Origin of the sequence: Stenotrophomonas pictorum JCM 9942 (genome assembly GCF_001431585.1) — a bacterium.
In the GTDB taxonomy this organism is placed as follows: Bacteria; Pseudomonadota; Gammaproteobacteria; order Xanthomonadales; family Xanthomonadaceae; genus Stenotrophomonas; species Stenotrophomonas pictorum.
The window spans coordinates 1-52,007 of record NZ_LLXS01000011.1 but is presented as its reverse complement, the minus strand read 5'-3'; the positions used below and the strand labels follow the sequence as shown (position 1 = coordinate 52,007).

General features: G+C 66.1%; 50 protein-coding genes, 1 tRNA gene and 2 pseudogenes. 23 read left to right on the top strand and 30 right to left on the bottom strand.

Translation table 11 applies throughout. The annotated features are described in order from the left end of the window. Positions 1–99 precede the first annotated feature (99 nt). Positions 100–999 (top strand): annotated as a pseudogene (locus ARC78_RS16270) (IS3 family transposase); the annotation flags it as partial. A gap of 52 nt (positions 1,000–1,051) precedes the next feature. On the opposite strand, the gene ARC78_RS04950 reads toward ARC78_RS16270, so the two are convergent. The 4 genes from ARC78_RS04950 to ARC78_RS04935 form a co-directional block, all read right to left on the bottom strand. Further along, the gene (locus ARC78_RS04950) at positions 1,052–2,458 is read right to left on the bottom strand and encodes an SIR2 family protein (RefSeq protein WP_054659023.1); all 1,407 of its coding nucleotides are present in this window, start codon (positions 2,456–2,458) and stop codon (positions 1,052–1,054) included. 93 nt (positions 2,459–2,551) lie between these two features. Beyond that, positions 2,552–3,316 carry a TSCPD domain-containing protein gene (locus tag ARC78_RS04945; protein WP_057505857.1) on the bottom strand — a complete coding sequence of 255 codons (765 nt, stop codon included), beginning with the start codon at positions 3,314–3,316 and terminating at the stop codon, positions 2,552–2,554. Positions 3,317–3,401: 85 nt separating this feature from the next. Then, positions 3,402–4,217, bottom strand: coding sequence for a hypothetical protein (locus tag ARC78_RS16750; protein ID WP_057505856.1), 816 nt, complete (start codon positions 4,215–4,217; stop codon positions 3,402–3,404). Positions 4,218–4,361: 144 nt separating this feature from the next. Then, the gene (locus tag ARC78_RS04935; protein ID WP_054659017.1) at positions 4,362–6,515 is read right to left on the bottom strand and encodes an adenosylcobalamin-dependent ribonucleoside-diphosphate reductase; all 2,154 of its coding nucleotides are present in this window, start codon (positions 6,513–6,515) and stop codon (positions 4,362–4,364) included. A 463-nt stretch (positions 6,516–6,978) separates the two neighbouring features. On the opposite strand from ARC78_RS04935, the gene ARC78_RS04930 reads away from it, so the two are divergent. The 7 genes from ARC78_RS04930 (at position 6,979) to ARC78_RS04900 (ending at position 13,094) form a co-directional block, all read left to right on the top strand. Beyond that, positions 6,979–8,406, top strand: coding sequence for a Do family serine endopeptidase (locus ARC78_RS04930; protein ID WP_057505855.1), 1,428 nt, complete (start codon positions 6,979–6,981; stop codon positions 8,404–8,406). 108 nt (positions 8,407–8,514) lie between these two features. After that, a complete protein-coding gene (locus tag ARC78_RS04925; RefSeq protein WP_054660582.1) occupies positions 8,515–8,874 on the top strand; it encodes a hypothetical protein in 360 nt (119 codons plus the stop codon). A gap of 5 nt (positions 8,875–8,879) precedes the next feature. Then, the gene (locus ARC78_RS04920; protein WP_057505854.1) at positions 8,880–9,368 is read left to right on the top strand and encodes a hypothetical protein; all 489 of its coding nucleotides are present in this window, start codon (positions 8,880–8,882) and stop codon (positions 9,366–9,368) included. Next, positions 9,365–9,790, top strand: coding sequence for a hypothetical protein (locus ARC78_RS04915; protein WP_057505853.1), 426 nt, complete (start codon positions 9,365–9,367; stop codon positions 9,788–9,790). Before ARC78_RS04920 ends, ARC78_RS04915 begins: the two co-directional genes overlap by 4 nt. A 48-nt stretch (positions 9,791–9,838) precedes the next feature. Continuing rightward, the gene (locus ARC78_RS04910; RefSeq protein WP_057505852.1) at positions 9,839–10,933 is read left to right on the top strand and encodes an AI-2E family transporter; all 1,095 of its coding nucleotides are present in this window, start codon (positions 9,839–9,841) and stop codon (positions 10,931–10,933) included. Positions 10,934–10,976: 43 nt separating this feature from the next. Further along, entirely contained in the window at positions 10,977–11,687 is a 711-nt protein-coding gene (locus ARC78_RS04905; protein WP_057505851.1) for an HAD family hydrolase, read from the top strand. Between the two features lie 36 nt (positions 11,688–11,723). Then, positions 11,724–13,094, top strand: coding sequence for a leucyl aminopeptidase family protein (locus ARC78_RS04900; protein WP_057505850.1), 1,371 nt, complete (start codon positions 11,724–11,726; stop codon positions 13,092–13,094). Between the two features lie 34 nt (positions 13,095–13,128). On the opposite strand, the gene ARC78_RS04895 is transcribed toward ARC78_RS04900, so the two are convergent. Together ARC78_RS04895 and ARC78_RS04890 are read right to left on the bottom strand one after the other, a co-directional pair. Then, positions 13,129–13,875, bottom strand: coding sequence for an anti-sigma factor family protein (locus ARC78_RS04895; protein ID WP_057505849.1), 747 nt, complete (start codon positions 13,873–13,875; stop codon positions 13,129–13,131). Then, a complete protein-coding gene (locus ARC78_RS04890) occupies positions 13,872–14,387 on the bottom strand; it encodes an RNA polymerase sigma factor (protein ID WP_054660978.1) in 516 nt (171 codons plus the stop codon). Before ARC78_RS04890 ends, ARC78_RS04895 begins: the two co-directional genes overlap by 4 nt. Positions 14,388–14,537: 150 nt before the next feature. Here ARC78_RS04890 and ARC78_RS04885 point away from each other — a divergent pair, with 150 nt between their 5' ends. Both ARC78_RS04885 and ARC78_RS04880 read left to right on the top strand, forming a co-directional pair. Next, the gene (locus ARC78_RS04885) at positions 14,538–15,632 is read left to right on the top strand and encodes a catalase family peroxidase (protein ID WP_057505848.1); all 1,095 of its coding nucleotides are present in this window, start codon (positions 14,538–14,540) and stop codon (positions 15,630–15,632) included. 11 nt (positions 15,633–15,643) lie between these two features. Then, positions 15,644–16,192: a cytochrome b gene (locus ARC78_RS04880; protein ID WP_054659764.1), complete on the top strand. Its 549-nt coding sequence runs from the start codon at positions 15,644–15,646 to the stop codon at positions 16,190–16,192. A gap of 3 nt (positions 16,193–16,195) precedes the next feature. Here the strand turns inward: ARC78_RS04880 and ARC78_RS04875 are convergent, their stop codons facing one another. From ARC78_RS04875 to ARC78_RS04860, 4 genes are read right to left on the bottom strand one after another with little or no spacing between them, the layout of a single operon-like run. Continuing rightward, the gene (locus ARC78_RS04875; RefSeq protein ID WP_057505847.1) at positions 16,196–16,798 is read right to left on the bottom strand and encodes a response regulator transcription factor; all 603 of its coding nucleotides are present in this window, start codon (positions 16,796–16,798) and stop codon (positions 16,196–16,198) included. Beyond that, positions 16,795–17,997, bottom strand: a complete 1,203-nt coding sequence (locus ARC78_RS04870; protein ID WP_054659766.1) for a sensor histidine kinase — start codon at positions 17,995–17,997, stop codon at positions 16,795–16,797. Before ARC78_RS04870 ends, ARC78_RS04875 begins: the two co-directional genes overlap by 4 nt. A 39-nt stretch (positions 17,998–18,036) precedes the next feature. Then, positions 18,037–18,831, bottom strand: coding sequence for an ABC transporter permease (locus ARC78_RS04865; protein WP_054659768.1), 795 nt, complete (start codon positions 18,829–18,831; stop codon positions 18,037–18,039). Next, positions 18,831–19,736 carry an ABC transporter ATP-binding protein gene (locus ARC78_RS04860; RefSeq protein WP_057505846.1) on the bottom strand — a complete coding sequence of 302 codons (906 nt, stop codon included), beginning with the start codon at positions 19,734–19,736 and terminating at the stop codon, positions 18,831–18,833. The genes ARC78_RS04865 and ARC78_RS04860 overlap by 1 nt, the downstream gene beginning before the upstream one ends. A gap of 203 nt (positions 19,737–19,939) precedes the next feature. Between ARC78_RS04860 and ARC78_RS04855 the strand changes: the two genes are divergently transcribed. From ARC78_RS04855 to ARC78_RS04835, 5 genes are all read left to right on the top strand, one after another. Beyond that, complete coding sequence (locus ARC78_RS04855) at positions 19,940–21,181, top strand: efflux RND transporter periplasmic adaptor subunit (protein ID WP_057505845.1); 1,242 nt, start codon at positions 19,940–19,942, stop codon at positions 21,179–21,181. Between the two features lie 189 nt (positions 21,182–21,370). Then, positions 21,371–22,057: an ABC transporter ATP-binding protein gene (locus ARC78_RS04850; RefSeq protein ID WP_054660221.1), complete on the top strand. Its 687-nt coding sequence runs from the start codon at positions 21,371–21,373 to the stop codon at positions 22,055–22,057. Positions 22,058–22,140: 83 nt separating this feature from the next. Next, the gene (locus tag ARC78_RS04845; RefSeq protein ID WP_054660219.1) at positions 22,141–23,301 is read left to right on the top strand and encodes an ABC transporter permease; all 1,161 of its coding nucleotides are present in this window, start codon (positions 22,141–22,143) and stop codon (positions 23,299–23,301) included. Positions 23,302–23,311: 10 nt separating this feature from the next. After that, the gene (locus ARC78_RS04840) at positions 23,312–24,619 is read left to right on the top strand and encodes an ABC transporter permease (RefSeq protein WP_096144903.1); all 1,308 of its coding nucleotides are present in this window, start codon (positions 23,312–23,314) and stop codon (positions 24,617–24,619) included. Between the two features lie 245 nt (positions 24,620–24,864). Next, positions 24,865–27,720, top strand: a complete 2,856-nt coding sequence (locus ARC78_RS04835; protein WP_057505843.1) for a TonB-dependent receptor domain-containing protein — start codon at positions 24,865–24,867, stop codon at positions 27,718–27,720. Between the two features lie 79 nt (positions 27,721–27,799). Here the strand turns inward: ARC78_RS04835 and rarD are convergent, their stop codons facing one another. The 14 genes and pseudogenes from rarD to birA form a co-directional block, all read right to left on the bottom strand. Next, positions 27,800–28,702 carry an EamA family transporter RarD gene (gene rarD / locus ARC78_RS04830; RefSeq protein WP_057505842.1) on the bottom strand — a complete coding sequence of 301 codons (903 nt, stop codon included), beginning with the start codon at positions 28,700–28,702 and terminating at the stop codon, positions 27,800–27,802. Beyond that, positions 28,699–29,598 (bottom strand): drug/metabolite exporter YedA, encoded by a 900-nt coding sequence (gene yedA / locus ARC78_RS04825; RefSeq protein ID WP_057505841.1) that lies wholly within the window; start codon positions 29,596–29,598, stop codon positions 28,699–28,701. The genes rarD and yedA overlap by 4 nt, the downstream gene beginning before the upstream one ends. 103 nt (positions 29,599–29,701) lie before the next feature. Next, complete coding sequence (locus tag ARC78_RS04820; protein WP_057505858.1) at positions 29,702–31,354, bottom strand: M28 family metallopeptidase; 1,653 nt, start codon at positions 31,352–31,354, stop codon at positions 29,702–29,704. Positions 31,355–31,486: 132 nt separating this feature from the next. Next, a pseudogene (locus ARC78_RS04815) lies at positions 31,487–32,418 on the bottom strand (MBL fold metallo-hydrolase). A gap of 81 nt (positions 32,419–32,499) precedes the next feature. Next, positions 32,500–32,793: a hypothetical protein gene (locus ARC78_RS04810; RefSeq protein ID WP_054659624.1), complete on the bottom strand. Its 294-nt coding sequence runs from the start codon at positions 32,791–32,793 to the stop codon at positions 32,500–32,502. 25 nt (positions 32,794–32,818) lie between these two features. Then, entirely contained in the window at positions 32,819–34,120 is a 1,302-nt protein-coding gene (locus tag ARC78_RS04805; protein ID WP_057505840.1) for a tryptophan--tRNA ligase, read from the bottom strand. A gap of 363 nt (positions 34,121–34,483) precedes the next feature. Next, a complete protein-coding gene (locus ARC78_RS04800) occupies positions 34,484–34,705 on the bottom strand; it encodes a CsbD family protein (protein ID WP_054659626.1) in 222 nt (73 codons plus the stop codon). Between the two features lie 207 nt (positions 34,706–34,912). Then, positions 34,913–35,050 (bottom strand): entericidin A/B family lipoprotein, encoded by a 138-nt coding sequence (locus ARC78_RS04795; RefSeq protein WP_054659628.1) that lies wholly within the window; start codon positions 35,048–35,050, stop codon positions 34,913–34,915. A gap of 52 nt (positions 35,051–35,102) precedes the next feature. Continuing rightward, complete coding sequence (locus tag ARC78_RS04790; RefSeq protein WP_054659629.1) at positions 35,103–35,255, bottom strand: entericidin A/B family lipoprotein; 153 nt, start codon at positions 35,253–35,255, stop codon at positions 35,103–35,105. 127 nt (positions 35,256–35,382) lie between these two features. Then, positions 35,383–36,303, bottom strand: coding sequence for an arginase (gene rocF / locus ARC78_RS04785; RefSeq protein ID WP_054659631.1), 921 nt, complete (start codon positions 36,301–36,303; stop codon positions 35,383–35,385). A gap of 92 nt (positions 36,304–36,395) precedes the next feature. Further along, positions 36,396–36,471: transfer RNA gene (locus ARC78_RS04780), tRNA-Thr, on the bottom strand. Between the two features lie 97 nt (positions 36,472–36,568). Continuing rightward, positions 36,569–37,330 carry an SPOR domain-containing protein gene (locus tag ARC78_RS04775; protein WP_057505839.1) on the bottom strand — a complete coding sequence of 254 codons (762 nt, stop codon included), beginning with the start codon at positions 37,328–37,330 and terminating at the stop codon, positions 36,569–36,571. A gap of 9 nt (positions 37,331–37,339) precedes the next feature. After that, entirely contained in the window at positions 37,340–38,077 is a 738-nt protein-coding gene (locus ARC78_RS04770) for a type III pantothenate kinase (protein ID WP_057505838.1), read from the bottom strand. Further along, entirely contained in the window at positions 38,074–39,039 is a 966-nt protein-coding gene (gene birA / locus ARC78_RS04765) for a bifunctional biotin--[acetyl-CoA-carboxylase] ligase/biotin operon repressor BirA (protein WP_054660191.1), read from the bottom strand. Before birA ends, ARC78_RS04770 begins: the two co-directional genes overlap by 4 nt. Positions 39,040–39,164: 125 nt before the next feature. Here birA and ARC78_RS04760 point away from each other — a divergent pair, with 125 nt between their 5' ends. Continuing rightward, a complete protein-coding gene (locus ARC78_RS04760; protein ID WP_241772665.1) occupies positions 39,165–39,443 on the top strand; it encodes a hypothetical protein in 279 nt (92 codons plus the stop codon). After that, positions 39,410–40,219, top strand: a complete 810-nt coding sequence (locus ARC78_RS04755; RefSeq protein ID WP_054660195.1) for a M90 family metallopeptidase — start codon at positions 39,410–39,412, stop codon at positions 40,217–40,219. Before ARC78_RS04760 ends, ARC78_RS04755 begins: the two co-directional genes overlap by 34 nt. Before the next feature lie 3 nt (positions 40,220–40,222). Here the strand turns inward: ARC78_RS04755 and ARC78_RS04750 are convergent, their stop codons facing one another. The 4 genes from ARC78_RS04750 to dusA all read right to left on the bottom strand — a co-directional run bounded on the left by ARC78_RS04750 (position 40,223) and on the right by dusA (position 44,022). After that, positions 40,223–41,647: an ATP-binding protein gene (locus tag ARC78_RS04750; protein ID WP_057505837.1), complete on the bottom strand. Its 1,425-nt coding sequence runs from the start codon at positions 41,645–41,647 to the stop codon at positions 40,223–40,225. A gap of 22 nt (positions 41,648–41,669) precedes the next feature. After that, positions 41,670–42,353: a response regulator transcription factor gene (locus tag ARC78_RS04745; protein ID WP_053520384.1), complete on the bottom strand. Its 684-nt coding sequence runs from the start codon at positions 42,351–42,353 to the stop codon at positions 41,670–41,672. 71 nt (positions 42,354–42,424) lie between these two features. After that, positions 42,425–42,802 carry a PepSY domain-containing protein gene (locus ARC78_RS17120; protein WP_425478350.1) on the bottom strand — a complete coding sequence of 126 codons (378 nt, stop codon included), beginning with the start codon at positions 42,800–42,802 and terminating at the stop codon, positions 42,425–42,427. Positions 42,803–42,987: 185 nt separating this feature from the next. Continuing rightward, on the bottom strand, positions 42,988–44,022 hold the full coding sequence (gene dusA / locus ARC78_RS04735) for a tRNA dihydrouridine(20/20a) synthase DusA (protein ID WP_057505836.1): 1,035 nt from the start codon (positions 44,020–44,022) through the stop codon (positions 42,988–42,990). Positions 44,023–44,105: 83 nt separating this feature from the next. Here dusA and ARC78_RS04730 point away from each other — a divergent pair, with 83 nt between their 5' ends. Beyond that, positions 44,106–45,155, top strand: coding sequence for a tyrosine-type recombinase/integrase (locus tag ARC78_RS04730; RefSeq protein ID WP_054658869.1), 1,050 nt, complete (start codon positions 44,106–44,108; stop codon positions 45,153–45,155). 14 nt (positions 45,156–45,169) lie between these two features. Here the strand turns inward: ARC78_RS04730 and ARC78_RS04725 are convergent, their stop codons facing one another. Then, the gene (locus ARC78_RS04725; protein WP_054658870.1) at positions 45,170–46,099 is read right to left on the bottom strand and encodes an SOS response-associated peptidase family protein; all 930 of its coding nucleotides are present in this window, start codon (positions 46,097–46,099) and stop codon (positions 45,170–45,172) included. A 219-nt stretch (positions 46,100–46,318) separates the two neighbouring features. On the opposite strand from ARC78_RS04725, the gene ARC78_RS04720 reads away from it, so the two are divergent. From ARC78_RS04720 to ARC78_RS04700, 5 genes are read left to right on the top strand one after another with little or no spacing between them, the layout of a single operon-like run. Further along, positions 46,319–46,714, top strand: coding sequence for a LexA family protein (locus tag ARC78_RS04720; RefSeq protein ID WP_338062222.1), 396 nt, complete (start codon positions 46,319–46,321; stop codon positions 46,712–46,714). A 34-nt stretch (positions 46,715–46,748) separates the two neighbouring features. Then, a complete protein-coding gene (locus ARC78_RS04715; RefSeq protein WP_199398894.1) occupies positions 46,749–47,507 on the top strand; it encodes an endonuclease in 759 nt (252 codons plus the stop codon). Then, positions 47,507–48,757 carry a Y-family DNA polymerase gene (locus tag ARC78_RS04710; protein WP_054658872.1) on the top strand — a complete coding sequence of 417 codons (1,251 nt, stop codon included), beginning with the start codon at positions 47,507–47,509 and terminating at the stop codon, positions 48,755–48,757. The genes ARC78_RS04715 and ARC78_RS04710 overlap by 1 nt, the downstream gene beginning before the upstream one ends. Positions 48,758–48,813: 56 nt before the next feature. Next, on the top strand, positions 48,814–49,059 hold the full coding sequence (locus ARC78_RS04705; protein WP_054658873.1) for a hypothetical protein: 246 nt from the start codon (positions 48,814–48,816) through the stop codon (positions 49,057–49,059). Further along, the gene (locus ARC78_RS04700; protein WP_054658874.1) at positions 49,040–49,261 is read left to right on the top strand and encodes a hypothetical protein; all 222 of its coding nucleotides are present in this window, start codon (positions 49,040–49,042) and stop codon (positions 49,259–49,261) included. The genes ARC78_RS04705 and ARC78_RS04700 overlap by 20 nt, the downstream gene beginning before the upstream one ends. Before the next feature lie 263 nt (positions 49,262–49,524). On the opposite strand, the gene ARC78_RS04695 is transcribed toward ARC78_RS04700, so the two are convergent. Continuing rightward, on the bottom strand, positions 49,525–51,741 hold the full coding sequence (locus ARC78_RS04695) for a hypothetical protein (protein ID WP_054658875.1): 2,217 nt from the start codon (positions 51,739–51,741) through the stop codon (positions 49,525–49,527). Positions 51,742–52,007: the final 266 nt, after the last annotated feature.

The following is a 52,007-nucleotide window of genomic DNA, read 5'->3' as shown; positions in this document are numbered from 1 at the left end:
CTAACAGCCGGGGGGATTACCGGAGCAACTGGAGATCGCCCGGCTGAAGCGTGAACTGACCGATGCGCGTGAGGAGAACCAAATCCTAAAAAAAGCGGAGGCGTACTTCGCCAGCCAGTCCAAGCGAGGTACGCCTGGATCCACGGGCAACGGGTAAACCATCGCCTCAGGTTGCTTTGCCGTTGCCTGCAGGTTTCCTGCAGTGGTTACCACGCGTGGCGCACGCGCTTGCCGAGTCGCCGGGCCACGCAGGACGTACTACTGGGCGCGACCATTGCCAGCGTGCATCACGAGTGTCGGGCGGCTTACGGCAGCCGTCGACTGTGGCGCGAGCTGCAGTCACGCGGTATCCGCTGTGGGCGACATCACATGGACAGGCTGCGGCATCGACACGGTTTGATGACCCATCGCCGTAAACGTTTCCTGCGAGCTCATCGGGCTTACAACGCAACACCGGCGGCGCCACGTTTGCTGCAGTGGCCTTTCCATGCAACAGCGCCATGCCAGGCTTGGGTAGGCGACATCAGCCAGATATCGACCCGCGAAGGCATCCTCCACTTGGCCGTCATCCAGGACGTCTGCACGCGAAGAATTGTGGGCTGGGCAATGAGTCATCTGCAGCTGGCCAAGCTGGCTGAAGACGCCCTGGACATGGCGCTGCTGCAGTGTCGGCCAAGGCCAGGCCTGACCCTTCACCACGACCAAGGCAGCCAATACCGGAGCCTCCACTACAGGGCAAAAACGGCGAAAGCAAAAATAAGGCTGAGCATGAGCCGGCCCGGCATGCCCTATGACAACGCCATGATCGAGAGTTTCTTTGCGAATCTGAAGCTGGAAATCAATGACGGCCGCCCGTTTAAAACCCGGGAGGCCGCCAGAACTGCGATCTTTGAGTACATCGAAGTGTTCTATAACAGGGCCAGGCTGCATTCCGGGCTGGGCTACACCACGCCGTTACAAGCCGAACAGCAATATCAACCGGTCAGGACTGTCCCCTGACTACCCTGTCCACAAAACACGGGTCACTCCACTCTGACCCCTGTTTTGCCAGCTACGAAGCCGCGGCTACTCTCTTGCGCGCCTTACGTGCGCCATGAGGCCTTTCAAGATGGATCTCGTAAGGCTCTCCCACTTGCACCTTAGTCAAGAGTGCGACCGCAGCCTCACTGTATTTATGTATGACTGTATTAGTTCCAGACTTAACCGCGATATGAAACTGGTTATCGCTTGAGCATAGATCAACATCCTTTTCTGCCTTGATCTGGTCAATCAGTTTCCTAGCACCATGCCAGCTCGGAAATCCCAGTTTCCTTCCCAGTGCCGTTGTCAAATAAGGATAGGTAGCATTGAAGGTTTGTGGATCCGACAAAGACGTTATGCCGAGCAGACGAGGAAGCTCACTATCGCTGTTGGCTGCTTGCTCAAGAGTTCCGAAGTCCACTTCAAGCGTCATCTTCGGAATATCGTGCCTCACAAGATTATACGTTCGTGCCATCAACGCCCGAAGAATCTTTGGGTTAACGTTCTCAACCCCTTCAGAGGCAGCGAACGCATCAAACACCCACGTCAAGTCATTAGCCTGCATGCAATGCACGCGCATAGAACGTCCATCTCGCAGATCAAGAACTGCCTGCCTTGCTGGATACGATGACTCGTCCACTAAGGGGTCGTGAACTACATAAAAAATATTAGGAACTAGCTCGCCGTTCCCACCCAAAATCTCATCGATGTCTCTCAAAATCTCGATGACGTTGTCATCTTGGGCCGCATATCCAACAATCACAACAGGATGCTCAAGGAAAAAAGTCAGCAGCTTCGCCGAAAGATACTTCTTCCTAAGGCACCACTTTTCGTAATCCTCGTGAGTCAGAACCAGCTCACGAGGTTCATCTATCGATCCGTGTATCTTGAAAATTTCGCCGATCATCATACTCGCCGCACGAATGATCTTCTGACCAACAATCGGCGTGTATTCGGGAAAGACCTCTTCCAGCATGAGGTCATAGTTCGTAGTTATGATTGAGTTGGGACGAACTTTCCTAAGAGCAGAGATCTCCGCCAGAAGGTCACCATCAACGTCAATAATGCTGCCCACCGAGCTCTTGACGACATCCGCAACGTGATACTTAAGGTAGATATCCTTTGATACATCTTCTGCGAAGAGCTCTGGAGGAAAGCCCTCTCGTCCTACTCCCCACGCAAACCGTTGGTACGGATCAACTAGCACGCTTCCGACCTTTGGAAGCGACCCCTCACGCTGCTGCAAGTAAGGCAATTCATCTTCGATGAGAGGATTCTCCGCAATGACCCTAGCTAGCAACTCTTTCCAGCTCGGCCCACCCCCATAGCGTTTCGCAATACCGCTTCCTACAAAGAGCACTGGCTGGCAGCCGAGGTCGCGCAAACACTCCTGTGCAACCAAAGTCTGCTCAGCGATATATTCTGCGTAAGTCGGCATCCCCACTCCCATTGCACGATATACATAAAAGCTGGGCCAGCTCACTACTGACCTGGCCCAATTCGGTTTATCAAAAAACAGTCGCGACTTATCTCAACCGCACTTGCTATACCCACAATTCAAACAAGTCTGGCAGCCATCCATCACCACCAGCGCCTTGGTGCTGCACTTGTGACACATGGTCGCCGCGGCCGGGAAACTGCCGTTGTCGGCACTGGCGTCCTCGCCCGCTTCCACGGCGGCAACCGCGACGGTTACGGCTTCAGCGTTTTTTTTTGAGTGTTCCTCGAACTGCTTGCGCTTCTCGGCGATCAGCGCGCGCTGGTGCGCGCTCATTTCCGGATCGTGCAGCAGGCCGATCGACTTCATGTGCTCTTCGACGATGAAGCCCAGCTCGGCCACCAGCGACGGCATGTACACGCCACCGGCCTTGAAGTAGCCGCCCTTCGGGTCGAACACGGCCTTCATCTCATCGACGATGAAGGTGACGTCGCCGCCCTTGCGGAACACGGCCGACATGATGCGGGTCAGCGCCACGATCCACTGGAAATGCTCCATCGACTTGGAGTTGATGAAGATCTCGAACGGACGGCGCAGCTCGTGCTGGGTGTCGGCGTTGAGCACGATGTCGTTGATGGTCACGTAGAAGGCGTGCTCCACCAGCGGTGATTTGATCTTGTAGGTGCTGCCGATCAGCACTTCCGGGCGCTCGATGCGCTCGTGCATGTGCACGATGTTGTCCAGCGGCGAGGCGTCCTGGACCACGGCAACCGGGGCGCTGGCCGCTGCTTCCCGGGCTTTGTCGTCCGGAGTGACGACGGAGTAACCCTTGATTTTCTTGTCGATTTTGACGGCCATGGTGCGTGTCCTGGATATGCGTGGTGGTGCGGGGTATGCGGCAGCAACCCCGTCCTCGCGGTGAGGACGGGGCGCGCGGTGCGACTTACTTGCGAGCGGCCTTCTTGACCGCTTTCTTCACGGTCGCGGCCTTTTTGGCAGCGGTCTTTTTGGCGGCCGCGGCCTGCTTGACGACCTTCTTTTCAACTTTCCTCACCGCTTTCTTGGCGGTGGCGACCTTCTTGACCGCCTTTTTCTCGGCAGTCTTTACCGCCTTCCTGGCGGCGGCGACTTTCTTGACCGCCTTTTTCTCGGCAGTCTTCACCGCCTTCCTGGCAGCGGCGACTTTCTTGACCGCCTTTTTCTCGACGGTCTTCACCGCCTTCCTGGCGGCAGCGGTCTTTTTGACCACGGCCTTGGCCACCTTCTTCTCGGTGGCCTTCACTGCCTTTTTGGTGGCAGCGGCTTTCTTGGTCACGGCCTTGGCGACCTTCTTCTCGGCGGTTTTGACCGCCTTTTTCGCCGAGGCCGCCTTGCTGGCCGCGGTCTTCTCGACCTTGGCCAGGGCCTTCTTGGCCGCGGCGCGCTTGCCGGCGCCCTGCTTCTTCAGCGCGGCCGCTTCGGCCTGGGCGTTGACCTTGGCCGTTTCCAGCTTCTTGCGTACCGAGGAGACGGTCTTCTTCACTTCCTTGCTGGCGGCGGCCGCCTTCTTGGCGACGACCTTCTCGGCCTTGGCCACGGCCTTCTTCACCTTGGCGACCTGCTGCTTGGCGCCGGCCTCGGCTTTGCGGGCGCGGGCCTTGACTGCGACAACGGCGTCGCTGGCGGTGACCGCCAGGCTGTCTCCCAGATGGGCGGTGGTTTCTTTCACAGTCTCGACAACCTGGGAAACGGTCGCCGTCACACCATTACCATTGCTCATAAAGCCCTCCTCAGGGCGTCGGGTCTGTAACGTGGGCGATGCTATCTCGAAGCCGATGCAACGTGGAACTCACGCGGTACAACCCGATGGCGGCGACCATCGCGTCACCGCCCCGCCGCAGCGGCGGGACGGCCGGGACATTACTCAGAACTTGCCGTAATACCCTTCTTTCAAGGCATCGAACAGGTTGGCGGCGGTGTGCATTTCGCCGTCGTATTCGATCTGCTCGTTGCCCTTGACCTCCACCGTGGAGCCGTCTTCCAGCTCGAAGCGGTAGGTGGTGTTTTCCAGGTCCGCTTCCTTGACCAGCACACCCTGGAAGGCGGCCGGGTTGAAGCGGAACGTGGTGCAGCCCTTCAGCCCCTGCTCGTGGGCGTAACGGTAGATGTCCTTGAACTGCTCGTACGGGTAGTCGGTCGGGACGTTGGCGGTCTTGGAGATCGAGCTGTCCACCCACTTCTGTGCGGCTGCCTGCACGTCCACGTGTTCCTTGGGCGAGATGTCGTCGGCGCTGATGAAGTACTCCGGCAGCTGCGCGTCGGCGCCTTCGGCAAACGGCATGGCCTTGGCGTTGACCAGCGCGCGGTAGGCCAGCAGCTCGAAGGAGAACACGTCCACCTTCTCCTTGGACTTCTTGCCTTCGCGGATCACGTTGCGGCTGTAATGGTGCGCGAACGAGGGCTCGATGCCGTTGGAGGCGTTGTTGGCGAGGCTCAGCGAAATCGTGCCGGTCGGGGCGATGGAGCTGTGATGGGTGAAGCGCGCGCCGGTTTCAGCCAGTTCCTTGACCAGTTCCGGGGCGACGGTGGCGATGCGCTGCATGTAGCGGCTGTACTTGGCGTGCAGCACCTTGCCGGCAATCTTCTGGCCGACCTTCCAGCCGTCCTTCTTCATTTCCGGACGCTGGCGCAGCATCGCGGCGGTAACGGTGAACTGCTCGTCCATGATCGGCGCGGCGCCCTTCTCGCGGGCCAGTTCCAGACCGGTTTCCCAGCCGGCCACGGCCATGTCGCGGGCGATGGCTTCGGTGAATTCGCACGATTCCTTGGAGCCGTACTTCATCTGGAGCATGGTCATGGTGCTGCCCAGGCCGAGGAAACCCATGCCGTGGCGGCGCTTGCGCATGATCTCGTTGCGCTGCTGCTCCAGCGGCAGGCCGTTGACCTCGACCACGTTGTCGAGCATGCGGGTGAACACGCGCACCACTTCCTTGTACTCGTCCCAGTCGAAGCTGGCCTTGTCGGTGAACGGATCGCGCACGAACTTGGTCAGGTTGACCGAGCCCAGCAGGCAGGCGCCGTACGGCGGCAGCGGCTGTTCGCCACACGGGTTGGTGGCGCGGATGTTTTCGCACCACCAGTTGTTGTTCATCTCGTTGACGCGGTCGATCAGGATGAAACCCGGCTCGGCGTAGTCGTAGGTGGAGACCATGATCATGTCCCACAGGTGGCGGGCACGGATATGGCCGTAGACCTTGCAGGCGACCAGGCCATCGTCGCGGACGATGTAGTTCTCGTGGGTCGGCCAGTCACGCCAGACCACGTCCTCGGCCTTGGCCAGGTCGATGTCGCCGTGTTCCTTGGTATTGAACGGGAACACCAGCGGCCAGTCGGCATCGGTCCTGACCGCCTCCATGAAACCGTCGGTGATCAGCAGCGACAGGTTGAACTGGCGCAGGCGCCCGTCCTCGCGCTTGGCGCGGATGAAATCCTTCACGTCCGGGTGCGACACGTCGAAGGTGCCCATCTGCGCGCCGCGGCGGCCACCGGCACTGGACACGGTGAAGCACATCTTGTCGTAGATATCCATGAAGGACATCGGACCGGAGGTGTAGGCGCCGGCGCCGGCGACGAATGCGCCGCGCGGGCGCAGCGTGGAGAACTCGTAGCCGATGCCGCAGCCGGCTTTCAGGGTCAGGCCCGCTTCGTGGACCTTCTCCAGGATGCCGTCCATCGAGTCGGTGATGGTGCCCGACACGGTGCAGTTGATCGTGCTGGTGGCCGGCTTGTGTTCCTGCGCGCCGGCATTGGAGGTGATGCGGCCGGCCGGGATGGCACCGCGGCGCAGCGCCCAGACGAAACGCTCGTACCAGTAGGCGCGCTTCTCGTCACTGGCTTCGGCATCGGCCAGGGCACGGGCCACGCGCTGGTAGGTACCGTCGATATCGGCATCCAGCGCTTCACCCGCCTTGGTCGTGAGGCGGTACTTCTTTTCCCAGATGTCCTGCGAGGCAGGCTGCAGAGGGATCAGGTCCGATTTGGTTTGATTGCTGACCACTTCAAGACGCACCGTGCTCATGATTATGGAAATTCTCTTCAAGGCGCCATGGGGCGCGATTTGGCTCTTCCCCGGCGGGCCGGGCGGCAACGACGACGACGCACAGCCGCGTGGTTACGCGCCTGCTGGCGGGATGAGGGGACTCCGGGGACTACCGGTTATCTGCATCGTTTTCGCTGTCATTGCACGCCTTCCGCTGGGGTGCTCGCCCCGAGCATAACCCTACTGCTTGGGGGCGCGTTTCACATCAACCCAATATCTTGTGGCTGATGGCGAGGCCAAGCTTACCCAGCGGCAAGGTGATGTCAAACGAAAAATCTGCCGCCAGCCCCTTGCAATCGGCGAAGCGCTTGCCGGCCTTGGGATTGCGGCGGTGCGGAATATTTCATTGTCGATTTAGCCGTCGCCGGCCACACTCGCGTTCAGTGAATTCCGCCCCATCCCGACGCGCCCGCTGGCGCCTGTGCACGGAGCTACCGCACTTATGCGACCGATCCCCACTTTGCTGACTCTGGCCCTGGCCGCCGCCTTCGGTGGCTTCACCGCCACGGCGATCAACGCCCACCTGGACAACCGTGCCGATGCCGCGCCGCTGGCCAGCGCGCTGCCGGCCACGGCCGCATTGCCGGCCTCGGTGGCCGGGCAACCGCTGCCCTCGCTGGCGCCGATGCTGGAGCAGGTGATGCCGGCCGTGGTCAGCGTCAATACCAAGCAGGTGGTACGGGTGCGCAACCCCTACTTCAACGATCCGTTCTTCCGCCGCCTGTTCCCGCAGGTGCCGGCCGAGCGCATCAACGAGTCGCTCGGCTCGGGCGTGATCATCGATGCGGCCAAGGGCTATGTGCTGACCAACCACCATGTGATCGAAAACGCCGACGATGTGCAGGTGACCCTGGCCGACGGGCGCACGGTCAAGGCCGAGTTCCTCGGCTCCGATGCCGACACCGACATCGCGCTGATCCGCATCCCGGCCGAGAAGCTCACCGAGATCCGCCTGGGCAACAGCGACCAGCTGCGCGTGGGCGACTTCGTGGTCGCCATCGGCAACCCGTTCGGCTTCAGCCAGACGGTGACCAGCGGCATCGTCTCGGCGGTGGGCCGCAGTGGCATCCGCGGGCTGGGCTACCAGAACTTCATCCAGACCGACGCCTCGATCAACCCGGGCAACTCCGGCGGTGCGCTGGTCAACCTGTCCGGCCAGCTGATCGGCATCAACACCGCCAGCTTCAACCCGCAGGGCAGCATGGCCGGCAACATCGGCCTGGGCTTGGCCATTCCCTCCAACCTGGCGCGCGACGTGGTCGAGCAGCTGATCACCAAGGGCGTGGTGGTGCGCGGCACGCTGGGCGTGGAAACGCAGAACCTGAGCCCGCAGATCGCGCAGGGCCTGGGACTGGCCGAAGCACGCGGCGCACTGGTGACGCGGGTGCTGCCCGCCTCGGCGGCGATGGCCGCCGGGCTGAAGGCCGGCGATGTGATCACCGCGATCAATGGCCAGCGCGTGGACAACGCGCAGGCGCTGCACAACTTCGAGGGCCTGCAGCCGGTGGGCCGCACGGTGGAGTTGGAAGTGCGTCGCGACAGCAGAGCGCTGCAACTCAAAGCCACCTTGAAGGAACAGCCGCGTGCGATCAGCGGCGAGACGCTGGATCCGCGCCTGAGCGGCGCGACCTTCGCCGATCTGCCCGAGTCACTGCGTCAGGCCGGCCTCAACGGCGTGCTGGTCAGCAACGTGGCACGGGGCAGCCGCGCCGCACAATCGGGGCTGGCCAGTGGCGATGTGATTCTTGCCGCCAGCAGCGGCGAGTTCACCGATCTGGCCAGCTGGCGCGCCAGCTTCCAGCCGCGCCCGCCGCAACTGGCGCTGAGCATTCTGCGCGGCAACACGCGCGGTCAGCTGTTGATGCGATGATGGTTCATCGTCCGTAACGCGCCTTACACCCCGCGACTGGTATTTCTGGACGTCCGCTGCAACCCGCGCGCCGCCTCGCGGCGCTCCCACTGAAACCAGGAGATCACGATGAGCCCCACCAATACCGAAAACATGAAAGAGCATCTGGGCGAGGCCGGCGCGCACCTGAAGTCGGCCGCGAATGCCGCCGGTTCGGCGGTCAAGGGCGCCGCCGGCGCCGCCACTGACGAACTGCGTCTGGGCAAGGCCAACATGAAGGCCGAGCTGTCTGACAGCGCCCTGTCCGGCCTGGCCGCGGCCGAGCTGGGCGGTGCCGCCGCCAAGGAACAGATGGACGCACTGATGGACAAGAGCAAGGATCTGATCGACAGCGCCGCCGAGCTGATCCGCGAGCGGCCACTGGCCTCCTTCGGCGTGGCCTTCGCCGCCGGCTGGATCATCGCCAAACTCGCCCGCAGCAACGACTGACCGGCGTGAGCGAACACGCCACACCGCCACCGGGTGAACCGGCAGGAGCGGATGCGCCAGCCCCCGGACTGGAAGAGAGCATCCGCCAGATCGGCAATGCCGGTCGCCAGACGCTGGATTCGGCCTCGCACACGTTCCGTTCGCTGCGGCGCCTGGCCTCGGCCGATTTGGCCCTGGCCCGCAGCGCCTTCGGCCGTGCCCTGGCCTGGAGCGGGGTGGCGATCGTGTTCGGCGCCTCGGCGTGGCTGCTGCTGGCCGCCACGCTGGTCGCGTTGCTGCAGTACCTGGGCCTGTCACTGTTCATATCGCTGCTGGTCCCCACCCTCGCCAGTCTGGCGATGGCCGGCTATGCGATCTGGCGGGTGTCGTACTTCTTCCACCACACCGGCATGCATGCCACCCGCCGGCAGCTGTCGCGGATGGGCCTGTTCGATGAGCCCGGCGATGAAGATCCCGATGCCCACGTGACCGTGCCCGGGGACAACCCGCCATGAAGTTCGAAGTCCTGCAGCGCCGCGTGCGGCGCGCCGAAGCCGTGGTGCAGGTCCGCAGCACCGAAACCCTCAGCCAGTGGAATTTGCTCAACCACGTCTGGCGGCGCGCCTGGACCCCCGGACGCATCGTCATCGCCGGCCTGGCCGGCGGCTTTGCGGCCGGCAAGCTGGAGCCCGGTGGCGCCTTCAGCGGTGGCCGCTGGCTACAGATGATCGGCTCGGTCTCCGGACTGGTGGCCTCGGCACAGGCCTCGGTGGCTTCGTTTGCGGCCGCGGCCGCGGGCATGGCGGCGCAACAGGCCAGCGCTGCGGCCGATGATGCCGGGCAGGCGGCCGAAACCGCCGCTTCGACCGGTGCCGCAGCCGCCGACCCCGTGCAGCCACGCGCGGCCGAAGCCGCCACCGACGTATCAGAGTCCTGAGCTCCCGCGCCGGCACACCGCCCCTCCCTCTTTCTGAGCATCGTCCGCATGTCCGAGTCGTTGCCCGAAGTTGCCGCTCCTGAGGACCCGCCGGCCCCCGCGCCACGTCCGCGTTCGCCGACGGCGCTGGTGGTGCTGGCCACCCTGGCCGTCGGCTACACGCTGTGGGCCGCGCAGAGCGTGATCCTGCCGGTGCTGCTGGCGATGTTCTTCGCACTGGTGGGCAACCCGATCATCCGCGGGCTGCAGAGGCTGCATATCCCGCGGTTTCTGGGCGCCGTGCTGGTGTTGCTGGGCGGGCTGACCGGCAGTGGCGCGCTGGCGGTGCAGCTGGCCGGGCCGGCCAGCGACTGGGTGCAAGAGGCGCCGCAGCAGATGCGGCAGATCTCGCGCCAGGTGCAGGCGCTGGTCAAACCGGTGCAACAGGCCAACCAGGCGGCCGAGAGCTTTGCCCGCGCCGCCGCCGGCGAGGGCAGCCGCAAGGTGCAGGTGATCCGTACCCAGCTCGATGACCCCTACAAGGCGCTGGTGCGCACTCCCAAGCTGGCAGCCTCGGCGCTGGCGGTGGTGCTGCTGACGCTGTTTTTCATGATCTATGGCGACAGCCTGCAACGGCATGTGCTGGCGCTGCTGCCCACCCGCCAACAGAAGCGTTTCACCGCCGACATCCTGCGCTCGATCGAGCGCGAGATCTCGCGCTACGTGCTGACCATCAGCGTGATCAACGTGGTGCTGGGGCTGGCCCTGGCCGGCGCGCTGATGCTGCTGGGCATCGCGCTGCCCGAAGCGCTGCTGTGGGGCACGGTGGCGGCACTGCTGAATTTCGCGCCCTACGTGGGGCCGCTGCTCGGCATCGCGTTGATGCTGCTGATGGGCTTTGTGCAGTTCCGCGATCCACTCACCGCGTTCCTGCCGGCGCTGTGCTACCTGGCCCTGCACACGCTGGAGGGCCAGCTGGTGACGCCGGTGGTGCTCGGCCGCAGCATGGCGATCTCGCCGCTGATGCTGATCCTGGCGTTGATGCTGTTCGGCTGGCTGTGGGGGATGGTCGGGCTGTTGCTGGCGGTGCCGCTGCTGGTCTGCGTGAAACTGGTGCTGACCCGGCTGGACGGCATGCAGGGCTGGGCCAGGCTGCTGGAATAGTGCATCGCAAGCCTGCGCCGATGGCTTGACGTAAAATGACGCGGTGAACTTCCCTGTCCTAGCCATCACCCTCGATCTGGACGACACCCTCTGGCCGTTCGCGCCCATCGGCGCGCGGATCGACCAGGTGCTGCACGACTGGATGCGCGAGCACAGCCCGGCGACGGCCACCCTGTACCCGGTGGAAGCGATGCGCGAACTGCGCGAACGCACCTTCGTCGACAACCCCCATCTGCACCATGACCTGAGCGCGTTGCGGCGGCTGACACTGGCCGAAGCGCTGGACAACAGCGGCGCCAACCCGGCGCTGCTGGAGCCGGCCTACGAGGCCTTCTACGCCGCGCGCAACCAGGTCGAGTTCTATCCCGATGCACTGGCCGCGCTGCACCGTATCGCCACGCGCGTGCCGGTGGCGGCGGTCAGCAATGGCAACGCCGATCTGCAGCGCATCGGCATCGGCGAGCTGTTCGCCTTCCAGCTGGGTTCGCGCGAGTTCGGCGCGGCCAAGCCGGACCCGGGCATCTTCCATGCCGCCTGCGAGCGCCTCGGCGTGGCGCCGGCACAGGTGCTGCACGTCGGCGATCACGCCGAGATGGACGTGGCCGGCGCCATCCGCGCGGGCCTGCGCGGTTGCTGGATCAATCGCGACGCACATACATGGACCCATCCGGAGCTGCAGCCCGATCTGCAGTTCGACACCCTGACCGGACTGGCCGACTGGCTCGATGCCAACGCATCCAGCCACCTGGCCTGAACCGGCGGCCGCCACCAGACGCAGTAGAGGTATTGCATGTCCACGCTCAATGGTTTCACCACGGATTCTTCCCGCGCGCTCCCCCTGTACGTGCTCGACCACAACGGTTTTGCCGCGTGGAACGCGCAGCAGCCGGCCGCCCTGCAGGCCTGGCTGAAGAGCCAGCAGTTCAACGCCGCGCCCGGCTCGGTCGCGCTGCTGCCCGGCACCGACGGCCTGGCCGGTGCGGTGCTGGGCGTGGGTGATCGCGCCGACGCCTACAGCTATGCGCACGCCCCGTTCGCGCTGCCGGCCGGCAGTGTCTGGAAGGTGGCCGGCGAACTTGATGTGGCCAGCGCCAGCAACCTGCAGCTGGGCTGGGGCCTGGGCAGCTACCGCTTCGCCCGCTACCGCAAGCCGGCACGCGCACCGGCGCAACTGCTGGCCTCCCCGTCCAGCGAAGTGGCCGATGTCATCACCGCCTGCCTGCGCGTGCGCGACTGGGTCAATACGCCCACCGAGGACATGGGCCCGCAGCAGCTGGAAGATGCCGCACGTGCGCTGGTGAACGCCCATGGCGGCGAACTGGAAGTGATCGCCGGCGATGAACTGCTGGAACAGAACTTCCCGACCATCCATGCGGTCGGCCGCGCCTCGCACCGTGCACCGCGGCTGATCGCACTGCGCTGGGGCAAGGCCGATGCGCCGCATCTGGCGCTGGTCGGCAAGGGCGTGTGTTTCGACACCGGCGGCCTGGACCTGAAGCCGGCCGATGGCATGCGCAACATGAAAAAGGACATGGGCGGCGCCGCCCACGCGCTGGCGCTGGCCGGGCTGGTGATGGCGCAGGAACTGCCGGTGCGGCTGACCCTGCTGGTCGCCGCGGTGGAGAACGCGGTCGGCCCGGACGCGTTCCGTCCCGGCGAGGTCATCACCACCCGCAAGGGCATCACCGTGGAAATCGACAACACCGATGCCGAGGGCCGGCTGGTGCTGTGCGATGCGCTGGCCTATGCCAGCGAGCAGCAGCCCGAGGCGATCATCGATTTCGCCACGCTCACCGGCGCGGCGCGGATCGCGCTCGGCCCGGACCTGCCGGCGCTGTTCGCCAACGACGACACCCTGGCCCAGCAGTGGCTCGATGCCGGCGACGCCACCCGCGATCCGGTCTGGCGCATGCCGTTGTGGCGCCCGTACCTGCGCTACCTCAACAGCGGTATCGCCGACATGGCCAATGCCGGTTCGCGCATGGCCGGCTCGGTCACCGCTGCGCTGTATCTGGAACGCTTCATCGAAGCCGGCCAGACCTGGGCGCATCTGGACGTGTACGCGTGGAACGACAGCGAGCGCGCGGGCCGTCCGGCCGGGGGCGAAGCGCTGGCGCTGCGCTCGGCCTGGGCGATGCTCAAGACCCGTTACGGCCGCTGAGCATCACCGCTGCGGGCTGATGTCCTGACGGGCGTCAGCCCGCGGTGTGCAACAACGGTCGCAACTGGCGCATCCGTGCCTGGGTGGCCGGCCCGACCAGCGCGAAGGCGGTATTTCCCTCGGCCCAGTACTGCGCCAGCAGGCGCCCATCGCGGCGCTCGCCCTGGCTGAAGCGGTCGCTGCGCGGCCGCAGATACAGGCCGATGCGGGCCCCGTCGGCATCCTGGTAGACCAGCATGGCCGCCGCGCCTTCCGGGGTGGACAGCATGCGTCCGCCCTGCAGCTGGAACCCCTGCGACTGCAGGTCCGGCGCCGCGCCGGCAGCGCCGAAGTTGGCCTGCAGCCAGCCCTGCAGCGGACTGTCACGACCGGCCCCGGACTCCAGCGGCACATCCGTGCCGGCAAACAGACGGTAGGCAGCGACGGCATCGGCCATCGGCAGGCGCTCACCGGCCATGCGCAGCTCGCGCGCCTGCCAGCCCAGCGTGGTGCCAAGACCGAGGGCGAGCACACAACTGGCGACCAGCCCCAACCGCGCGCGTCGTTGCCGCTGCAGCTGGCGGCGGATCTGCGGCGGTGCCAGGGGGGTATCGGCCGGCAATGGCTCCAGACCGGCCCAGGTCGCGCGCAGCGAGGCGGCATCGCGTTTCCAGCCGGCGATGCGCGCGGCCTGCTCCGGGTGGTTTTGCAGCCAGTGCTCCAGGGTGCGGACACGGTCGGCGTCCAGGCGCCCATCCACGTAGGCGTGCAGTGCTTCGTCGTCGGGAGGCAGTGTGTTCATTTCAGTACCCGCAGTGCCGGAGTGGTATCGGCGGTGCCTTCATCCAGCGCGCGCAGCCGGTCGCGCGCCCGCGACAGCCGTGACATCACCGTGCCGATCGGAATGCCCAGCGCCTCGGCCGCTTCGCGATAGCTGAAGCCTTCAACACTGACCAGCATCAGCAACGCCCGCTGTTCGACCGGCAGCCGGGCGAAGGCGGCCAGCTGCGCACGTCCATCGTGTACGCGCTCTGCCGATGGCGAGGTGCCGGCCTGCTGCGGTGCGAACAAGGCCACCACCCGCTGCCAGCGCGCCGCGCGCCGGCGTTCGTCCATGAACTGGCGATAGAGGATGGAGAACAGCCAGGCCTGCAGCGCATCGTCCTCGCGCCGGGTATGCCAGCGTCGCAGTGCGCGCTCGAGCGTGGCCTGCACCAGATCGTCCGCACTGGCCGGATCGGCCGCCAGTGAGCGGGCAAACCGGCGCAGGCGGGGCAACAGCGCGCGCAGGCGTTCGTCGTCGAAGGTATCCATCACAGTCAGGCGGCAGAGTTACAGGTATGACGCTAAGGTCGGAGGATTATTCCCGGACCGGGCAAAACCTTTCCGGAATATTTTTCGCAGTCCGATGGAATAGACAGCGCGCCCGCACGTCCTACCTGTCAACACACCAAGGAAACGCCCATGACTGCCGACTCTCCCCCCCCTGTGAAGCGCCGGCACCGCTGGCTGCCGCTGGCCGGTATCGCGGGCATCGCCGGGCTCGGCGCGGTCGCCTTTGCCTGGTCGGCCGGCTGGATCGGCAGCAGCCAGCGCCTGACTGCGTCCACGTTCATCAACACGATCGAGGCCACCGGCGCGCGGCATCCCGGTTTCCGCCGGGCCCACAGCAAGGGCATCTGTGTGACGGGCACCTTCCAGGGCACGGCCGAGGGCGCTGCGTTGTCCAAAGCCCGGGTGTTCTCGCAGACGGCGGTGCCGGTGCTGGGGCGGATGTCGATCGGCGGCGGCGATCCGCATGGCGCCGATGCCGCGGCCCGCGTGCGCAGCATGGCGCTGCAACTGCGCAGCGACGACGGCCAGGAGTGGCGGATGGCGATGAACAGCTTCCCGTTCTTCGCCGTGCCCTCGGCGGCGGCGTTTCTGGAGCAGACCCGCGCCCAGATCCCGGATCCGGCCACCGGCAAGCCCGACCCGGCCAAGATGGCCGTCTTCCTGGACAAGTACCCGCAGGCGCGGCGATTCCAGGCCTGGGCCAAGTCGGCACCGTGGTCCAGCAGCTGGGCCAACACCGCCTACAACGGCATCCACAGCTTCCGCTTCATCAATGCCGCCGGCGACACCCAGCCGGTGCGCTGGTCGATGCGGCCCCAGGCGCCGTTTGTGGAAATGGACAAAGCCCAGCGCGCGCAGGCTCCGCTGGACTATCTGGCCGAGGAACTGGGCCAGCGCCTGGCCGCCGGCCCGGTGCGCTGGGACATGCAGGTGAGCCTGCCCGAGCCCGGTGATGCGATCGACGATCCCTCCCAACCCTGGCCCGAAAACCGCCAGCAGGTGACCGTGGGCACGCTGACACTGCTGCAGTGGCAGCCGCAGGCCGACGGCGCCTGCCGCGATCTGAACTTCGACCCCCTGATCCTGCCCACCGGCGTGGAAGCGTCCGATGATCCGATCCTGGCGGCGCGCTCGGCGGTGTATGCCAAATCATTCGACCGGCGCGAACGCGAAATCGCCAGCGGCAAAGCCATCCAAGCCACCGGCCAGGGAGTAACCCGATGAGCGGCTCACCCATGAAACCTGATCCTTCGCACTTCAACCTGCTCGCCCGCCTGCTGCACTGGAGCATGGCGGTGCTGATCCTGACGATGCTGTTTGTCGGCGTGATCATGGTCGCCTCGCTGACCTTGCGGCCGGTGCTGATCGACCTGCATCGCCCGCTCGGGATCGCCATCCTGCTGCTGGCACTGGTACGTCTGGGCAACCGTCTGAGCCACCGCGCGCCGCCGCTGCCAGCCGATCTGCCTGCCCTCCAGAAGTTCGCCGCGGTGGCATCGCACTGGGTGCTGTATGCGCTGATGCTGGCGATGCCGCTGATCGGCTGGGCGATGCTGTCGGCCGGCGGCTATCCGGTCGTGATGTTCGGCAGCGTGCATCTGCCGGCGATCGTGCCGCACTCGCCCGGGTTGTATGCGCCGTTGCGGGCAGCGCACGGGCTCCTGGCCTACCTGCTGTTCGCCACGGTGCTGGTGCACCTGTCGGCGGCGCTGTACCACGCCTGGGTGCGCCGCGACGGCGTGTTCCCGGCGATGGCCCGCGGCCCACGCCGCGAGCGTCCGTAACGGCTACAGCCAGCCTTTCTGCCGCGCGAGGCGATACGCCTCGATGCGGTTGGCCACGCCGAGCTTGCCGATGCATTCGGACAGGTAGTTGCGCACCGTGCCGTGCGACAGGCCGAGCTGTTCGGCGATCTCGTTGGCCGAGCGGCCTTCGCCGGCCAGTCGCAACACCTGGCGCTCGCGGTCGTTGAGCGGATCGGCTTCGGACCACGCTTCGACCGCGAGCTGCGGATCGATCGCGCGGCCACCGCGCTGCACCTGGCGCAGGGCCTCGGCCAGCTTCTCGGCCGGAGCATCCTTGAGCAGATAGCCCTGCACGCCGGCATCCAGCGCGCGGCGCAGGAAGCCACTGCGGGCGAAGGTGGTGACGATCACCACCTTCACCGGCAGCCCGTGGCGCTGCACGCGCTGGGCCAGTTCCAGCCCGGTCAGTCCCGGCATCTCGATATCGGTCACCAGTACATCGGGCGTGAGCCGCTGCAGCTCCCGCCAGGCGATCTCGCCATCGGCCGCGGTGCCAATCACTTCGATATCCGTCTCCAGGTTGAGCAGCGCCGACAACGCGCCGCGCACCATCGCCTGGTCCTCGGCCAGCAGGATGCGGATCATGCGCGGACCTCCCCGGCCGCGGCTGCGTCAGGCGGCAACGGTGCAGCATCTGCCAGCGGCAACGACGGCGTCGTGGCGGTGACGGGAATGTGCACCTTCAGCCGTGTTCCCTGCCCCTTGGGCGAATCGATCCGCAGCTCGCCCCCCAGCGCCAGTACCCGCTCACGCATGCCGGCCAGGCCGTTGCCATTGGCCGCCACACCGCCTCGGCCATCATCGACGACCTCCATCCACACCGCCCCGGCCTCGCTGTGGATGGCGATCTGCGCCGCATTGGCCTGGGCATGCCGGGCGATATTGGTGGCCGCTTCGCGCAGGATCATCGACAGCCCCGCCTCGATCCAGGCCGGCATCGGCGGTGGCGGCGAATAGCGCAGATGCACATGCGAGGACTCCAGCAGCAGATGCGCCGAGGCCAGTTCGGCGGCCAGATCGGCGGCGCGGAATCCGGTGACCGCGCTGCGTACCTGCGCCAGCGCATCCCGGGCGATCTGCTCGGCCTCGGCCAGCTCGCGCTGCGATCGCTGCGGGTCACGCTCGAACAGCTTGCGCGACAGCTCCATTTTCAACGTGATCAATGACAGGGTATGGCCGAGCAGGTCATGCAGATCCCGACCGATGCGCTCGCGCTCGGCCGTGGCGGCCAGGCGGCGCACCTCTTCATGCGAGAGCCGCAGCGCGGCGTCCTTCTCGCTGCTGGCGCGCTCCACGTTGACGATGATGCCGATGATGACCGCCAGCACCGGCACCCAGGCAACGGTCTGCCACGGGTAGCCGATCCACGAGGCCAGCGCCACGAACACCACGTTCAACAGCAGCACTTCGATGAGGTAGCGACCGGTGCCGATGGCGCGGTTCGTCCGCAGCATCACGCAGCCGAAAATGAAGTAGTTGATGCCCGAGGGATACCCCCGCAGCAAGGCCAGCGACAACACGATCATCGCCAGCGCGAACAGCGGCGCGATGCGTCGGGATGACAGCAAGGTCAGCGCATACAGCAGCAGGAACAACGGATACGACCACAGGGTGATCAGCGCCCAGCGCACGGTGTAACCGCCGCCGAACATCGGCGTGATGAACACCCACACCGTCCAGAACAGATGGACCGCGTCGATCCACGGCCACTTGCCGAGCCTGAGGTTGTCGGCCACCACCGAATCCGGGGCCGGCGCAAGCCAGGCGGGGAGAAGACGGGACATCAGCGGACGGCTCCGGTTGCAGTGCGGGCCATGATGCCATCAGCCATGACGGCGCAGGCGCCACGCCGCCAGCAGCGTCACCGCGACAGTGAACACCGCCAGCCATGCCACATGCGGCCAGGTGCTGCCCGTATCGAAGCCGAGCGAGGACTGGGCGATCAGGTTCAGGTGATGACTGGGCCAGATCGGCGCCAGCGTGCGCAGCAACGGCGGCAGCATCGACAGCGGGAACCACAGCCCCGACAGCAAGGCCATCGGCAGGTACAGCAGGTTCACCAGCGCCGGCGCGGCATCGCCCTTCACCCGCGTGCCAATCAACAGACCCAACGCGCAGAACGGCAACGCGCCCAGCACACAGGTCACGGTCAGGCGCAGCACCTGGGATGCCGACAACGCCACGCCCGCGACCAGCACCGCCAGCACCTGCAACAGCACCCCGATCATCAGCGCCATCAACATCGCCATCACCATCTTGCCGATGAGGTAGGCGGCCGGTGGCATCGGCAGCGCACGTTTGAGCCTGAGCAGGCCGTTGCCGCGCTCCAGCGCCAGCGATACGCCAAAGCAGAACAGGCCGGGCGCCATCACCCCGAAGGTGGAATAGGTGCCCAGCAGGAAGCGCGGCCCGTCAGCGGAATGCCCCAACCCCAGCACCACCACGAACATCAGGTAGAAGATGGCGGGGAACAGCAGCGAGGGCAGCACGAAGCCGGGGCTGCGCAGGTAGCGCAGGCATTCGGCGCGCGCCTCCTGCAGATAGGCACCGAGCAGGCGCCGGCCGGACATGGCCGGCACGGTACGCGTACCGGCTTGGATCAACGGGGAGGTGTTCATCAGGCCGCCTGTGCGTGGGGGTGGGTGAGATCGTAAAACGCCTCTTCCAGTCCGGCCGGTTTGACCTCCAGCGCGGACAGGTCCGGATCGGCAGCGAGCAGGCGCCGCACCACCGCCTCCACCTGGTCGCAGGCCAGATGCAGGCGGTCGCCCTCGCGCTGTGCCTGGCGCACACCCGGCCAGCGTCCGACCTGCGCGACATCCAACTGCGACTGGCAGCGCACCGCGCGGACCAGCACGCGGGCACGCAGAGCCGCGACGCTGCCGTCGCTGACCACCTGGCCGCGCAGCATCACGCAGATGCGGTCGGCCAGTTGCTCTGCCTCTTCCAGATAGTGGGTGGTCAGCACCACCGCCGTTCCCTCGCCCACCAGGGTGCGCACCGTGGCCCACAGCCGCTGCCGCGCGGGCAGGTCGAGGCCGACGGTGGGCTCATCCAGAAACAGCAGGCGCGGCCGGCCACAGATGGCGACGGCGAACTGCACCCGTCGCTGCTGGCCTCCGGAAAGTCTTCCGTAGCGACGTTGCAGCAGGTCCTCGATACCGACCAGCGCCGCACATTCGTCCACGGCACGCGGCATCGGGTAGTAACTGGCCGACAGCCGCAGCAGTTCCGCCACGGTCAGGGTTTCCGGCAGCTGCGCTTCCTGCAGCATCACCCCGATGTTGCGCCGTGCCGACAGTTGCTGCGGATCGTCACCGAACAAGCGCACCTGCCCGGCATCGGCGCGCAGCAGGCCCAGCAGCAGGCCGATGGTGGTGCTCTTGCCGGCGCCGTTGGGCCCGAGCAGCGCCAGCACCTGGCCCGCATGCAGGTCCAGGTCCACGCCATCCAGCGCCGCCAACGCACCGTAGCGTTTGTACACACCACGCAGGCTGGCCAGCACTTCCTTGCCGTGCTCCATAACGATCATCTCCGGGGGAATGACGACAAGGTAGGCGCGACACGACCGTGGCGGCAGTCACTGCGATCAGGCAAAGCAGGTGACACCCGTCACCTGTGCCGCCGCTGCCGGCTGCCTATGCTTGGCTCCAGCCCTGACCTTCCCGTCGCACCGGTTTGGGGTACCTTCCGTCACATTCCCCGTCACGCGCCGTCTTCTCCCACATGAATGCATCTGCTGAACTGCTGAAGGAACTCCGCATCGACCGCTCCGCGCCGCCGCGCGGCCCCTCGCCATCACGGCGCTGGTGGTGGGTGGTGGCGGGTCTGGCGCTGCTGCTGGCCCTGGCCGCGGGCATGTGGCTGGGGCGCAAGCCGGCACTGACGGTGGACACCGCGCCGGTGCTTGCCATGGCGCAGAACGGCAGCGGCACCGCCTCGGTGCTCGATGCCAGCGGCTACGTGGTGGCACGGCGCATGGCCACCGTCTCGGCCAAGATCACCGGCAAGGTGCGTGAGGTGATGATCGAAGAAGGCATGCGCGTGGAAGAAGGCCAGGTGATGGCCACGCTGGATCCGATCGATGCCAATGCGCAGCGCAGCCTCAGTGCCGCACAGCTGTCAGCCGCACGCAGCCAGATTGGCGGCCTGCAGGCACAGCTGCGCCAGAGCGAGGCCGAGGCCATGCGCCTGCACTCCCTGGTCGGCCAGCAGCTGGTGTCACGCTCGCAGTACGACCAAGCCGTGGCGGCCCGCGACAGCCTGCGTGCGCAGTTGGCCACCGCCCGCCACAACGCCGAGGTGGCGCGCGACGCGCTGGCCATCGCCGACCTGGGCGTGGACAACAACATCGTGCGCGCGCCGTTCTCCGGCGTGGTCACCGCCAAGGCCGCACAGCCCGGCGAAATCGTCTCGCCGTTGTCGGCCGGCGGCGGCTTCACCCGCACCGGCATCGGCACCATCGTCGATATGGATTCGCTGGAAGTGGAAGTGGAAGTGGGCGAGGCCTTCATCGGCCGCGTGCAGCCGAAGATGCCGGTGGAGATCGTGCTCAACGCCTATCCGGACTGGAAGATCCCCGGCGAGGTGATCGCGATCATCCCCACCGCCGACCGCGGCAAGGCCACGGTGAAGGTCCGCGTAGCGTTGAAGGTGAAAGACCCGCGTGTGGTGCCGGAAATGGGCGTGCGGGTGAGCTTCCTGGAGAAGGCCGCGCCGGCTGGAACCGCGGCCCCCAAGGGGGTACGGGTACCGGGCGCGGCCATCGTGCAGCGTGACGGCAAACCGACGGCATTCGTGCTGCAGGCCGACAACACCGTGCGGGCGCAGGCCGTGCAGACCGGCGCCACGCTGGGCAAGGACAAGCAGGTGCTGTCGGGTCTGGGCGTGGGGCAGACGGTGGTGCTCGATCCGCCGGATGCCTTGAAGGATGGCGACAAGGTGGCGCTGGCGGACGCTGACAAGTAAGCGCCCTGCCCGCTGGCCGGGCGTATCCACTGCGGTGCCGGGAATCACGCGCTGATTGTGTTGCAGGTTTTGTGTGAACCGCCTGTGCGCTCCAGCGCGGGGCGGCCCTTGCCGTCGTTCCACGCCGCCGTGCCCTGCACCTGCCAGGTGGCAGGCCCACATTCCTTCCGTCACTGCTGAGGTCTACCCATGAGCCCACTCGTTTCCTTGCGCAACATCACCAAGACCTATCAGCGCGGCCCGGAGAAAGTGCAGGTGCTGCAGGGCATCGATCTGGATATCGCCCTGGGCGACTTCGTCGCGCTGATGGGTCCGTCCGGTTCGGGCAAGACCACGCTGCTCAACCTGATCGGCGGGCTGGATGCGCCCAGCGGCGGCGAGATCAACATCGAAGACCAGCGTATCGACCAGCTCAGCGGCGGCCAGCTCTCCACCTGGCGCAGCCACCACGTCGGCTTCGTGTTCCAGTTCTACAACCTGATGCCCATGCTCACCGCGCAGAAGAACGTGGAATTGCCGTTGCTGCTGACCGGCCTCAACGCCAGCGAACGCAAGCGCCGCGCGCAGATCGCGCTGACCCTGGTCGGCCTGGCCGATCGCCGCGATCATCGCCCCAATGAACTGTCCGGTGGCCAGCAGCAGCGCGTGGCCATCGCCCGCGCCATCGTCTCCGACCCGACCTTCCTGATCTGCGACGAGCCCACCGGCGACCTCGACCGCCAGAGCGCGGAGGAAGTGCTGGGGCTGCTGCAGCTGCTCAACCGCGAACATGGCAAGACCATCATCATGGTCACCCATGACCCCAAGGCCGCCGAGTACGCCACCCACACCGTGCATCTGGACAAGGGCGAGCTGGTCGACGCCCCGGTGCACTGAAGGAGCCCGGTCATGAAAAAACAACACCAACGGTCTTCGTTACGGCGCAGCCGCCCGCACGGTGGCGCACAGGCAGGTACGCCATGAAGTACTTCTCCCTGATCTGGGCGCAGCTGTTCCGCAGCCGTACGCGCACCCTGTTCACGCTGCTGTCCATCGTCACCGCGTTCCTGCTGTTCGGCATGCTCGATTCGGTGCGCGTGGCCTTCGCCAGCGGCGGCAGCAGCGTGGCCGGTGCCAACCGGCTGGTGGTCGCCTCGCGCCTGTCCATCACCCAATCATTGCCGATCCGGCTGGAATCGCAGATCCGCCAGGTGGAAGGCGTCGACGATGTCACCTATGCGATGTGGTTCGGCGGCATCTACCAGGACCAGAGGAACTTCTTCCCCAACTTCTCGGTGGCACCGAACTACTTCGACCTGATGACCGAATTCGACATCCCCAAGGACCAGGTCGAAGCGTTCCGCACCACCCGCACCGGCGCCATCGTCGGAGACTCCCTGGCCAAGCAGTTCGGCTGGAAGATCGGCGACACCATTCCGCTGCAGGCCACGATCTTTCCGCGCGGCGGCAGCAACGACTGGCCGTTGCAGCTGGTCGGCATATTCAAATCCAGGAACACCGCCACCGCGGCCAACGAAGAACGCCAGCTGATGATGAACTGGAAGTACTTCGACGAATCCAACGACTACATCAAAAACCAGGTCAGCTGGTACACGGTGCGGCTGGACAACCCCGACCACGCCTCGCGGGTGGCGCAGGCCATCGATGCGCTCTCGGCCAACTCCGACCATGAGACCAAGAGCCAGACCGAGTCGGCGTTCCAGCAGGCTTTCATCAAGCAGTTCGCCGACATCGGCATGATCGTCACCTCGATCATGGGTGCGGTGTTCTTCACCCTGCTGCTGCTCACCGGCAACACCATGGCGCAAGCGGTGCGCGAGCGCGTTCCGGAGCTGGCGGTGCTCAAGACGCTCGGCTTCAAGGACGGCACCGTGTTGATGCTGGTGATGGTGGAGTCGGTGCTGCTGGTCGGCCTCGGCGGCGCTACCGGTCTGGGACTGGCGGCGCTGGCGCTGCCGGCCATGGCGCCCAAGACCATGGGCCTGCTGCCGCCGGTGGTGCCGGGACAGACCTGGGCGATGGGTGCGCTGCTGATCGTGCTGATCGGGCTGGTGGTGGGCGTGTTGCCGGCGTTGCGCGCCAAGCGCCTGAAGATCGTCGATGCACTGGCCGGGCGCTGAGGAGAACGAGATGAGGAAATTTCTTGCAAATGCGCTGGTCATCGTCCTGCTGGCCATCGGCCTGGGCATCTGGATCGCGCTACCGTGGGTGGGCGTGGCCGGCGTGGCGATCGTGCTCGCAGGGTGGCTGCTGCTCACCCGCAGCGGCCGGCTGGCCCTGGCTGCCACCCGGATCGGCCTGGCCAGCCTGCCGCAGCGCTGGGGCGCCTCCTCGGTGATCGTCATCGGCATTGCCGGCGTGGTCGGCGTGCTGGTGGCGATGCTGGCGATGGGCCAGGGCTTCCAGGCCACACTGCAAGCCACTGGCAATGACACCACCGCCATCGTGCTGCGCGGCGGCTCGCAGGCCGAAACCAACTCGGTCATCACCCGCGAGCAGGTGCCTCTGCTGGAAACCCTGCCCGGTGTCGCGCGCGGCGACAACGGCCGCCCGCTGGTATCGCCGGAGCTGTCGCAGGTGGTCAACGTCATCTCGCGCAGCGACGGTACCGACGTCAACGCGCAGTTCCGCGGTGTCGGCGAACAGGCCTGGGCGGTGCACGACAAGGTACGCATCGTCGAAGGGCGCCAGTTCGGTGCCGGCCTGCGCGAGATCGTGGCCGGTCGCGGCGCGCAGAAGCAGTTCCGCGACCTGGAAGTGGGCCGGACGCTCAACCTCGGCAACCAGACCTGGACGGTGGTGGGCATCTTCGAATCCGGCGATGCACACGAGTCCGAGCTGTGGACCGATGCGCAGACCCTGGCCGCCACCTACAACCGCAGCGCCTGGCAGTCGATCACGGTGCGTACCGAGGGCAGGCAGGGCTTTGCGACCTTCAAGGCCGCGGTGGAGGCCGATCCGCGCCTGAAGCTGGATGTGGAGACCACCGCCGACTACTACCGCAAGCAGGGCGGAAGCCTCAACGGACTGCTCAAGGTGCTGGGTACGGTGATCGGCGCGATCATGGCGGTGGGCGCGGTATTTGGCGCGCTCAACACCATGTATGCCGCGGTGGCCACACGGGCGCGGGAGATCGCCACGCTGCGCGCCATCGGCTTCCGCGGCGTGCCGGTGGTCACCGCGGTGATGCTGGAAACCATGCTGCTGGCGCTGCTTGGCGGCCTGCTGGGCGGGGCGGTGGCGTGGCTGGCGTTCAACAACTTCACTGTCTCCACGCTGGGCAACAACTTCAGCCAGGTGGTGTTCCAGTTCAAGGTCTCACCGCCGCTGCTGTGGAGCGGGCTGAAATGGGCGCTGGGGATCGGTCTGGTCGGTGGCCTGTTCCCGGCGCTGCGCGCGGCGCGCCTGCCTATCACCACCGCCCTGCGCGAGACCTGAGGGCTGCGGGCGGCGACGCGGGAACGGTCGTTGCCCGCGCTTCGGCCGGCGCGTTGACAGCGCCATGGCGGAAACCCTCCCTTCACGCATCTATCCGTTTGGTCCATGATGCGCGCCCGCCTAAGTCCTGGCGGGCAGCGCATCTGTGTGAGCGGATGCTGCGTCCCTCCCCCAACGGTGATGCATCTGTCATGGCGCCCCTCGCGGGCGCTTTTTTTCGTAGTTAGAAAGGAAGTCTGAAAGCGATGTATCTGAAGTCAAAACCGCTGCATACCGCCATTGCCCTCGCATTGGCCAGCAGCTGCACCCCCGTTGCGTTCGCGCAGGATGCCACCGACGCCCCGGTCACCCTGGACCGCATCGAGATCACCGGTTCGCGTATCCGCCAGGCCAATGTCGAGACCGCCCAGCCGGTCATCGCCCTGACCCGCGCCGAAATCGAGAAGAAGGGCTACGTCAACGTCGCCGATATCCTGCAGGACGTCACCGCCGCCGGCGCGCCGGCGCTGAGCCGCGCCTCGGCGCTGTCCTCCGGTCGCGACTACGGCGGCATGTTCGTCAGCCTGCGCAACCTCGGTCCCGAGCGCAGCCTGGTGCTGATCGACGGTCGCCGCATGGGGGTCAGCGCCGGCGGCTACTCCGACGTCGGCTCGATTCCCTCGGCCATTGTTGAACGCGTGGAAGTGCTGACCGACGGCGCCTCGGCGCTGTACGGTTCGGACGCCATCGCCGGCGTGGTCAACGTCATCACCCGCAAGAACTTCGATGGCGGCACCGCCAGCGCCTACGTCGGCCAGTACGGTGAAGGTGATGGCCAGAAGCGCGCCTACAGCGCGACGTTCGGCAAGACCTATGACCGCGGCTGGTTCAGCGTCGGCGCCGAGAGCACCCAGGAAGATCCGGTGCTGGGCGGCGCGCGCGAGTTCACCGCCTATCCCAATGGCCCCTACCACCCCACCGATGGTCTGAACGGCACCACGGCATGGGGCTCGGTCACCGTCGATGGCAAGGTGCTCAGCGTCGGTCCGGGTGGCGATCCGTCGAAGAAGGAGAACTTCAAGCCGGTCGACCGCGCCACCTACGCCAACACCAAGACCAACATGACGCTGCTCTCGGCGCTGGAACGCAAGTCGGCCTTCGCCAACGGCGGCTTCCAGATCACCGACGACCTGCGCGTGGTCGCCGACGTGCTGTACAGCGAGCGCGAGTCGGTCAAGCAGCTGGCCGGCTACCCGTACTCGGTGTCCCAGGCGCAGGCCAACAGCGGCGCGCGTGCGGCCCTGTCCAAGGACAGCGCGTTCAATCTCTGGGGCAAGGATGTGCTGTTTTCGCACCGCACCGAGGAGTTCCCGCGTGCGACCAACAACAGCCTGACCACCAAGCGTGCCAGCGTGGGCCTGGAAGGCAGCTTCGAGACCGGTTCGCACTTCTGGGACTGGAACGTGGGCTACATGTTCAACCGCAACGAGGGCGAGCGCCGCACGCTGCAGAGCATGTACCAGCCGAACGTCAACAACGCGGTCGGCGCCTCCTTCATCGATGCCAATGGCGTGGCCCGCTGCGGCAGCGTCGGCAACGTGATCGAAGGCTGCGTGCCGTGGAACCCGCTGGCGCCGATGGGCAGCAACAGCCCCGGTTCGCTCAGTGGCGACCCGGCCGTGCGCGACTACCTGTTCAAGAGCTTCGTCGACGATATCCGCAGCACCACCAAGGTGTTCAGCGCCAATATCTCCGGTTCGCTGTTCTCGCTGCCGGCCGGTGACGTGATGGCGGCGATGGGCGTGGAACACCGCAGCGAGGAAGCCAGCTACACCCCGGACCTGATGGTGCAGAACGGCCAGATCGCCGGCACCAGCGGCAAGCCGACCGCCGGCGACTACACGCTGGACGAGGTCTACCTGGAGCTGCAGGTCCCGCTGCTGGCGGATCTGCCGTTCGTGCGCGAGCTGTCGATGGACGTGGCCGGTCGCTATTCGGACTACAACAACTTCGGTGGCACCACCAACGGCAAGTTCGGCCTGAAGTGGAAGCCGGTCGACGAGCTGCTGGTACGCGCCACCTACGGCACCGGCTTCCGTGCGCCGACCGTGGACGACCTGTACGGCGGCACCGTGACCACCCGTGACCGCATCACCGATCCGTGCGACCGCGCCTTCGGCGCCGCCGCGCGCAATGCCGAGGTCGCCGCCCGCTGCACCGCGGCCGGCCTGGGCAACGACTTCCGCCAGAAGACCGGTGACGGCGAACTGGCCACCACCTCCGGCGTACAGGCCGTGACCGACTTCACCTCCGGCTCCAACCCGGAGCTGAAGCCGGAAACCGCCAAGACCTGGACCGTGGGCCTGGTCTACAGCCCGGACTTCGTCTCCGGCCTGGACCTGAGCCTGGACTGGTGGAAGATCCGCATCGACAACGTGATCGTTGGCGAGTCGGCCACCGACATCCTCAACCAGTGCTACGTGCAGGGCATCACCTCGGCCTGCGACCGCTTCACCCGCTACACCTCGGGCACCAACAAGGGCCAGGTCAGCGGCATGAACCGTTCGTTGAACAACGCCGGTTACCAGGAAACCGCCGGCTACGACGTGGGCATCCGCTACCGCCTGCCGGAACTGGCGATCGGCCAGGTCTCGCTGCGCTGGAACACCACCTATGTGGACTACCTGGCGCGCAAGAGCGACAACGAAGCCACCACCCCGGTCGACCAGTACACCGGTTGGGGCGGCAACTTCCGCGTGCGTTCGAACCTGACCGCCGACTGGCAGTACGGTGATCTGGGCGTGAGCTGGACCACCCGCTACTACTCCAGCATGAAGGAGAAGTGCTCCTACGATCTGGACGGTGGCCCGGAGTGCAACCTGCCCGACTTCCAGTCGCCGTACACGGACATGCAGCCGAGCAAGCAGGTCGGTTCCAACACCTTCCACGACCTGCAGGTCCGTTATGCGCTGCCGTGGGACGGCACCGTGTCGCTGGGCGTGAACAACGTGTTCGAGCACGCAGGCCCGATCATGTACAGCGGTCCGAACAGCAGCTTCACCTACTACGGTGGCTTCGACATCGGCCGTTTCATCTACATGAAGTACCAGCAGCGCTTCTGATCCACCGCGCTGTGAGTTGACGGAGCGGCGCCCTGCGGGGCGCCGTTTCCGTTTCAGCGGTGGCGCAGGCCGCGATACCTCACGCCCGCGAACGTGCCCTGGTCGCGGCCCGCAGTCCGGCGAGCGCGAACACCGCCAGCCCCGCCCAGATCAGACCGAAACCGACCAGCTGGCGGTGCTCGAACGCCTCACGGAACACCAGCACGCCGACCAGGAACTGCAGGGTGGGGGCGATGTACTGCAGCAGCCCGACCACCGACAGCGGGACCCGACGCACGCCATAGGCGAAGGCGATCAGCGGGATCGCACTGACCGCGCCGGCCAGCACCAGCAGCGCATCGTTGCCCCAGCCCCAGCCGGAGAGGAAGCCGCCGCCGTGGCCGCTCTCGGCCCAGAGCACGCAAACCAGCGCCGGCAGCACCATGAACAGGCTCTCCACACCCAGCCCGGCCACCGCCTCGACCGCCACCAGCTTGCGGATCAACCCGTACAGGCCGAAGGTGATCGACAAACCAATCGCGATCCACGGTGGCCGCCCGCTTTGCCAGGTCAGCCAGGCCACGCCCAGCGCGGCCAGCGCCACCGCCAGCCACTGCAGCTTGCCCAGCCGCTCGCCCAGCACCACTACGCCCAGCACCACGCTCAGCAGCGGGTTGATGAAATAGCCCAGGCTGGTTTCCACCACGTGGCCGGCGTTTACCGCCCAGATGTACAGACTCCAGTTGGCACCGATCAGCAGGCTCGACAGGCCCAGCAGCCAGAACCGCCGTGGCGTGGCCCAGACCTCCCGCAACCAGCCCCAGCCACGCACCAGACCCAGACCGCCCACCAGCAGCACCGCGCTCCAGACAATGCGGTGGGCGATGATCTGGAACGAGGGCACGTCCTTAAGCAGATGCCAGTACAGCGGGAACAGGCCCCAGATCACAAACGCCAGGGTGACAGCGAGCAGGCCGTTGCGGTGGTCGCCGGTGGTGTTCATGCGCGGCGGATCCGGGCCAGGGTGATGACCACGACGCCGGCCAGGATCACCGCCATCGCACCGATATCGGCGCTGCTGAAACGCTCATGCGCGATCCACGCGCCCAGCGCCACGGCGATCACCGGATTGACGTAGGCATAGCTGCTGGCCAGCACCGGGCGCACGTTGTGCAGCAGCCACACATAGGCGGTGAAGGCGATGATCGAACCGAACACGGTCAGGTAGCCCACCGACAGCACGCCCTGCAGCGTGGGCAGCGCGTCGATCCGCTCGCCGCGCAGCAGGCCGCCGGCCACCAGGATCACGCCGCCGCACAGCATCTGCCCGGCGGCGGTCATGAATGGCGATGGCAGGTCGCGTCCGCGCGACCAGATCGACCCGGCGGCCCAGCCCAGCGGTGCGATCAGCAGGAACACCAGTCCGTCCGGGGTGGCGGTCAGGCTGCTGCCGGCGTTGAGCCACAGCACCCCGGCAAAACCAATCGCGATGCCCAGCCATTCACCGCCGGTGGCCTTCTCCCCGCGCAAGGTGGAAAACAGTGCCATCCACAGCGGCACCGAGGCCACCGCCACCGCCGCCAGGCCCGAGGACACTTCGCGTTCGGCCATCACCACCATGCCGTTGCCCAGGAACAGCAGGCACACACCCATCACCGCCAGCGTCGCCCATTGCGCCCTGGTCGGGGCGGCCACACCGCGCCAGCGCAGCAACGCATAGAGCACGCTGCCAGCCACCACGAAGCGCGCGCCGGAGATCACCGACAACGGCGGCAGGCCGCTTTCCAGGGCCAGATGGATGCCCAGATAGGTCGAGCCCCAGACCACGTACACCAGCAGCAGGGCGAGGACGACAAGACCACCGCGCGGGGCGGGCCGTGCGGAAACGGGAGCGGACATGGGCAGAACCGGCGGGGGACCGCGCCATTTTAGGCCACCACCGGCCCCCCACTGCTACCGCTGCCGCAACGCCGGGTTGCAATAGCGGCGCAGGGATGGGCGATCAGCGCCGCGCCGCGTCGCTGGCCTCACGTGCGGCCTCGAACTCCGCGCCCGGCTGCCACTGCGGCCACTGCCGGCTGTTGGCCAGTTCCAGCCCCAGGTCGTAGACCAGCAGCGTGTCGGCGGCCAGCCCGCGTGCATCCCACTGCGGCGACCACGCATCGCAGGCCTGGTGGTAGCAGCTGGCGAAGTAGGCATCGCGCAGCGCGCGGCCGGCCGCCACGCCACCCTCGCGCTTGTCCAGCCCCGCCCCCACGGTGATCGCCGGCACGCCCTTGCGGGCGAAGGCGAAGTGGTCGGCACGGTAGAAGAAACCGGCTTCCAGATTCGGATCGGGCGACCAGTGGCGGCCACGCGACTTGGCCACGCGGTCGATATCCTGCTCGAGCGAGACGCGGCCATTGCCCCAGGTGGCGATATCGGCGGTTTCCCCGTCCGGGCTGAACATCTCGATGTTCAACACCGCCGCGGTGGTTTCCAGCGACGCCAGCGGATGGGCGGCGTAGTAGCTGGCCCCGAGCAGGCCTTTCTCCTCGGCGGTCAGCGCGATGAAGTACAGCGTGCGCTGCGGCCGTGGGCCGGCGGCGAACACCCGCCCCAGCTCCAGCAGCGCGGCCACGCCGGTGGCGTTGTCGATCGCGCCATGGCGCACGGTCTGGCCGCTGGTGTCGGGCTGGCCGATGCCGAACGCATCCCAGTGCGCGGAGAAGATCACCGATTCGTGCGGATGGCTCGCGCCTTCCAGCCTGGCCACCACGTTGCGGGTCACCACCGGCTCGCGCTTGAGTTTGAAGCTGGCCGACAGGCGCGCATCGCCCAGCGCCACCGGCCGGAAGTCGGCACGCATCGCCTTGCGCTTCTCGACCTCGAAATCCAGCCCGGCAGCGGCGAACAGCTGCTCGGCCAGGCTGCGCTGCATCCAGCCACGCAGCGTGGTGTGCTGCGCCATCGCCTCGGCCTGGCTGCGCTGGATGTCAAACAGCGGCGAGGTGCCCGATGCCTTCACCGTCGCCCACGGATACGCCGCCGGCGCGGTCTCGTGCACGATCAGCACGCCTTCGGCGCCACGGCGCGCGGCCTCCTCGAACTTGTAGGTCCAGCGGCCGTAATAGGTGACCGCGCGGCCATCGAACGCCCCGGCCATATCGGCCTCGAAATCGGCATCGTTGATCAGCACCACCGCGATCTTGCCGCGCAGGTCCACGTCCTTGTAGTCGTCCCACTGGCGCTCGGGCGCAGTGATGCCGTAACCGACAAACACCAGCGGCGCATCGCGCACCTCCACGGCCGCCTGCGGACGCAGGCTCTGCAGGGTCACGTCCTCGCCGTTGACCAGTTTCCGCGCCGTGCCACCGAGCCTCAGTTGCGCGGTGACCGGCCCGTCGACCTGCGCGCGTACCAGCGGCACGTTCTGCACCCAGCTCCCGTTTTCGCCGCCCGGCTGCAGACCCGACGCACGGAATTGCTCGACCAGATAGTCCACGGTGCGCTGTTCGCCGGCGCTGGCCGGCGCGCGGCCCTCGAATTCGTCCGAGGCCAACACCCGCACGTGCCGGGACAACGCTTCGGCATCGATGCCGCCGCCGGGAAGGTCGTTGGCCGCATGGGCGATGCCGCCGGCAAACAGGCACGACGACAACAGCAGAATGCGCATCGGATTCACAGCGGACACCAGCGTTCGACAGAGCGGCGATTCTATCGCGTGCGGTGTCTGTTTAATGAGGGGGCCACGCCACCGCGCAGATCGTTGATCGCCACAGCCGTGCACTGCACTCCACTCCAGCCTTCAGCGGCGGTCGCGGTCCAGCCAGCATTCCAGCCCCTGGGCATTGAGCTCGATATCCATGCCCAGCACCTGCAACACCTGCACCTCGTCCAGGGTGCTGCCGTGCCGGCGCAGCCGCGCCACATACAGCGCGCCCAGCGCCTGCACCAGCAGCCGGTGGCGATCGGCGTGACCATCGCAGCGGCGGGCGATAGCCACCATCGCGTCGATCTGCGCGTGCAGCTCGGCCGCCAGTCGCGCCGGCTGCTCGACGCGGCCGTAGTGGTCAGGTACATCGCCACCGGCGCGCGCGCCATCAGCCGCTCGATCGAGGCATGCAGCGCCTCCGGCTCGAACTGCACCGGCGAGGAGGTCGGAATGATGAACGGCCCGGCGTCACTGTCCAGTTCGCGATAGGACAGGCCGAAGGTGTCGCCGGTGAACCAGCTGCCGCTGGCCGCATCCCAGATGCAGTGGTGATGGCGGGCATGGCCGGGGGTGTCCACGCACAGCAGCTCACGCCCGGCCAGCGACACGCGATGGCCATCCTCGGCCACCACCACGCGCGCGGCCGGCACCGGCACGATCGGCCCGTAGCTGCGCGCCATCTCTTGCTCGCCATAGACCGCGGCGGCACCGGCAATCAGCCGCGCCGGATCGATCATGTGCGCCGCGCCGCGCGGATGCACCACCAGCTGCGCGTTGGGCAGGTGCTGCAGCAGCGCGCCGGCACCGCCGGCGTGGTCCAGATGCACATGGGTGAGGATCAGCCAGTCGATATCGGCCGGCTGCAGTCCGGCCCCGTGCACCGCGGCCAGCAGGCTCGGCAGCGAATGCGTGGTGCCGCAATCGATGAACGCGCCGCGTCCCCCGTGCACAAGCAGATAGGCCGCATCGAAATGATCGCGCTGGAACGCGGTGTCGATGGTGTGGATGCCAGGGTCGACGGACATCGGGCAGCTCCGGGAAGGCGATCTTCGATCCTGCCAGCCGTTGCCGGCCGCTTCCACTGCACCTTGGTCGCAGCCGCCGGATCAGTGCACGAGCACCCGCGGGCGCAGCAGCAGCGCCAGCACCATCACCGCCAGGAAGCCGCCATAGGCGTACAGCACCGCCAGGATCTGCTTCCACAGGCCCGCGGCCCCTTCCGCCGCGCCCACCCGGTAACCCCACAGCATGAAGCCGGTGCTGACCAGCAAGGCCAGCCCCAGCATCACGGCATCAAACAGCCTGCGGGCGCGATGGCGCGGCTGGCGCGGAAACCACCAGTACAGCGCGCCCACCACGCAGAACCAGGGAAAGAACAACAACAACGACAACCAGGCCATCGACGTGCTCCTTCCAGGTAACGGGTCAATCCTTGGCGGCGGCCTCGCGCAGCGCGGCCAGCGCGGCCAGCACCGGCTCCACTTCGCCTTCGACCTTGAACAGCTCGCTCTGCAGCGCATCGCCCTGCTCGGCCTGCTTGAGCACGGCGATCAGCTGGCCGGCATCGCGTGGCGAGTCGAAGCCTTCGCTCTGGATCAGCAGCTGGCCGTCGCCATCGAGCAGCTTGAAGTAGAAGCGGCCGTCCTTCTCGCGGTACTGCTTGAACAACGGCAGCGCCACCTTGGCCACCGCTTCGGCCTTCGCCGTCTGGCCGATGGTGGACAGGTCGCGCAGGCCCACCGCTTCGCGCAGCTGCTTGAGCAGCGGAATGGCGAACTGCTCGCGCAGCTGCTGGCCGCGCTGGCGCAGCAGCGCCTCGATCTTGGCCGGCTCGGCCATCAGCGCGTTGTAGCGCTCGCGCAGCGGCGCCAGCTCGGCGTCCATGCGTTCGAACACCTGCGCCTTGGCCTCGCCCCAGGCGATGCCGTCGGCGAACGCCTGGGCGAACGCGGCGGTCTGCTCGGCGCTGGCGAAGGCCTGGTACATCTGGAACAGCGCCGAGCCCTCGGTGCTCTTGGGCTCGCCCGGCGCACGCGAATCGGTCAGCACCGAGAACACCAGTTTCTTCAGCTCCTCGCGCGGGGCGAACAGCGGAATCACGTTGTCGTAGCTCTTGCTCATCTTGCGGCCGTCCAGGCCCGGCAAGGTGGCCACCGCCTCGTCGATCACCGCTTCCGGCAGCACGAAATAGTCCTTGCCGTAGACATGGTTGAAGCGCTGGCCGAAGTCGCGCGCCATCTCGATGTGCTGGATCTGGTCGCGGCCGACCGGCACCTTGTTGGCACCGAACACCAGGATATCGGCGGCCATCAGCACCGGGTACATGTACAGGCCGGCGGTGACACCGGCGTCCTCGTCGACGCCTTCCTCGCGGTTCTTGTCCACCGCCGCCTTGTAGGCGTGGGCGCGGTTGAGCAGGCCCTTGCTGGCGACCGTGGTCAGGTACCAGGTCAGCTCGGTGATTTCCGGAATATCGCTCTGCCGGTAGAACCACACCTTGTCCGGGTCCAGCCCCGCGGCCAGCCAGCTGGCGGCGATCTCCAGGGTGGAGCGCTGCACGCGCAGTGGATCCTGGGTGTTGATCAGGCTGTGCAGGTCGGCCAGGAAGAAGAAGCTTTCCGTGTCGGCAGCGCGGCTGGCGGCGATGGCCGGGCGGATCGCCCCCAGGTAATTGCCGATGTGCGGGGTGCCGGAGGGCTTGATGCCGGTAAGGACGCGGGTAGTCATGAACGCAAGGGTGACAGAGGAATGAACCCGGCCAGTGTAACCCCGCCGGTCCCCGTCGCCGCCCCCATCCGCGTGTTCGACGGGCCGTTCACTGCCCGGGAGCTGGCCATGCACGGTCTGTGCGCCCGCGTGTTGTGCGGCATCGCACCCTGTGGGGCTCCAAGTCCGCGGCGGACCGCGAGGCGAGCCGCCCCGCCTGATGCGGGACTTCGTACGTGCCGCGAGCGGTAGCACCGGCATCCCATCGCCGGTAATTCCTCCCGGAGGTCCAGTACCGATCAACGCACCCACACCCGCCCTGCGTGCCCTTACAGGAAGGGCCGCATCGCTGCGGCCCTTCTTCAATCACCTGCGCGAAGGCGCTCAGTGGTAATCCGGATATTCCTTGTGCAGGGCCTTTTCGAAATCACGCACCTCGCTCTCAGCGCGATCCTTGGCCCAGCCATAACGTTCCTGCAGGCGCCCGCTCAGATATTCGGCGTTGCCTTCGGCCACCTTCATGTCGTCATCGGTGATGTCGCCCCACTTGGCCTGCACCTTGCCCTTGAGCTGGGTCCACTTGCCGGAAATGATGTCTTTATTCATTACGTTGCTCCTTTCGGGGGATACGCGGTTGGTTCGCGTGGGACCACCATGGCAGCGACGATGTTGGCATCAGGTCCACGCTTCGTTGGCCCATGCTGATGTCGGTGAACGATGCTTCAGCTTCAGCTTCAACGTCTGACCTCGTATAACGCAACAAGGCCGGCAGTGCCGGCCTTGTTGCTTGAACTCGAACAGGTACCTGCCGGATCAATGACCCTTGGCAGCATCCTCGACCTTCTCACCGGCCTTCTGCACATCCTTGCCGGCACCGGCAACCGTGTTGCAGGCCGACAGCATCGCCATCGAGAACATCGACACCAGCACCAGAGCAACCAGACGCTTCATGTTTTTCTCCTGTTGTGAGTAGACACCCAAGTCTTGCCGCAAAGCACTGCCGTCAGCACTTGCCGTCACTGCAATCGCCGGCCTTGTCTTCCACCTTCTCTCCCGCCTTCTGCATATCCTTGCCGGCACCGGCAACGGTGTTGCAACCACTGAGCATTCCGACCGAAAACAGCCCCAGCAGGGCCAACATCAGCACTCGCTTCATCCGACTTCTCCTTTGCATCTGGCGGGAGCCGGCGGCGGACATCCGCAGCCGACCTGCCCGCAGGTGCAGGTGAATCTGGCGAGTGCGCTGTGCAGTGGGCGTGAACAGCGGCCCGGTGCGTTCAGGCTCAGCCCCGCATCAGCGTGGACTTTCCGAACAGGCTTTCCACCAGATCCACCGCCAGCTCGGCGGTCTTGTTGTGGTGATCCAGCAAGGGATTGAGCTCGACGATGTCCAGCGATCCCATCAGACCGGTGTCGGCGATCATTTCCATCACCAGCTGTGCTTCGCGATAGTTGGGACCACCGGGCACCGTGGTGCCGACGCCGGGCGCGATGCTCGGATCCAGGAAATCCACATCGAAACTGACATGCAGGTGGGTATTGGCGTCGATGCCGGCCAATGCCTGCTGCAGGGTGCGCTTCATCCCGGTCTCATCGATATAGCGCATGTCGTAGACATCGACGTGGTGCTGCTTGATCAGGCGCTTTTCCTCGGCATCCACCGAACGGATGCCGATCTGTCGCACCTGCTGCGGCGAGATCGCCGGCGCATTCCCTCCCAGCCGGGTCAACGCATCCGGGCCCAGTCCGCACAGGCAGGCCACCGGCATGCCGTGGATGTTGCCTGAGGGCGTGACCTCGGAGGTGTTGAAATCCGAATGCGCATCCAGCCACAGCACGCGCAGCTGTTTGCCCTGCTCGCGGCACCAGCGTGCCACCGCGGTGATCGAGCCGATGCCCAGGCAATGATCGCCACCGAGCATGATCGGCAGGCGTCCATCGGCCAGTTCGGCGTAGGTCGCCTCCATCAGCGCCCTGTTCCAGGCCACCACTTCATCCAGATGCCGGTAGCCGTGCACCGGCCCGCTCCAGGGATTGCGCGGCCCCTGCAGATTGCCCACATCACGCACCTCCACACCGCGCGCGACCAGGGCCTCCGGCAAGCCTGCAATGCGCAGCGCCTCGGGCCCCAGACGGGCTCCGCGATGGCCGGCCCCCACATCCGTGGGTACCCCGATCAGCGACACGGGACGAAAAACGGCCATACCGATACCTCCATTGCAAATCAGCGCAGTCTAGCGAGCAGCCGCACGAACGCCTCGCGGCAGCGCAGCAGGAGGCAAACGGAAGGGAAGGGTGGTGCCGCTTATCCGAATCGAACGGATGACCTACTGTTTACAAGACAGTTGCTCTACCAACTGAGCTAAAGCGGCAAGATTGTGCGTCCGGCGAGCCATTGCAGCCGCGCGGACAGTTTACGCCATCACAGCGCGCAAACCCGCCGGATCACTGGACCGGCGGGGCGCCATTCTAGCGTAGCCGGGTGCAATCCAGCGATTGTTGTTGCGCCGCGCCGCTGCGCTGCGCCAGCACCGCGGGGCTGGAGCCTGCCGCCACGCTCGCATCGATCCACCAGCTGGGCGGCGTTTCACTGCCATTGGCGACCAGCCTGGCGGGAAACCCCGCTGCCGTCAGCGCCGCCTGGCGGCGCTCGGCGCCTTCGCGATTGCGGTACTGGCCCAGCGCCACCGCATTGGCATCATCCCCCTGGGCGATGATGAAGTAGTCACTGAAGCCGGCCTCGACAATACGCTTGACGGTGGCCTGGGCCTCATCGCGGGTGGCCGCTGCCGGGATCAGCACGCGATAACCGGATGCCGCCTTGCCCGGCACCTCACGCAGCCGCGCGCGTTCGGCCACCGCCCCCAGCCTGGACAGCGCCCCCTGCGCCTGGGCCTGGGCGGTGAACGGCCCCAGACTCAGACATTGCGCCGGTGCCCGGGCTTCAGGCGCGGCCGGTGCGGGTGCAGAAGCGGCAACAGCGGGCGGGGCAACCGCCGCCTGTGCTGCGTTCGCGGCGGCAACCAGCGCGGGCTCGGATGGGCCCGGCGCGACTTCCGCAACAGGCGCGGCGGCCGGGGGTACCGCCGGCGTGGGCAGCAGCTCGAGCGAGGCCACGCCCGGCTCGTTATCGGCAGGCAGTGGCGCGGTCGCTGACCGCGGCGTCATCCACCACAGCGCGACCCCCACGTTGAGGATGGCCAGTACGACAATCAGGAAGCGGATCAACATGGGTCGATCCTAACGTTCCAGCACGGGCTGATGCACGGCCCAGCGTGCCAGTCCGTCCAGCACCAGTGCCGGGCGGTACTCGGCTGGCGGCAGCAATGGCAGCAACGGGGCCGCCCCGCCGCCATGCACCAGCAACTGCGGCGGCACGCCGAGCAGCTCCGCGCCAAGGCGCAGGCTGCGCTCTACCAGCGCCACGGCAGCCCCGTCACAGCCCGATGCCAGGGCGTCGGCCGTATCGTTGGCGAACTCGGCGTAGTCACCGCCACTGGCCGGCAACTGCGCCGCACGGGCATGCAGGGCCTGCCGCATCACCGTCGGCGAGGCACCGATCCGGCCACCGCGGTGCAGCCCATCGCCATCCATGAGATCGATCGTCAGTGCGGTTCCAACCCCCACCACCAGTACCGGCTGGCGCGCACGCGCGGCGGCCAACAGGGCGAGAAAACGGTCCACGCCGAACTTTTCCGGACGCGCATAGGCAATGCGCACACCGGCACATTCGACCTGCGTGCGCGCCACCTGTACCCGCGCGAAGCGGGCGTCCAGCACCGTCATCACCTCGGCCGTCAGCGTGCTGGCCGCCACGCTGGCGACCCACGCGGTACCCCCCCGTGGCAGCGCCTGCAGCGCGGAGGCGGTCATCGCCTCGGCACCGTGCGCCCAGGCCTGCACCGGACCCACGCCGCCCTCCACCAGCTGCGCGAACTTGAACCGCGAATTGCCCAGATCGAACAACCAGTCGCTCATGCCGCCCTCACGCTGACTTCGCCGGCATGGAAGCAGGTTTCCCGCCCGTCGATGCGCACCCGCAGCGCGCCATCCTCGGCCAGTCCGCAGGCGTGACCCTCATGCAGCACGCCGGCCTCCTCGATCCGCACCACCCGTCCGGCCAGCACGTCCATCGCCGCATAACGCGGCAGGAACGGCGCCAGACCCTGCTGTTCGAACAATTCCAGCGCCGGCAGCAATCGCGACAGCAGCGCGGCGACCACCGCATTGCGCGAGACCGGCGCGGTGCCGAGCGTTTGCAGATCGATCCACGGCTGTCCGATATCCGCGGCCACCGCCGGGGGCATATGCACATTCAAGCCCAGTCCGATCACCGCGCGCGCCGGACCGGCGAACTCGCCACCGCCCTCCACCAGCAGGCCGCCGAGCTTGCGCCCGTCCACCATCACATCGTTGGGCCACTTCAGGCCGGCGCCGGTGAACCCCAGGGCATGCAGCGCCTCCACCGTGGACACGCCCATCGCCAGGCTCAGCCCGCCCATCCGCGACAGGCCTCCGGGAAACGCGCGCGACAGCGACAGGTACACATGTGCGGCCAAGGGCGAGGCCCAATGCCGGCCGCGCCGTCCACGGCCACCGGTCTGGCGCTCGGCCAGCAGCACCTCCACCCCGCGCCCAGGCGTGCTGCGCTGCAGCAATTCGCTGTTGGTCGAGGCCACCGTCCAGCCCACCTGCAGATCCGCCAGCAGATTCGCCACGTCCGGCGCCAACGCCGCGCGGATCGTCGCAGCCGACAGCAGCTCCACCGGACGTTCAAGCCGGTAGCCGTCGCCCGCGCGGCCGTCAATCGCCACGCCAGCCGCGCGCAGGCCCTGGATACGCTTCCAGACTGCGGCCCGGGTCTGCCCCAGCTCGCGGGCCAGCGCATCGCCGGAAAGGGGCCCGGCCCCCAGCTTGGCCAGCAGTTCGCGGTCATCCACGGCAGCTATTCCTCGAAACAATCGGCGAAATTATGCGGGATGCCCGGCAGGGCGCCCAGCACACGAACCAATTCAGGCAAAAAAGCAGGCTAGAATCGGGAGCTCGCCCGCTCTGGATGTTGTCGATGCGCCACCTCGCACATTGCCTGATCCTGTTGTTGACGCCGGTTGCAGCGCAGGCCTCCGAAGCGCTCAATGGCTCCAGCAACACCGGCTGCACCTACGCTCCCAGCGAAGTGGAGCGGGTTGCAGTGCCAGCGGCATCGGTGAATCTGGCCAGCGGCGCGCCAGCGCCGGCGTCAAAGCGCACCACACCGCCGGCCGGCGGTGGCAGCGATGAGGAAATCATCCCCCGCCTGCGCGCACCGAAGTGGCACCGCCTGCTGCCGGGCATGTTCCGCTGATCCCTGGGTTCGGGCGCTGGTGGCAACGCCCGCCACCTCCGGTTGATGACGCGCTTTGGCTGCAGGTCCGCGAGGCTTGCCCGTGGGTGCGGCCGCTTGTCCCGCAACGCGAGCGCCGCCTGCGCGAGCTGGTCGCGCGGTTCCTGCAGCGGAAAACCATCACCGCGGTCGCCGGGCTGGAACTGGATCCGGCCCAGCGCCTGCTGCTGGCCACGCTGTGCTGCCTGCCACTGATCGAGTTCGGTGCCGAAGGCCTGCACGGCTGGTCCGAACTGGTGGTCTATCCCGATGCGTTCCGCGTGCGCCGCAGCCATCTGGACGCGGCCGGCATCCTGCACGAATGGGATGACGAACTTATCGGCGAGGCGTGGGACAGCGGTCCGCTGATCCTGTCCTGGGCCGATGTGCAGGCCGATATCGCCGATCCGCAGGCCGGGTTCTGCGTGGCCGTGCACGAGATGGCGCACAAGATCGACCTGCTCGATGGTGCGATGGATGGCACGCCGCCGCTGCCGCGGGAGTGGCAGAAGCAGTGGGCGCGCGATTTCCAGCAGTGCTATGACCGTTTCTGCCGGCAGGTGGACAACGGCGAGGACACCGCTGTGGATCCGTATGCGGCCGAAGCCCCGGAGGAGTTCTTTGCGGTCGTCAGCGAGTACCACTTCTCCGCACCGCAACTGCTGGAGCAGGCGATGCCGGCCGTGGCCGCACACCTGCGCCGCTTCTATGGCCCGTCGCCGTTTGCCGACGTGCTCGCCGCCCTCGACGGCGCCTGAACCTCACAGCCCCGGCGGCAGCGTCACTTCGAAACGGGCCCCGCCCAGCTCGGCCGAGCGCTTGACCTGCAGTTCGCCGCGATAGTCCTTGATCAGGTCCTGCACGATCGACAGGCCGATGCCATGGCCCTGTACCCGCTCGTCACCGCGTACACCGCGCTGCAGCACCTTGGCGATATTCTCCTCGGCGATGCCCGGGCCATCATCGTCCACCGCCAGCTGCAGGCCGGCGCGGCGTCCCGGCGCGGCGGGGATCGGCTTGGCGGTCAGCAGCACGCTGCGGCGCGCCCACTTGAACGCGTTCTCCAGCAGGTTGCCGAGCAGCTCCTGCAGGTCACCCGGCTCGCCGTAGAAATTCACGCCCGGGGCGATATCGAACTCGCACAGCACGCCCTTGCTGGCATAGATCTTCTCCAGCCCCGGCACGATATCTTCGGCGGTGGCCTCGATCGGCACCGGTGCGGAAAACAGCTTGTGGCCCGAAGAGGCCGCGCGGGCAAGCTGGTAGGACACCAGGTTGTTCATGCGCTGCAGCTGCACGTCCAGTTCCTCGCGCAGCGCGGCGGCGTCGGCACCACTGTCCAGCTGCGTGCGCAGCACCGCGATCGGTGTCTTCAGGCTGTGCGCCAGATCGGCCAGCGTATTGCGCTGGCGGTCCAGGTTCTCGCGTTCGCTTTCGATGAAGGCGTTGATGCTTTCGGTCAGCGGCTCCAGCTCACGCGGATGCCTTTCACTCATGCGGGCGCGCTCGCCGCGCTGCACCTTGGTCAACTCGTTGATCACGCGCTTGAGCGGGCGCAGGCTCCATTGCAGCACCAGGGTCTGCAGCAGCAGCAGGATCAGGCCGGTGACACCGAGCCAGAACCACACCGCGCCGCGGAACACCCGCAGCTGAGCACCCAGCGCGCGCGAATCTTCCAGCACATAGATGGTGTAGGGGAACTCGGCTTCCGGCGCGCCGTCACCGCCCCAGACCAGCCCCAGCCCGTAGCGGTAGACCTCGCCAGGCGTGCCGTCGATCTGGGTCATCGGCAGCGGCCCTTCGAACACCTCCTGACGCGGATCAAGCAGGTGGCCGCTGACTTCCGGCAGGATCGGCCCTTCGGCGGACATGGAATTGCCATGGTCGCCGGGCATCACCACCTGCAGGTACAGGCCGCTGCCGGGCACATCGAAGCGCGGATCCGGCGGCTGCTCGCGGATATACAGCGAGCCGTCGCGGGTGAAGTCGATGCCACCGGCATAGGCGGTGGCATAGTTTTTCAGGCGCTCGCGCAGATTGGCCCGCGCGGTATCGGCGAAGGCGGCGTCAAGCGCGTAACCGGCCAAGGCCAGGAACGCGATCAGCCCCACCGACGCGGCCAGCAACTGGCGCGCCTGCAAAGAACGAGGCCGCCAACGCTTCAACAGCCACTGACGGCCCGTCATATCGCACCGCCCCTGACGGGGCTCAGCCTTCGTTACGCGGAATCGCGAACCGGTAACCGCGGCCACGCACGGTTTCGATCGGCTTGAGTTCGCCGTCCGGATCGAGCTTCTTGCGCAAACGGCCGATGAACACTTCCAGCACGTTCGAATCGCGATCGAAATCCTGCTGGTAGATGTGCTCGGTCAGATCCGCCTTGGACACCAGCTCGCCGGCGTGCATCATCAAGTACTCGAGCACCTTGTATTCGTAGCTGGTCAGGTCGACATTGCTGCCGCTGACACTGACGGTCTGCGCTGCCAGATCCAGCGCCACCGGGCCACATTCCAAGGTTGGCTTGGACCAGCCGGCGGCGCGGCGCAGCAACGCGTTGACACGCGCCAGCAGCTCTTCGACATGGAACGGCTTGACCAGGTAGTCGTCGGCGCCCTGCTTCAGGCCCTCGACCTTGTCCTGCCAGCTCGACCGCGCGGTCAGGATCAGCACCGGAAACTTCTTGCCCTCGTCACGCAGCGCCTTGATCAGCTCCATGCCCGACATCTTGGGCAGACCCAGATCGATGATGCCCACGTCGAACGGGACTTCGCGGCCCATGTACAGGCCTTCCTCGCCATCCTGCGCCGCATCCACCGCGAAGCCTTCGCGCTTGAGGCGGGCTGCCAGGGTCTCCCGCAGCGGGGCTTCGTCTTCGACCAGAAGGATACGCATGAACTCTCCCTAGTAACTTGGGCCGGCTGTGGGCCAGCATTTTGATGCGGAACGCGGGCGATTATCGCTGTTCAGGAGTTATCGCCGCGTGGTGGCGGATCGGCCCGGCGCGAACCGCGCGGGACCGGCGGCGAGGGATCGTCCATATAACGCACCCGGCCGCGGTCATCCATGTATTTGACGCGATTGATATCGCGGCCATCGTAGGGCACGCGCTCGGCACCGAGAATGCGGCCACCGGTTTCGCGCTGCACACGACGCACCGCATCGGACAGCGAGCGGCCATTGGCCTGCATCCGGGGTGCGTTGCGGGCCACTCCGGCCTCGTTGTTGGCGCCGCGCGCCTCCGGGCGCTGTTCCTGTGCCGTGGCCGGCGCCACGACCGCACCGGCGGCAGCCAGGGCTGCAGCAACGACGAGGGGGAAAACATGACGGCTGGCCGGAAGCATGCGGTGATCCTATCGGACTGCGACGGAACGTTCAAAAATCGTGAATCGCGGGTCCAGAAAAACTTCCAAGGAGCTCACGAAATCGAGGCAAATAATTGATTTTTAGGGGTGAATCCGATCTGAACTCGTCCCCGCCTCCACCGGCCGCGTTCAGCTAGATGACCGAACCAACACCACTTCCAAGGTCATGCGGCGCGGGCGGCCTGTTCGCGGGTCACCTGCAGCGCTTGTTCGATCAGCGCCCAGTCCGCGCCCGGACGGTGTGCGCCTTCGCTCAGCACCTGGCGGAAACCGCGGCCACCGGGCTGGCCGTGGAACAGCCCGAGCAGATGGCGGGTGATGTGCTTGAGCGCCAGTCCCCGCCCGAGCTGGGCCTCGATATACGGACGGAAGGCGGTGAGCAGCTCTTCCCGCGGACGCAAGGCCATGCCGGTCTGCGCCGCCTCCAGCGCATGCAGCACATAGGGGTCGTGATAGGCCGCGCGCCCCAGCATCACCCCGTCAACCCGTGCCAGCTGCGCCTGCGCGGCCTCGACCGTGGCGATGCCGCCATTGAGTACCACCGGCAACGCCGGACGCTCCTGCTTGAGCCGGTACGCCCACTCGTAGCGCAGCGGCGGAATCTCGCGGTTCTCCTTCGGCGACAGGCCCTTGAGCCAGGCGTTGCGCGCGTGCACCACGACCATCGCCGCGCCGGCGGCGACCTGGCGGTCGACGAAGGCGGCGAATACCGCATAGTCGTTGTCCTCGTCCACGCCCAGCCGGCACTTCACCGTGATGGGAATCTCCACCGCCGCGACCATCGCCGCAACGCAATCGGCCACCAGTTCCGGCTCGCGCATCAGGCAGGCGCCAAAGCGCCCGGCCTGCACCCGGTCCGACGGGCAGCCGCAGTTGAGGTTGACCTCGTCATAGCCCCAGTCGGCGGCAATGCGCGCGGCCTGCGCCAGCAGCGCCGGTTCGCTGCCTCCCAGCTGCAGCGCCAGCGGCTGTTCGCTGCCATCGAAGCCCAGCAGACGCTCGCGATCCCCATGGATCACCGCATTGGCATGCACCATCTCGGTATACAGCCGCGCACCCGGCGCCAGCAGCCGGTGGAAAGCACGGCAATGGCGATCGGTCCAATCCATCATCGGGGCGACACAAAGCCTTATTCCCTCTAGAACGTATGGCCTGCGGGGGTTATCGCCAGATTTGACGAGGGATTCGGTCTGCTGCATTGCTGTCGTATTTCCGGGGGTTTCAGGGCATTACCGCTGCGACGGTGCTACATTCGGGGCTACAGAAACAGGCTTGTAGCACCATGGGATCGATCCTCGCCCGCCGCCGGGCCACAGGCGCCACATCTTACACAGCGACTATCCGGCTCAAGGCCGATGGGAAGATTACGCACCGCGAGTCGGCGACCTTTCCAACGCGTGCGCTTGCAAAAGAATGGCTTACCCGCCGTGAAGCAGAGCTGGCCGGCCAACGTGCGCGCGGGGAGGTTGTCGGTACCCGCATGACGGTTGCCCAGATGATCGACTGGTACTCCGGCCAGATGGCTGCCGATAACCCATGGGGGCGCTCGAAGAAGGCGGACCTGGCCCGCATTGGAAAAGGCGCCATAGCCGATAAGCGGGTTGACCGCCTCACACGCGCTGACTTCATCGCCTACGCCCAGGGACGCCGCCAGGAGGGTGCCGGCCCGGCCACGGCCGCCAACGATCTGATCTGGCTCCGCCAGGTGCTGCGCGCAGCACGGGTTGCCTTGGGCGTGCCGGTGCCGCTTCAGGAGCTGGACGATGCGGCCGAATACCTGCGCCAAAATCGCATCATCGGCAAACCGAAGGAGCGCGACCGGCGGCCCACTGCCGCGGAACTGGAGAAGCTGGCCGCGTATTTCAGCCACCGTGACGTGCGCGCCGAGATCCCGATGCTGGACATCATGCATTTCGCAATCCACAGCGCTCGGCGACAGGAAGAGATCACGCGTTTACGCTGGGACGATCTCGATAGATCGACGGCCACATGCCGCCTCCGCGACTTGAAGCACCCCACGAAGAAGCTCGGCAATGACAAGACGTTCAAGCTGACTGCCGAAGCCCTGGCCATTATTGAAGCCCAGCCGCGCGGAAACGAGCCATTGATCTTCCCGTTCAATCCGAAGTCGATCGGCGCTGCATTCACCCGGGCCTGCCACGTCCTGGAGATCTCCGACCTGCGCTTCCATGATCTGCGGCACGAGGCAACAAGCCGACTGTTCGAAGCCGGCTACAGCATCCAAGAAGTCTCCCTTTTCACGCTGCACGAAAGCTGGGCGACGCTGAAGCGCTACACCAACCTGCGGCCGGAGCAGCTGGCGCACCGGTAGCCGTTGCAGCTGAGTCAGGCTGCGATGCGATGCTCATAGAACGGATGCCGCTTGTCATCGAAGATCGCGTAGAGCTCGCCGAGATTCCCTGGGTCGGGATTGAGCCACGCGTCGATGTGCTCGGGCTTGATGTTGATGATGGTGCGGTCATGCCCGGCGGCGGCCACTTCGGGCTCTGGGTCATCAGTGATCGCGGCGAATGAAAGCAGGTCCGGCTCCAGGCCTTTCGGATCCGTCCAGTGCGACCACAGGCAGGCCACCAGCATCGGCTCTCCCGTTCGGGGGGTGAACTGCAGCACCTGGTTGCCAGCCGGCCCCTCCACATTTTCGTAGAAGGTGTTCACCACCATCAGGCCATGGCTGTGGCCAAACTGGCCCTTCCAGAACCCCTCCAGGTTGTCGCGCCGGGCGTTGTAGGTTCCGGGGTACTTGCGATCGTAGACCGCCGGCTTCCCCGCGGGCCGGCACTGGTAGCGCATCGGCCGCACTACCCTCTTGCCGCCCTCACTGACCAGCACCAGCCCATGCGCCCCCGGGAAGATCCGCCCGTCACCGGGCTTCGCCGTCGTCCGTTTGATATCCGCGAGCTTTGTCCTGCCTGCGGCAATCTTGTTCGTGGCGATACGGACATCCTCGCGCGCCTTCACCGTCTCCTTCGACAGAAGTGAGCGCTCGGCATCCGCCAACCGCCTGGACTGCTTGAACAGGTCCTGCTCTAGCTTCGCGACCTGCTCGGCGTTGAAGCGCTCGATCAGCTCCCGAACCTGCTGCGCCTCTCCCGTTGTTGCATGCATGAATGGGGTATCCATGCCCTTCGGAATCTTGATCTTGGCGCCGGCGCCGCGATCGCCATAGAGGATCACGAAGTCCTTGATGCTGATATCGGCGCCGTACTTTTCGACGTATTCACGATAGTCCTGCCATGCCTCGGCGGAAAAGCACATGGGAAGCTCCAGGGAGAGGGCATCTGACGATAGCGCCATGCAGGTAAACGGACCGACACCGCCCCGGGCGTTAGCAATTGTACTAACATTCTCCGCCCGTCTCGCTTTTTGAGACAGCGCCCCGCGAGAGTTCGCGCCATGTTGCACGCTCCCCCACCAATCCCCAACGCTCGTTTTCTGGGCCCGGCAGTTATCGATGGCCCTGCGCAGTCGGTCCCCATGGCCGGCGCCCGTGCCCTGCTGGGCTTTCCTTCCCCGGCCGAGGATTTCCTTGACGACGGCATCGACCTGCATCGCCTGCTGATCCGTAATCCGGCGGCCACATACCTATATCGGGCAGACGGCTGGTCGATGATCGGCGCAGGCATCTGTGATGGCGACATCCTGGTTGTCGACCGCTCCGTTCAACCGCGAGCCGGCGATATCGTGATCGCCGTGTGGGATGGGAATCAGCCCACCTGCAAAGTGCTCCAGACCTTCGAGCACCACATCGAGCTGCACTCAGCCAACCCAGAGTACCCGCCAATCCTCCTGGCGCCAGGCACTGAAGTGGAGGTGTTCGCAATGGTGGGCCTTGCCCGCCAGATCATCCGCAGGCCGCGCCGTGGCCGCTGAGCTGTTGCAGGATCTCCGCGAGCTGGCAAAACAGCTGCCGCCCGCCCCAGGGGTCTACACATTCCACGGCGAGTCACCGCTTCCGCTCTACATCGGCAAGAGCGTGAACATTCGCGGCCGCGTGCTCGACCACATCCGTACGCCGGACGAGGCCCGCTTGCTCAGCCTGACCCGGCGGTTCTCCTTTGTGCGCACCGCCGGTGATATCGGCGCGCAGCTGCTGGAGGCGCAGCAAGTGAAGCTGCAGCAGCCGCTGTTCAACAAACGCCTTCGCCGTAACAAATGGCTCTGCACGATCACGCTACAGGCCGGTGAGCTGTGCATCACCGACGTACACGATGCAGGGGACACAGCATCGTTTGGGCTGTATCCCAGCCGGTTCGCCGCAGTAGAGGCCTTGCGTGAGATCGCCGACACCCACCTGCTCTGCTACAGCCGCCTGGGCATCGAGAAGCTCCCGGCGGGCCGCACTTGCTTCCGTCATGCGCTCAAGCGATGCGCCGGCGTGTGCTGTGGAGCTGAGCCGGAAGATGACCACCGGCAGCGGCTTCTGGCAGCGCTCATTGATCGCCACGTGCACGCATGGCCCTACCCCGGCGCTGTCGGCATCGTCGAAAAGTCCGACGAGCTCCAGCAGATCCACGTCGTCCGAAACTGGCACTACCTCGGCACCGCGGACACGCTCGCGAAAGCCCGGAAGCTGGACCAGCCATCCGCCTCATTCGACCGGGACTGCTACCGCATCCTGGTGCGGCCGCTGATCACCGGCGCTGCCGAAATCCGGGAGCTGTGATGTTCGCCCTGGTCGACGGCAACAACTTCTACGCCAGCTGCGAGCGCGTGTTCCAGCCGTCGCTGCGCGGCAAGCCGCTGGTCGTGCTCAGCAACAACGATGGCTGCGCGATTGCCCGATCAGCTGAAGCCAAGGCACTCGGGGTCAAGATGGGGCACCCCGCCCACGAGTTGAAGGACCTGGTCCGCCGGCACGGCCTGCAGATGCGGTCAGCGAACTTTGGCCTGTATGGCGACCTGAGCGCCCGCGTTGTCTCGATCCTGCGTGATGCTGCACCACGTGTGGAGGTCTACAGCATCGATGAGAGCTTCATCGACCTGACTGGCATTCGGCTGCGCGAGCAGTTCGCACGGGACTTGCGCACGCGGGTGCACCGCTGGACCGGCATCCCCAACTGCATCGGCATCGGCCCCACGAAGACGCTGGCCAAGCTTGCCAACAAGTTGGCCAAGAGCGGCACCGGCGTGATGGACCTCGGCGATCCTGCCGTGTGCCAAGCGGCCATGGCCGACTTTCCCGTCGGCGATCTATGGGGCGTGGGCCGCAAACTGGCACCGAAGCTGGCCGCACGCGGCATCAACACGGCCGCACAACTGCGTGACGCCTCAACCGATGACATCCTGGCAGCCTTCGGCGTCACGCTTGCGCGCACGCAGCGTGAGCTGCAGGGGCACCCCTGCATGAGCATCGAAGAAGTGGAGCCCGATCGGCAGCAGATCGTCGTGAGCCGATCATTCGGCAGTCGCGTTTCTGATCCGCAGGCCCTGCATGAAGCGCTGGCCACTTTCGCCGTGCGCGCCTGCGAGAAGCTCAGGGCGCGCGGCCTGGTGGCCAGCGGCGTCCAAGTGTTCCTGAACTCGGATCCATTCCGCCCAGAGCTGCCGCAGCACCACCCAGCCCGCGCGGCGAATCTCTCGGCTGCCACCGCTGATACCACGATCATCCTGCGATGCGTACGCCAGCTATTCGAGGGCATGGTTCGCAGGGGCATCGACTACAAAAAGGCGGGCGTCGCACTGCTGGATCTCGCGCGACCGGAGGCGCTGCAGCAGGATCTATTCACCCCGGCGACGGTGGGCAACGACCGGCTGATGGACACGCTGGACGCGATCAACCGGAAGTTCGGCCGCGGTACCGCTGGGCTCGGCGCAACCGGCTGGCAGGCAAAACCGGAATGGCGCATGCGCCAACACATGCTTTCACCCAGTTACACCACCTCCATACACCAGCTGCCGCGCGTGCGCTGCTGAGCGTGAACAGCCACGATTGACCTGATCATAACGGCCAGCCGGCATAGGATCCCCTCATGACCACCAAGCTGACCCGAGAAGAGCTGGACCAGTGGCTGCAGGATCTGGCTTTGCGCATGAAGCCGGAAGCAGAGACCGCGCTGGCCGGAGATATCGCCGAAATTGTTGCAGGTGAGGTCGAAGTAATCGAACCGCGCGTCGCCATGGTGGATTTCGACCACTTCCATGACCAGGTAAGCAGCCTTATTGAGGAGCTGGCTTGCGTCGGAGCGGGCAAGGCAGATGAGCCAACAGCACGCTGATTACGAACTGGCGTTCAACGAGATCAGTCACGCGCTCGAGCAGTACGGGGAAGCGCCGCAGTTCTGGGAGATCTGCGACGAGGTCGAAGAGCGGCTTATCGACCAGTATCCGGAGGACGAAGTCGCAATCATCGAGCTGGTCGCCACCTGGCTGGTCAAGCTGGGCGTGCACCCGGAGGGAGAGCTCCAGGGCTTTGTATAGCCACCAATACTGCAGCCAGCGCCCGGCCCTCTTGGGGAGGTAGGGACCGGGTCGACGCGGGGAATGCGTCGTTGCTGGCCTCCAGCAGCTCCGCATCCCTGCGGTAGCCCGGTGGGTGGATGGCCTGGCTGGAAGCCGGCACCGCCGTTGCTGGCAGCCCAACCTTCCCACACCTGCACCGCTTCTGATATCAGAAGAGTCAGCAGTGACATGTCAGGGAATTCCTACCCATATAACCAACACCGCTCGTAATGCTTTATGGCCTACGGCGTCGGGATGTACTCCGCCGTGTGCCGGTACACCTGCAGGCTGTCCAGCCCGTCGCGCTGGCTCTGGATCTCGATGCGCAGCGTCCCGGCAGCGGCTGGGGTGTAGCTGCTGGCACTGCCCACAATCCCGGCCTCGGCATGGACCTCGACGCCGTCAAGGATCCACCGCACGGTGTAGGTGGTGCCCGGCTCCGGGCCGATGCTGGCCACGGCCTGGTCGACCAGCTGGTCGGCCTGGGCCTTGCGGTCGCGGTGTGCCCAGACCACGTCCACCTGCCCGGTCAGGGCCGGCGGCCATGCTTCGCCGTTGAACGTCACCGCTGCCGGCGGGTACGGCCTCACAGCTCGCCGAGCGAACTCGACCGACATGGCTACGGCATCAGCCGGGTCCAGCTGGGCGACGGCGGTGTTGGTCAGCAACTTGATATCGATCGCCTCGCCATCCGTGTACTCGGTCATGTTGCTGCTGGCCGCCTCGTCGTACACCCAGATCCGGCTGCCGGCCACGTGCTCAACCGGCACCGTATCGGCACAGCCGCGGCCGACCGTAACCGTGCCCGCCTCAGTGTCGATCGCATCGATGCGGACGACCTCGCTCTCCCACAGCGCGGCCGCACCCAGCGTGACCTGGCTGGCGCGGCCGACGCCGGCGACCGGAATCACCGTCTGGCCAACGGGCACGACATCAACCGCCGGATCGCCTGCAACCACCGCCACCGGGCACCAGTCGCCGGTCATCTCCACCAGGTAGTCCCCACCGGCCGGCGCCACGGCCAGTCCATAGTTCTGGCCACCCTGCGCAGGCTGGTCAGCCATCGCCAGCAAGTAGCCCACGTCGGCGGGCAGCGCGTCGAGGTTGGCCCGGTCCAGGCGCTGCACCAGCTCAATGTAGGGCGCCTCCATCGCTACCTGAGCAGTGATGGGATAAGGCGTCGGGTCGGGGCTGGTATCGATGCCGCTTTCCACTTCGACGAACGAGGTCTGCGGCAGGCTGTAAATGTCCTGAGCGGCAGTGATCTTTACTGCACCGCTCTTGAGCGTACCGGCCTGCTTTTCGCCCAGCAGGCACACCATGTCGGCGATGCGACGCTTCTTGGATTGCAGCCGAAAGTAGTTGTTCGGCCGCAGCGCCCGAACCGAGTCCGGCATGCAGGTCAGCTCAAAGGCTATCGTCGGGGTAACGGTATTGCGCAGGTCGCGCTCGGCGATGATCAATGCCAGTGCAGCACTCGGAATCTCTGGATAGCTGGCGGTCTGGTGGATCACGCCGAAGGCGTCGATCAGGCCCAGCGCCTGCACGGGCGGCGTCGTGACGCTCTCCTTCCTGCATGGGTCGAAATACTTCACGCTGACGCTGTTGATCGCGCCATCCAGCACTGAAGGTTGCGCCGAGAAAGACAGAATGTCGTCGTCGGTGATGACCGGAAGGCTGTCCAGGTCGTAGTCGCCACGGGCGAGGTCCAGGTAGTACTGCCCATCGATCAGGCTTCGGCTGACGCTGCCGCCGATCAGGTTGCAGATGCGCTGCTCGAACTCCTCCAGGCTCTCCGCGGCCGGATCAAATGAGGTGCAGATCCCAAACCCTTCATCGAACAGCTTGTCGGCGCAAGCCCGGTAGCTGGCATCGTTGATATTCCCACTCGGCTCCCGGCCGATCTCCGAATGTGTGCGCGCGTAGTACAGCGCATGGGCCGGGTTCATGGCCCAGTTGTCGGTATTGAGGAAGGTCCACTGCACACGTTGTTTGCGAGTCATGCTCACGTGGAGCAGCGGCTTCCCTGGCACAGTCAGCGGCGAGCCACCGTCACCGAGTAGCGGTGTATGTTCAATCTGGAACCGCTCACGCTGCTGCCGATAACGCAGCACGCCCCCCCGCACGTAGCTCAGGATGATGTCGGACGCGGCGATGTTGAGATCACGGGCATCATCAAGCGTGAGCATCGGATAGAGATGGTCGGCCGGCAGCGAAGTGGTTTCCATGCCCGGCCTTGTTGCGTCGTACCAGTACAGCAGCGCACCACTGATGCCGCCCACCGTGAGATTCGGATTTCCGTTCTGATCGAATGCAAGCGTGACCGCATTGACCGGCTCAGCATGGGTGTAAATGACCACTTCCGGCACACCATCCGCAGATAAAAGCACCTGCTTTTTATCTGCACGCGCCGTCCACAACTTCACAAGCAGCCCCTGCGACGGATCCTGCACCGCCACCGGCCCCCACTGTTGCGATACATCAGCCCTGCCGGACCAGGGATTCAGTGGCGTCCCTGCCACTGCGGAAGATGAAAGCCGCCCTTCAGGAATCATGGCATATTCGCCATCGCGAGCCGGAACGTCAGACTCATCTGCCTCGCTGCGGTTTTCGGCAGCGGCGGATCAAACAGGACTTGCCAGACACCTCCGCTCGAAAAGCTGAGCTGAACAATGTTCGTGCTGTTCGCATGATTCCCCCGATCCGGTGCCCACGACATTGCGTA

What these genes read in the sequence shown, in the direction of transcription:
- ARC78_RS04950 (WP_054659023.1), bottom strand. Translation starts at nt 2,458, where the DNA reads ATGCCGACTTACGCAGAATATATCGCTGAGCAGACTTTGGTTGCACAG.
- ARC78_RS04945 (WP_057505857.1), bottom strand. Translation starts at nt 3,316, where the DNA reads ATGGCCGTCAAAATCGACAAGAAAATCAAGGGTTACTCCGTCGTCACT.
- ARC78_RS16750 (WP_057505856.1), bottom strand. Translation starts at nt 4,217, where the DNA reads ATGAGCAATGGTAATGGTGTGACGGCGACCGTTTCCCAGGTTGTCGAG.
- ARC78_RS04935 (WP_054659017.1), bottom strand. Translation starts at nt 6,515, where the DNA reads ATGAGCACGGTGCGTCTTGAAGTGGTCAGCAATCAAACCAAATCGGAC.
- ARC78_RS04930 (WP_057505855.1), top strand. Translation starts at nt 6,979, where the DNA reads ATGCGACCGATCCCCACTTTGCTGACTCTGGCCCTGGCCGCCGCCTTC.
- ARC78_RS04925 (WP_054660582.1), top strand. Translation starts at nt 8,515, where the DNA reads ATGAGCCCCACCAATACCGAAAACATGAAAGAGCATCTGGGCGAGGCC.
- ARC78_RS04915 (WP_057505853.1), top strand. Translation starts at nt 9,365, where the DNA reads ATGAAGTTCGAAGTCCTGCAGCGCCGCGTGCGGCGCGCCGAAGCCGTG.
- ARC78_RS04910 (WP_057505852.1), top strand. Translation starts at nt 9,839, where the DNA reads ATGTCCGAGTCGTTGCCCGAAGTTGCCGCTCCTGAGGACCCGCCGGCC.
- ARC78_RS04900 (WP_057505850.1), top strand. Translation starts at nt 11,724, where the DNA reads ATGTCCACGCTCAATGGTTTCACCACGGATTCTTCCCGCGCGCTCCCC.
- ARC78_RS04895 (WP_057505849.1), bottom strand. Translation starts at nt 13,875, where the DNA reads ATGAACACACTGCCTCCCGACGACGAAGCACTGCACGCCTACGTGGAT.
- ARC78_RS04890 (WP_054660978.1), bottom strand. Translation starts at nt 14,387, where the DNA reads ATGGATACCTTCGACGACGAACGCCTGCGCGCGCTGTTGCCCCGCCTG.
- ARC78_RS04885 (WP_057505848.1), top strand. Translation starts at nt 14,538, where the DNA reads ATGACTGCCGACTCTCCCCCCCCTGTGAAGCGCCGGCACCGCTGGCTG.
- ARC78_RS04880 (WP_054659764.1), top strand. Translation starts at nt 15,644, where the DNA reads ATGAAACCTGATCCTTCGCACTTCAACCTGCTCGCCCGCCTGCTGCAC.
- ARC78_RS04875 (WP_057505847.1), bottom strand. Translation starts at nt 16,798, where the DNA reads ATGATCCGCATCCTGCTGGCCGAGGACCAGGCGATGGTGCGCGGCGCG.
- ARC78_RS04870 (WP_054659766.1), bottom strand. Translation starts at nt 17,997, where the DNA reads ATGTCCCGTCTTCTCCCCGCCTGGCTTGCGCCGGCCCCGGATTCGGTG.
- ARC78_RS04865 (WP_054659768.1), bottom strand. Translation starts at nt 18,831, where the DNA reads ATGAACACCTCCCCGTTGATCCAAGCCGGTACGCGTACCGTGCCGGCC.
- ARC78_RS04860 (WP_057505846.1), bottom strand. Translation starts at nt 19,736, where the DNA reads ATGGAGCACGGCAAGGAAGTGCTGGCCAGCCTGCGTGGTGTGTACAAA.
- ARC78_RS04855 (WP_057505845.1), top strand. Translation starts at nt 19,940, where the DNA reads ATGAATGCATCTGCTGAACTGCTGAAGGAACTCCGCATCGACCGCTCC.
- ARC78_RS04850 (WP_054660221.1), top strand. Translation starts at nt 21,371, where the DNA reads ATGAGCCCACTCGTTTCCTTGCGCAACATCACCAAGACCTATCAGCGC.
- ARC78_RS04845 (WP_054660219.1), top strand. Translation starts at nt 22,141, where the DNA reads ATGAAGTACTTCTCCCTGATCTGGGCGCAGCTGTTCCGCAGCCGTACG.
- ARC78_RS04840 (WP_096144903.1), top strand. Translation starts at nt 23,312, where the DNA reads ATGAGGAAATTTCTTGCAAATGCGCTGGTCATCGTCCTGCTGGCCATC.
- ARC78_RS04835 (WP_057505843.1), top strand. Translation starts at nt 24,865, where the DNA reads ATGTATCTGAAGTCAAAACCGCTGCATACCGCCATTGCCCTCGCATTG.
- rarD (WP_057505842.1), bottom strand. Translation starts at nt 28,702, where the DNA reads ATGAACACCACCGGCGACCACCGCAACGGCCTGCTCGCTGTCACCCTG.
- yedA (WP_057505841.1), bottom strand. Translation starts at nt 29,598, where the DNA reads ATGTCCGCTCCCGTTTCCGCACGGCCCGCCCCGCGCGGTGGTCTTGTC.
- ARC78_RS04820 (WP_057505858.1), bottom strand. Translation starts at nt 31,354, where the DNA reads ATGCGCATTCTGCTGTTGTCGTCGTGCCTGTTTGCCGGCGGCATCGCC.
- ARC78_RS04810 (WP_054659624.1), bottom strand. Translation starts at nt 32,793, where the DNA reads ATGGCCTGGTTGTCGTTGTTGTTGTTCTTTCCCTGGTTCTGCGTGGTG.
- ARC78_RS04805 (WP_057505840.1), bottom strand. Translation starts at nt 34,120, where the DNA reads ATGACTACCCGCGTCCTTACCGGCATCAAGCCCTCCGGCACCCCGCAC.
- ARC78_RS04800 (WP_054659626.1), bottom strand. Translation starts at nt 34,705, where the DNA reads ATGAATAAAGACATCATTTCCGGCAAGTGGACCCAGCTCAAGGGCAAG.
- ARC78_RS04795 (WP_054659628.1), bottom strand. Translation starts at nt 35,050, where the DNA reads ATGAAGCGTCTGGTTGCTCTGGTGCTGGTGTCGATGTTCTCGATGGCG.
- ARC78_RS04790 (WP_054659629.1), bottom strand. Translation starts at nt 35,255, where the DNA reads ATGAAGCGAGTGCTGATGTTGGCCCTGCTGGGGCTGTTTTCGGTCGGA.
- rocF (WP_054659631.1), bottom strand. Translation starts at nt 36,303, where the DNA reads ATGGCCGTTTTTCGTCCCGTGTCGCTGATCGGGGTACCCACGGATGTG.
- ARC78_RS04775 (WP_057505839.1), bottom strand. Translation starts at nt 37,330, where the DNA reads ATGTTGATCCGCTTCCTGATTGTCGTACTGGCCATCCTCAACGTGGGG.
- ARC78_RS04770 (WP_057505838.1), bottom strand. Translation starts at nt 38,077, where the DNA reads ATGAGCGACTGGTTGTTCGATCTGGGCAATTCGCGGTTCAAGTTCGCG.
- ARC78_RS04760 (WP_241772665.1), top strand. Translation starts at nt 39,165, where the DNA reads ATGCGCCACCTCGCACATTGCCTGATCCTGTTGTTGACGCCGGTTGCA.
- ARC78_RS04750 (WP_057505837.1), bottom strand. Translation starts at nt 41,647, where the DNA reads ATGACGGGCCGTCAGTGGCTGTTGAAGCGTTGGCGGCCTCGTTCTTTG.
- ARC78_RS04745 (WP_053520384.1), bottom strand. Translation starts at nt 42,353, where the DNA reads ATGCGTATCCTTCTGGTCGAAGACGAAGCCCCGCTGCGGGAGACCCTG.
- ARC78_RS17120 (WP_425478350.1), bottom strand. Translation starts at nt 42,802, where the DNA reads ATGCTTCCGGCCAGCCGTCATGTTTTCCCCCTCGTCGTTGCTGCAGCC.
- dusA (WP_057505836.1), bottom strand. Translation starts at nt 44,022, where the DNA reads ATGCAGCAGACCGAATCCCTCGTCAAATCTGGCGATAACCCCCGCAGG.
- ARC78_RS04730 (WP_054658869.1), top strand. Translation starts at nt 44,106, where the DNA reads ATGGGATCGATCCTCGCCCGCCGCCGGGCCACAGGCGCCACATCTTAC.
- ARC78_RS04725 (WP_054658870.1), bottom strand. Translation starts at nt 46,099, where the DNA reads ATGTGCTTTTCCGCCGAGGCATGGCAGGACTATCGTGAATACGTCGAA.
- ARC78_RS04720 (WP_338062222.1), top strand. Translation starts at nt 46,319, where the DNA reads ATGGCCGGCGCCCGTGCCCTGCTGGGCTTTCCTTCCCCGGCCGAGGAT.
- ARC78_RS04710 (WP_054658872.1), top strand. Translation starts at nt 47,507, where the DNA reads ATGTTCGCCCTGGTCGACGGCAACAACTTCTACGCCAGCTGCGAGCGC.
- ARC78_RS04705 (WP_054658873.1), top strand. Translation starts at nt 48,814, where the DNA reads ATGACCACCAAGCTGACCCGAGAAGAGCTGGACCAGTGGCTGCAGGAT.
- ARC78_RS04700 (WP_054658874.1), top strand. Translation starts at nt 49,040, where the DNA reads ATGAGCCAACAGCACGCTGATTACGAACTGGCGTTCAACGAGATCAGT.